General features: G+C 65.9%; 57 protein-coding genes, 1 pseudogene and 1 riboswitch (2 of these 59 running past the window's edge). Of the genes and pseudogenes, 25 read left to right on the forward strand and 33 right to left on the reverse strand.

The genetic code is table 11. The features are described from left to right. The 6 genes from ABZS43_RS11930 to ABZS43_RS11955 all read left to right on the forward strand — a co-directional run. A protein-coding gene (locus ABZS43_RS11930; protein WP_355035977.1) for a glutamate--cysteine ligase crosses the window boundary here: on the forward strand, window positions 1-107 show its end. It extends 1,045 nt beyond the left edge of the window; only the last 107 of its 1,152 coding nucleotides appear in the window; the start codon falls outside the window, past its left edge; it ends in the stop codon at window positions 105-107. A gap of 74 nt (window positions 108-181) precedes the next feature. Continuing rightward, a complete protein-coding gene (locus ABZS43_RS11935; protein ID WP_355035850.1) occupies window positions 182-418 on the forward strand; it encodes a three-helix bundle dimerization domain-containing protein in 237 nt (78 codons plus the stop codon). Window positions 419-529: 111 nt separating this feature from the next. Beyond that, window positions 530-1,333, forward strand: a complete 804-nt coding sequence (gene ppk2 / locus ABZS43_RS11940; protein WP_355035978.1) for a polyphosphate kinase 2 — start codon at window positions 530-532, stop codon at window positions 1,331-1,333. A 28-nt stretch (window positions 1,334-1,361) separates the two neighbouring features. Continuing rightward, window positions 1,362-4,160, forward strand: coding sequence for a cation-transporting P-type ATPase (locus ABZS43_RS11945; protein ID WP_355035851.1), 2,799 nt, complete (start codon window positions 1,362-1,364; stop codon window positions 4,158-4,160). 257 nt (window positions 4,161-4,417) lie between these two features. Next, window positions 4,418-5,671: a diacylglycerol kinase family protein gene (locus ABZS43_RS11950; RefSeq protein ID WP_355035979.1), complete on the forward strand. Its 1,254-nt coding sequence runs from the start codon at window positions 4,418-4,420 to the stop codon at window positions 5,669-5,671. Window positions 5,672-5,777: 106 nt separating this feature from the next. Further along, the gene (locus ABZS43_RS11955; RefSeq protein ID WP_355035852.1) at window positions 5,778-6,092 is read left to right on the forward strand and encodes an amphi-Trp domain-containing protein; all 315 of its coding nucleotides are present in this window, start codon (window positions 5,778-5,780) and stop codon (window positions 6,090-6,092) included. Window positions 6,093-6,190: 98 nt separating this feature from the next. Here the strand turns inward: ABZS43_RS11955 and ABZS43_RS11960 are convergent, their stop codons facing one another. The 3 genes from ABZS43_RS11960 to ABZS43_RS11970 all read right to left on the reverse strand — a co-directional run bounded on the left by ABZS43_RS11960 (window position 6,191) and on the right by ABZS43_RS11970 (window position 7,935). Then, window positions 6,191-7,012: a class II glutamine amidotransferase gene (locus tag ABZS43_RS11960; protein WP_355035853.1), complete on the reverse strand. Its 822-nt coding sequence runs from the start codon at window positions 7,010-7,012 to the stop codon at window positions 6,191-6,193. A 172-nt stretch (window positions 7,013-7,184) separates the two neighbouring features. Continuing rightward, window positions 7,185-7,469 carry an SHOCT domain-containing protein gene (locus ABZS43_RS11965; protein ID WP_355035854.1) on the reverse strand — a complete coding sequence of 95 codons (285 nt, stop codon included), beginning with the start codon at window positions 7,467-7,469 and terminating at the stop codon, window positions 7,185-7,187. 22 nt (window positions 7,470-7,491) lie between these two features. Next, complete coding sequence (locus tag ABZS43_RS11970) at window positions 7,492-7,935, reverse strand: DUF6325 family protein (protein ID WP_355035855.1); 444 nt, start codon at window positions 7,933-7,935, stop codon at window positions 7,492-7,494. A 420-nt stretch (window positions 7,936-8,355) separates the two neighbouring features. Between ABZS43_RS11970 and ABZS43_RS11975 the strand changes: the two genes are divergently transcribed. Together ABZS43_RS11975 and ABZS43_RS11980 are read left to right on the forward strand one after the other, a co-directional pair. Further along, entirely contained in the window at window positions 8,356-9,570 is a 1,215-nt protein-coding gene (locus ABZS43_RS11975; protein ID WP_355035856.1) for a cation:proton antiporter, read from the forward strand. 61 nt (window positions 9,571-9,631) lie between these two features. Then, window positions 9,632-9,747, forward strand: a riboswitch (TPP riboswitch). Continuing rightward, the gene (locus ABZS43_RS11980; RefSeq protein ID WP_355035857.1) at window positions 9,744-11,114 is read left to right on the forward strand and encodes a cytosine permease; all 1,371 of its coding nucleotides are present in this window, start codon (window positions 9,744-9,746) and stop codon (window positions 11,112-11,114) included. Its footprint overlaps the riboswitch before it by 4 nt. Window positions 11,115-11,118: 4 nt before the next feature. On the opposite strand, the gene ABZS43_RS11985 is transcribed toward ABZS43_RS11980, so the two are convergent. Genes ABZS43_RS11985 through ABZS43_RS11995 form a run of 3 tightly spaced genes read right to left on the reverse strand, consistent with a single transcriptional unit; the run spans window position 11,119 to window position 13,287 of the window. Then, a complete protein-coding gene (locus tag ABZS43_RS11985) occupies window positions 11,119-11,706 on the reverse strand; it encodes a TetR/AcrR family transcriptional regulator (RefSeq protein ID WP_355035858.1) in 588 nt (195 codons plus the stop codon). Beyond that, entirely contained in the window at window positions 11,707-12,393 is a 687-nt protein-coding gene (locus ABZS43_RS11990) for a crotonase/enoyl-CoA hydratase family protein (RefSeq protein WP_355035859.1), read from the reverse strand. A 54-nt stretch (window positions 12,394-12,447) separates the two neighbouring features. After that, the gene (locus ABZS43_RS11995; RefSeq protein WP_355035860.1) at window positions 12,448-13,287 is read right to left on the reverse strand and encodes a class I SAM-dependent methyltransferase; all 840 of its coding nucleotides are present in this window, start codon (window positions 13,285-13,287) and stop codon (window positions 12,448-12,450) included. A 157-nt stretch (window positions 13,288-13,444) separates the two neighbouring features. Here ABZS43_RS11995 and ABZS43_RS12000 point away from each other — a divergent pair, with 157 nt between their 5' ends. After that, window positions 13,445-14,497 (forward strand): LLM class flavin-dependent oxidoreductase, encoded by a 1,053-nt coding sequence (locus ABZS43_RS12000; protein WP_355035861.1) that lies wholly within the window; start codon window positions 13,445-13,447, stop codon window positions 14,495-14,497. Window positions 14,498-14,514: 17 nt separating this feature from the next. Beyond that, window positions 14,515-15,891: an NtaA/DmoA family FMN-dependent monooxygenase gene (locus ABZS43_RS12005; protein WP_355035862.1), complete on the forward strand. Its 1,377-nt coding sequence runs from the start codon at window positions 14,515-14,517 to the stop codon at window positions 15,889-15,891. A 4-nt stretch (window positions 15,892-15,895) separates the two neighbouring features. On the opposite strand, the gene ABZS43_RS12010 is transcribed toward ABZS43_RS12005, so the two are convergent. From ABZS43_RS12010 to ABZS43_RS12020, 3 genes are all read right to left on the reverse strand, one after another. Next, window positions 15,896-17,077, reverse strand: coding sequence for an AI-2E family transporter (locus ABZS43_RS12010; protein WP_355035863.1), 1,182 nt, complete (start codon window positions 17,075-17,077; stop codon window positions 15,896-15,898). 140 nt (window positions 17,078-17,217) lie between these two features. Then, window positions 17,218-18,591, reverse strand: coding sequence for an FAD-dependent oxidoreductase (locus ABZS43_RS12015; protein WP_355035864.1), 1,374 nt, complete (start codon window positions 18,589-18,591; stop codon window positions 17,218-17,220). A 205-nt stretch (window positions 18,592-18,796) separates the two neighbouring features. Then, entirely contained in the window at window positions 18,797-19,945 is a 1,149-nt protein-coding gene (locus tag ABZS43_RS12020; RefSeq protein WP_355035865.1) for a transposase, read from the reverse strand. 99 nt (window positions 19,946-20,044) lie between these two features. Here ABZS43_RS12020 and ABZS43_RS12025 point away from each other — a divergent pair, with 99 nt between their 5' ends. After that, window positions 20,045-21,592 (forward strand): amino acid permease, encoded by a 1,548-nt coding sequence (locus tag ABZS43_RS12025; RefSeq protein ID WP_355035866.1) that lies wholly within the window; start codon window positions 20,045-20,047, stop codon window positions 21,590-21,592. A 117-nt stretch (window positions 21,593-21,709) separates the two neighbouring features. Here the strand turns inward: ABZS43_RS12025 and ABZS43_RS12030 are convergent, their stop codons facing one another. The 4 genes from ABZS43_RS12030 to ABZS43_RS12045 form a co-directional block, all read right to left on the reverse strand. Next, a complete protein-coding gene (locus tag ABZS43_RS12030; RefSeq protein WP_355035867.1) occupies window positions 21,710-22,852 on the reverse strand; it encodes a thiolase family protein in 1,143 nt (380 codons plus the stop codon). Window positions 22,853-22,885: 33 nt separating this feature from the next. After that, the gene (locus ABZS43_RS12035; protein ID WP_355035868.1) at window positions 22,886-23,302 is read right to left on the reverse strand and encodes an OB-fold domain-containing protein; all 417 of its coding nucleotides are present in this window, start codon (window positions 23,300-23,302) and stop codon (window positions 22,886-22,888) included. 532 nt (window positions 23,303-23,834) lie between these two features. Further along, entirely contained in the window at window positions 23,835-24,995 is a 1,161-nt protein-coding gene (locus tag ABZS43_RS12040; RefSeq protein WP_355035869.1) for a hypothetical protein, read from the reverse strand. Continuing rightward, window positions 24,995-25,933 (reverse strand): metal-dependent hydrolase, encoded by a 939-nt coding sequence (locus tag ABZS43_RS12045; RefSeq protein WP_355035870.1) that lies wholly within the window; start codon window positions 25,931-25,933, stop codon window positions 24,995-24,997. Before ABZS43_RS12045 ends, ABZS43_RS12040 begins: the two co-directional genes overlap by 1 nt. Before the next feature lie 256 nt (window positions 25,934-26,189). Between ABZS43_RS12045 and ABZS43_RS12050 the strand changes: the two genes are divergently transcribed. Continuing rightward, window positions 26,190-26,804 (forward strand): TetR/AcrR family transcriptional regulator, encoded by a 615-nt coding sequence (locus ABZS43_RS12050; RefSeq protein WP_355035871.1) that lies wholly within the window; start codon window positions 26,190-26,192, stop codon window positions 26,802-26,804. 265 nt (window positions 26,805-27,069) lie between these two features. Then, window positions 27,070-28,281: a phosphatase PAP2 family protein gene (locus ABZS43_RS12055; RefSeq protein WP_355035980.1), complete on the forward strand. Its 1,212-nt coding sequence runs from the start codon at window positions 27,070-27,072 to the stop codon at window positions 28,279-28,281. A gap of 13 nt (window positions 28,282-28,294) precedes the next feature. On the opposite strand, the gene ABZS43_RS12060 is transcribed toward ABZS43_RS12055, so the two are convergent. Further along, on the reverse strand, window positions 28,295-28,831 hold the full coding sequence (locus tag ABZS43_RS12060) for a DoxX family protein (protein WP_355035872.1): 537 nt from the start codon (window positions 28,829-28,831) through the stop codon (window positions 28,295-28,297). Window positions 28,832-28,861: 30 nt separating this feature from the next. Further along, window positions 28,862-29,644 carry a class III extradiol ring-cleavage dioxygenase gene (locus ABZS43_RS12065; RefSeq protein ID WP_355035873.1) on the reverse strand — a complete coding sequence of 261 codons (783 nt, stop codon included), beginning with the start codon at window positions 29,642-29,644 and terminating at the stop codon, window positions 28,862-28,864. Between the two features lie 97 nt (window positions 29,645-29,741). On the opposite strand from ABZS43_RS12065, the gene ABZS43_RS12070 reads away from it, so the two are divergent. The 6 genes from ABZS43_RS12070 (at window position 29,742) to ABZS43_RS12095 (ending at window position 35,137) form a co-directional block, all read left to right on the forward strand. After that, entirely contained in the window at window positions 29,742-30,200 is a 459-nt protein-coding gene (locus ABZS43_RS12070; protein ID WP_355035874.1) for a MarR family transcriptional regulator, read from the forward strand. Window positions 30,201-30,258: 58 nt separating this feature from the next. Beyond that, entirely contained in the window at window positions 30,259-31,020 is a 762-nt protein-coding gene (locus tag ABZS43_RS12075) for an enoyl-CoA hydratase (RefSeq protein ID WP_355035875.1), read from the forward strand. Window positions 31,021-31,349: 329 nt separating this feature from the next. Beyond that, window positions 31,350-32,057: a hypothetical protein gene (locus ABZS43_RS12080; protein WP_355035876.1), complete on the forward strand. Its 708-nt coding sequence runs from the start codon at window positions 31,350-31,352 to the stop codon at window positions 32,055-32,057. An 877-nt stretch (window positions 32,058-32,934) separates the two neighbouring features. Beyond that, window positions 32,935-33,849 carry a cutinase family protein gene (locus ABZS43_RS12085; RefSeq protein WP_355035877.1) on the forward strand — a complete coding sequence of 305 codons (915 nt, stop codon included), beginning with the start codon at window positions 32,935-32,937 and terminating at the stop codon, window positions 33,847-33,849. 77 nt (window positions 33,850-33,926) lie between these two features. Further along, on the forward strand, window positions 33,927-34,214 hold the full coding sequence (locus tag ABZS43_RS12090) for a DUF1330 domain-containing protein (protein ID WP_355035878.1): 288 nt from the start codon (window positions 33,927-33,929) through the stop codon (window positions 34,212-34,214). A 146-nt stretch (window positions 34,215-34,360) separates the two neighbouring features. Continuing rightward, complete coding sequence (locus ABZS43_RS12095; protein WP_355035879.1) at window positions 34,361-35,137, forward strand: SDR family oxidoreductase; 777 nt, start codon at window positions 34,361-34,363, stop codon at window positions 35,135-35,137. A 74-nt stretch (window positions 35,138-35,211) separates the two neighbouring features. On the opposite strand, the gene ABZS43_RS12100 is transcribed toward ABZS43_RS12095, so the two are convergent. From ABZS43_RS12100 to ABZS43_RS12145, 10 genes and pseudogenes are all read right to left on the reverse strand, one after another. Next, window positions 35,212-36,210, reverse strand: a complete 999-nt coding sequence (locus ABZS43_RS12100) for a HAMP domain-containing sensor histidine kinase (RefSeq protein WP_355035981.1) — start codon at window positions 36,208-36,210, stop codon at window positions 35,212-35,214. Between the two features lie 83 nt (window positions 36,211-36,293). Continuing rightward, window positions 36,294-36,980 (reverse strand): response regulator transcription factor, encoded by a 687-nt coding sequence (locus ABZS43_RS12105; RefSeq protein ID WP_355035880.1) that lies wholly within the window; start codon window positions 36,978-36,980, stop codon window positions 36,294-36,296. 346 nt (window positions 36,981-37,326) lie between these two features. Next, window positions 37,327-37,626 (reverse strand): hypothetical protein, encoded by a 300-nt coding sequence (locus ABZS43_RS12110; protein ID WP_355035881.1) that lies wholly within the window; start codon window positions 37,624-37,626, stop codon window positions 37,327-37,329. A 235-nt stretch (window positions 37,627-37,861) separates the two neighbouring features. Then, a complete protein-coding gene (locus ABZS43_RS12115) occupies window positions 37,862-38,716 on the reverse strand; it encodes a haloalkane dehalogenase (RefSeq protein ID WP_355035882.1) in 855 nt (284 codons plus the stop codon). An 11-nt stretch (window positions 38,717-38,727) separates the two neighbouring features. Further along, the gene (locus ABZS43_RS12120) at window positions 38,728-39,102 is read right to left on the reverse strand and encodes a TIGR03618 family F420-dependent PPOX class oxidoreductase (protein WP_355035883.1); all 375 of its coding nucleotides are present in this window, start codon (window positions 39,100-39,102) and stop codon (window positions 38,728-38,730) included. Further along, on the reverse strand, window positions 39,099-39,242 hold the full coding sequence (locus ABZS43_RS12125; RefSeq protein WP_355035884.1) for a hypothetical protein: 144 nt from the start codon (window positions 39,240-39,242) through the stop codon (window positions 39,099-39,101). Before ABZS43_RS12125 ends, ABZS43_RS12120 begins: the two co-directional genes overlap by 4 nt. Window positions 39,243-39,721: 479 nt before the next feature. Then, a pseudogene (locus tag ABZS43_RS12130) lies at window positions 39,722-39,838 on the reverse strand (integrase); the annotation flags it as partial. Window positions 39,839-40,049: 211 nt separating this feature from the next. Further along, window positions 40,050-40,391 (reverse strand): DUF5713 family protein, encoded by a 342-nt coding sequence (locus ABZS43_RS12135; protein ID WP_355035885.1) that lies wholly within the window; start codon window positions 40,389-40,391, stop codon window positions 40,050-40,052. Window positions 40,392-40,489: 98 nt separating this feature from the next. After that, the gene (locus tag ABZS43_RS12140) at window positions 40,490-41,491 is read right to left on the reverse strand and encodes an alpha/beta hydrolase (protein ID WP_355035886.1); all 1,002 of its coding nucleotides are present in this window, start codon (window positions 41,489-41,491) and stop codon (window positions 40,490-40,492) included. Between the two features lie 41 nt (window positions 41,492-41,532). Continuing rightward, the gene (locus ABZS43_RS12145) at window positions 41,533-41,838 is read right to left on the reverse strand and encodes an antibiotic biosynthesis monooxygenase (protein WP_355035887.1); all 306 of its coding nucleotides are present in this window, start codon (window positions 41,836-41,838) and stop codon (window positions 41,533-41,535) included. A 155-nt stretch (window positions 41,839-41,993) separates the two neighbouring features. Here ABZS43_RS12145 and ABZS43_RS12150 point away from each other — a divergent pair, with 155 nt between their 5' ends. Next, complete coding sequence (locus tag ABZS43_RS12150) at window positions 41,994-42,887, forward strand: AraC family transcriptional regulator (RefSeq protein ID WP_355035888.1); 894 nt, start codon at window positions 41,994-41,996, stop codon at window positions 42,885-42,887. Window positions 42,888-43,074: 187 nt separating this feature from the next. Continuing rightward, on the forward strand, window positions 43,075-43,857 hold the full coding sequence (locus ABZS43_RS12155) for an FCD domain-containing protein (RefSeq protein ID WP_355035889.1): 783 nt from the start codon (window positions 43,075-43,077) through the stop codon (window positions 43,855-43,857). A gap of 42 nt (window positions 43,858-43,899) precedes the next feature. On the opposite strand, the gene ABZS43_RS12160 is transcribed toward ABZS43_RS12155, so the two are convergent. Beyond that, window positions 43,900-44,133 carry a hypothetical protein gene (locus tag ABZS43_RS12160; RefSeq protein ID WP_355035890.1) on the reverse strand — a complete coding sequence of 78 codons (234 nt, stop codon included), beginning with the start codon at window positions 44,131-44,133 and terminating at the stop codon, window positions 43,900-43,902. A gap of 12 nt (window positions 44,134-44,145) precedes the next feature. Then, a complete protein-coding gene (locus tag ABZS43_RS12165; RefSeq protein ID WP_355035891.1) occupies window positions 44,146-45,270 on the reverse strand; it encodes an amidohydrolase family protein in 1,125 nt (374 codons plus the stop codon). 227 nt (window positions 45,271-45,497) lie between these two features. On the opposite strand from ABZS43_RS12165, the gene ABZS43_RS12170 reads away from it, so the two are divergent. After that, window positions 45,498-46,169, forward strand: coding sequence for a TetR family transcriptional regulator (locus ABZS43_RS12170; protein ID WP_355035892.1), 672 nt, complete (start codon window positions 45,498-45,500; stop codon window positions 46,167-46,169). A 76-nt stretch (window positions 46,170-46,245) separates the two neighbouring features. On the opposite strand, the gene ABZS43_RS12175 is transcribed toward ABZS43_RS12170, so the two are convergent. Together ABZS43_RS12175 and ABZS43_RS12180 are read right to left on the reverse strand one after the other, a co-directional pair. Continuing rightward, window positions 46,246-47,463 carry a cytochrome P450 gene (locus ABZS43_RS12175; protein WP_355035893.1) on the reverse strand — a complete coding sequence of 406 codons (1,218 nt, stop codon included), beginning with the start codon at window positions 47,461-47,463 and terminating at the stop codon, window positions 46,246-46,248. 39 nt (window positions 47,464-47,502) lie between these two features. Next, entirely contained in the window at window positions 47,503-47,694 is a 192-nt protein-coding gene (locus ABZS43_RS12180) for a ferredoxin (RefSeq protein WP_355035894.1), read from the reverse strand. Window positions 47,695-47,825: 131 nt separating this feature from the next. Between ABZS43_RS12180 and ABZS43_RS12185 the strand changes: the two genes are divergently transcribed. Then, the gene (locus ABZS43_RS12185; protein WP_355035895.1) at window positions 47,826-48,476 is read left to right on the forward strand and encodes a TetR/AcrR family transcriptional regulator; all 651 of its coding nucleotides are present in this window, start codon (window positions 47,826-47,828) and stop codon (window positions 48,474-48,476) included. Between the two features lie 34 nt (window positions 48,477-48,510). Here ABZS43_RS12185 and ABZS43_RS12190 read toward each other — a convergent pair whose 3' ends face one another. The 4 genes from ABZS43_RS12190 to ABZS43_RS12205 form a co-directional block, all read right to left on the reverse strand. Then, window positions 48,511-50,019 carry an acyl-CoA synthetase gene (locus ABZS43_RS12190; RefSeq protein WP_355035896.1) on the reverse strand — a complete coding sequence of 503 codons (1,509 nt, stop codon included), beginning with the start codon at window positions 50,017-50,019 and terminating at the stop codon, window positions 48,511-48,513. A 62-nt stretch (window positions 50,020-50,081) separates the two neighbouring features. Next, the gene (locus ABZS43_RS12195) at window positions 50,082-51,014 is read right to left on the reverse strand and encodes a nitronate monooxygenase (protein WP_355035897.1); all 933 of its coding nucleotides are present in this window, start codon (window positions 51,012-51,014) and stop codon (window positions 50,082-50,084) included. Between the two features lie 134 nt (window positions 51,015-51,148). Continuing rightward, window positions 51,149-53,446 (reverse strand): acyl-CoA dehydrogenase family protein, encoded by a 2,298-nt coding sequence (locus ABZS43_RS12200; protein WP_355035898.1) that lies wholly within the window; start codon window positions 53,444-53,446, stop codon window positions 51,149-51,151. 161 nt (window positions 53,447-53,607) lie between these two features. After that, entirely contained in the window at window positions 53,608-54,387 is a 780-nt protein-coding gene (locus tag ABZS43_RS12205) for an enoyl-CoA hydratase-related protein (RefSeq protein WP_355035899.1), read from the reverse strand. A 454-nt stretch (window positions 54,388-54,841) separates the two neighbouring features. Here ABZS43_RS12205 and ABZS43_RS12210 point away from each other — a divergent pair, with 454 nt between their 5' ends. Both ABZS43_RS12210 and ABZS43_RS12215 read left to right on the forward strand, forming a co-directional pair. Further along, window positions 54,842-56,086: an ABC transporter substrate-binding protein gene (locus tag ABZS43_RS12210; RefSeq protein ID WP_355035900.1), complete on the forward strand. Its 1,245-nt coding sequence runs from the start codon at window positions 54,842-54,844 to the stop codon at window positions 56,084-56,086. A 43-nt stretch (window positions 56,087-56,129) separates the two neighbouring features. Next, window positions 56,130-56,606: the start of a branched-chain amino acid ABC transporter permease/ATP-binding protein gene (locus ABZS43_RS12215; RefSeq protein WP_355035901.1), read on the forward strand. It continues 2,292 nt past the right edge of the window; only the first 477 of its 2,769 coding nucleotides appear in the window; the start codon lies at window positions 56,130-56,132; the stop codon falls past the right edge of the window.

Consider the following 56,606-nt stretch of genomic DNA (forward strand, 5'->3'; position numbering starts at 1 on the left):
GACAACGCGAGGCATTGCGTATCGGCGGCCCCATCCGGGTACTCGAGGTGATATCACGACTGACCACCGAAGGGTGCGGCACCACGGAAGACCGCCAAATGATATGACGGCAGCGCACGGCACAATTTCTCGTTCGATTTGTGTCTTGACGAATAATCCCCACCGGGCACACGATGGTTCGATGACCGGCGATGACGAATTGCTTCAGGTCGAACAAGTGATTGAACGCCTGATCAAGCGATACCCGTCTGTCCTGCCCACCGACATCGAGTTCATCGTGCGCGATATCCACAAGCGCTTCGCCGGCGTCCGAATACATGATTTCGTACCACTCCTCATCGAAAAGGCAGCTCGGCAAGCCATCAGCGACCGTACAGCCGACCTACCGGTGATCCACGCAGCGGCACCGATGCCCTGATAGCGACCCGAGAGGACAGACGTGGGAAAGAAATCCGATCACCGCGAACGTCAGGCGCGAAGATCCGGTGGCACGACCGGCACGCACTACCGGCTGTCCGATACCGGAGAGCTGTCCGGCGCGGGCCCTGACCGGTCCGCCGCGCCGATGAAGAATAAGGACTACCGCCGTCTACTGCGGCCGCTGCACGCCGAACTGGTCGCGTTGCAGGAGTGGGTGAAAGCCTCCGGCGCAAGGATTTGCGTGGTTTTCGAGGGGCGAGACACCGCCGGTAAGGGCGGTGTCATCAAAGCGATCACCGCACGGGTCAGCCCACGTGTCTTCCGTGTGGTCGCGCTGCCCGCCCCCACTGATCGCGAGAAGTCCCAGATGTACGTGCAGCGCTACCTGCCCTACCTCCCGGCAGCCGGTGAGATCGTCATCTTCGACCGCAGCTGGTACAACCGGGCTGGTGTCGAACGGGTGATGGGATTCTGCACCGACGAGCAGGCGCGGCGGTTCCTGCAGCTGATCCCGGCGGTCGAACGCGCGATCGTCGACTCGGGCGTCATCATGGTCAAATACTGGCTCGAGGTCAGCGAGGAGCAACAGACCCGGCGCCTGCAGAGCCGTATCGATGACCCCCGCAAGATCTGGAAGCTGTCGGATCTGGACCTGAAGTCCTACAGCCGCTGGTACGACTACTCCCGGGCACGAGACGAGATGTTCCATCTCACCGACACCGGCTGGGCGCCCTGGTATGTCGCGGTCACCGACGACAAGAAGCGCGGACGACTCAACATCATCAGCCATCTGCTGACCCGAATCCCCTACGAACCGCTCGATCGCGCCGATGTCGTCCTGCCGGACCGGCAGCGCGCCAACGGTTACGAGGCGCCCCTGCAGCCACTGCACTGGATCCCGACGCCGTACTGAGGTTCCGAGTCAGGAAAGGACGAGCGTCATGGCCGCCACGCATGCCGTACACGGAGATTCGGCGCAGGGTGGCACCGCCACCCGGGAGCCGACGAATTGGCACGCGCGCGATGCCGAATCCGTCGTTTCCGCGCTGTCGTCGGACTCGCGGGTGGGACTCACCACCGGCGCGGCCGATGAACGCCGTCTGCGGTACGGAGCGAACAAGATCGCCGCCGAGCCCACACCGTCGCTCTGGGCGATCGCGCTGCGGCAGGTGAGAGATCTGATGAATGTGATGCTGATCGCCGTGGCGGTGGTCAGCATCGTCATCGGCGAGATCCCGACGGCGATCGTGGTCGCTGCCCTCGTCGTGCTGAACGTCGTGCTCGGCACTCGGCAGGAGATGAAGGCACGAGCGAGCGTGGACGCACTCGCCAGGATGCAGTCACCGCAGGCTCGGGTGATCCGCGACGGAATCCTGACCCAGCTCGACGCTGTCGAACTCGTACCGGGCGACATCGTGCAGCTCGAGGCGGGCGATATCGTTCCCGCAGATGGCAGGCTCGCTGCCTCCGCCACACTGGAAACCCAGGAAGCGGCGCTGACCGGCGAGAGCGCCCCGGTCGCCAAGGATCCCGGCACCCTCGATCTCGCGGACACTGCCCTCGGTGACCGAGCCGACATGGTCTACCAGAACACCTCGGTCACCCGGGGAACCGCCACGATGGTGGTCACCGAAACGGGCATGAACACCGAGATGGGCCGGATCGCGTCGATGCTCTCGGCGGTCGCGCCGTCGAAGTCACCATTGCAGCGGGAATTGGATTCCCTGACCAAAGTCCTCGGCGCCATCGCGTGGACGGCGGTGGCGATCATCGTGGTGATCGGAGCGCTACGCGGGCAGGACATGACGACCCTACTGCTACTTGGCATCTCGATGGGTGTCTCGGCGATTCCGACCGGACTGCCGACATTCGTCCAAGCGATGCTCGCCTACGGCGCCCGCCAACTCGCCGACGCCAAGGCCGTGGTGAAGAACCTCACCGATGTCGAGACTCTCGGCGCGACCAGCGCGATCAACTCGGACAAGACCGGCACCCTGACCATGAACCAGATGACAGTGCGCTCCCTGTTCTTCCACTGCCGGTGGTACACCGTCGACGGTGAGGGCTACAGCAAGTCCGGGAAGGTCACTCAGGTCGCGGGTGCGGACACCCCGGATTTCACCCTGCTCGCGTACGGGTTGTGCCTCGACAGCGACGCCACGGTTTCCGATACCGGTGAGATCGTCGGTGATCCGACAGAGGCCGCGCTGGTGGTGCTGGCGGCGAAGATCGGTGTCGACGCCCCGCTGACCCGTCAGACCTATCCCCGGGTCGCCGCTGTCCCCTTCGACTCCGCCTACAAATTCATGGCGACCTTCCACCATCTGCGCGTCGACGGCGAAACGCGATTCGTCGAACTGGTCAAAGGCGCCCCCGACATGGTCCTCGCCCGATGCTCGACCGCCTTCCTGCCCGGTCGACGGGCGGTGCCGATCGACCAGGTGCGCGAAGAGCTGGACGCGGCGATGCGAACCATGTCGGAGAAGGGACTTCGCGTGCTCGCCTTCGCCGCCCGACACCTGGACGGACAGGAAGAGGCGGCGACATCCGACCCCATGTCCCTGGTCGAGGACCTCACCTTCGTCGGCATGGCAGGCATCATCGACCCCCTACGTCCAGAAGCCGTCGAATCGGTGCGCACCGCCCACGAGGCGGGTATCGATGTCCGCATGATCACCGGTGACCACGCGATCACCGCATCGGCCATCGGGGCCGAACTCGGGCTCGGGCCGGGCGCGATCGGCGGCGCCGAACTCCAGGCGATGACCGATCAGGAATTGGCGGCGACCCTACCGAATCTGCATGTGTTCGGCCGTGTCACACCGCAGGACAAACTGCGCCTGGCCGGTGTCATGCAGCAAAGCGGCGCGGTCGTCGCGATGACCGGCGACGCTGTCAACGACGCCGCCGCGCTGAAGAAGGCCGATATCGGCGTCGCGATGGGCTCTGGCAGCGAAGTCACCAAACAGGCGGGCAAGATGGTGCTCACCGACGACAACTTCGGCACGCTGATCACCGCGATCCGCCTGGGCCGCAACATATACGACAAGATCGTGTCCTACATCCGATATCAGATGTCGAAACTGTTCTCCCTGGTCCTGCTGTTCCTGGTCGCGAGCATCTTCGATATCAACGACGGCGTCGCGCTCACCCCGCTGATGGTGCTGTTCCAGCACTTCTTCATCACGCTGTTCCCGGTGGCCGTCATCATGATGGACCCGCCGCCACCGAACCTCATGAACAAGCCGCCCCGCGACCCGGCCATGCCGATCGCCAATCGGCGCGCGTTCACACAGTGGCTGGCCTACGGCGTCCTGCAGTTCGCCGTCACCCTCGCCGCGATGCTGCTCGCTCCCGGCGATATGAGTACCACCGAGGCCTCCGTACCCATGACGACGGCGTTCGTCGTGCTGTCGCTCGGTTCGATCCTCAGCGGCCTGGCGATGCGTCGTGATCCCGAATCCGGTTTCGCCGCACCGATTCTCGGCGCGCTGAAAATCCTGTCGATACCGGTGATCGTCACCGTGTTCGCCGTGGAACTCGGATTCCTCCAAGACCTGCTCATGACGACATCGCTGACCGGCGGACAATGGCTCGCCTGCCTCGGCTGGTCACTACTCATCCCGATCGCGGTCGAATTCGAGAAAGCCCTGCGGCGCACGAGCGCCCGGCACGCCGAGCCACCCACCTCGCTCCCCGCCGCGGTCGCGCTCACTCCGCAGCGCGCACGCGTGCACTGAAGCACGACCATGCCGTGGCACGACAGCGTGGGCAGACCGCAACGCGAGCAAGTGACCCGCCCACCCGAAACGAGGCACACCATGGATCACGACCATTCCCTCTGTCACCCACCAATTCGGGTCACCGACCTCGTCACGCATGATCGGCGGGCCGAGCGGTGAACGAGGACTCCGGTGCCCGCGCTCGGTGCTGGTCGGCCCGGGCGGCCTTCTTCTTCGCCGTGGTCGCGGCGGCGGTTCCGGTGTTGTCCGCCGGCATGCTGGGCACCCTCGGGCTGCTCATGACCGGCATCGGAGGTGTCGTGGTCACGGTGGCCGCGCTGTACTGGTTCCTGACCCGGCGTGGAGTCCTGCGGTGGGTATCGCTGGGTATCGCGGTGCTCGCGCCGATCGTCGTCTTCATCCTGTTCGTCCGCGCGCAACTGCTGTGGGTGGTTCTGCTGACGTGCGTGACCGCCCTGCTGGCCGTCGTGTGTGCCCGCGCCGCGCTCCGCACCGAAACCTCGCGGACCCCCGCACCCGAATATGCCGCCCCGCCACCACGACACCCGTTCCTGATCATGAATCCGCGTTCCGGTGGCGGAAAGGTCGTGAAATTCGACCTGCGCCACAAAGCCGAGGAACTCGGCGCCGAAGTCGTGATGCTCGAAGGTCCGGACACCATCGATGTCGCCGCCGTCGCACGAGAGGCCGTCGCACGGGGCGCGGATCTGCTCGGCGTGGCGGGCGGTGACGGAACACAAGCCCTCGTCGCGGGTATCGCGGCCGAACACCACCTGCCGTTCCTGGTCATCAGCGCGGGCACACGCAACCACTTCGCGATGGACCTCGGCCTCGATCGCGCGAATCCCGCGGCGGGCCTGGACGCGCTGCGCGACGGCGTGGAGATGCGCGTCGATCTCGGCAGGATCAACGGTCAGCCCTTCGTCAACAACGCTTCCTTCGGCGTCTACGCCGAAATAGTGCGCAGCCCCGCTTATCGCGACGACAAGACAGCGACCGTATTGCGGCTGCTGCCCGACCTGCTCGCCGGGCATACCGGCACCCGGCTCGTCGCCCGCGTCGGTGACGCGAAGATCGAGGGACCGCAGGCGATCCTGGTGAGCAACAATCCCTACGGCAACAGCGACCTCGCCGGTCTCAGCCGCCGAGACCGCCTCGATCGCGGCGTTCTCGGCGCTGTCACAGTCTCGGTCTCCAACACGCGCGACGCTGTCGGTCTGATTCGCCGCACCCGCGGTCACGGACTGATGCAACGACCCGCTGTCGAGGTCGTCATCGAGGCCGACACCCCGCAGATCCCCGCCGGTGTCGATGGCGAATCATTGCTGCTGGACACCCCCGTGCGATGTGTCATCGAACCCGCCGCCCTGCGAGTGAGAGTCCCGCGAACCCGCCCAGGAAGCCGCACCGCCGCACCGGTACTGGACTGGACGAAGCTTCTCGACATCGCGCGTCACCCGCATATCGAATCCGTCGCGGGAAGCACACGACGACCCGATCGAGCGTGAGCCGCGGATTCGATATCGTCGCCTTCATACGGTTCGACGGGCATTCCACACCCCACCAGTTACTGTGTAGTTACCGATCTGCATTGCGCCGAGGTCAGGAGTCGTCGTGCCGAAGTTGGAGATCAAACGGAAGTCCGAACTCTCCCGCAAAGAGGTGTCCGAGCGACTCATCGCGATCGGACATGCCCTTGCCGGCGGCTCCGAGGTGGAACTGGGATCCGGTGGCGACTCGATCGAAATCGTCGTCGCCGACCAACTCAGCTGGGAACTCGAGATCGAGGTCGACGGTGACGAGACCGAGATCGAAATCGAGATCAGCTGGCGCGATGACCCGTCCGACGAATCGGCGACCGACACGCCATCGGCGCCCGCGGTTCCGGCCAAGGCCGCACATCGTGGGCGTAGGCGGCCCGCGAAGTGATCCACCTACAACGCCGCTGAACTGTCGCGGAGCCCACAGCTGGAGCGGCGGTGACGTTATCGGACGATCTCGATATCGGCGTTGTGCTGAACCCGAACTCAAACCGATGAGATCGGCGCGAAGGGCCGGATCGCGGCGGTGCCGGGCCCCACCACCGCCGCCGACGATTCCGGCACCTCGTTCCACGCGCCCTCGAGGTCGCGCAGGGGCTCGGACACCACGAAGCGGGTTTCGCCGCCCAGTTCGCGCAGTACCTCGATTTCGGGGTGCAGTGCGCGCAACTGGGAGAGCTCGGTGGAGAAGAACAGTGACCGTGATCGCCGCTCGCTGGAATATCGAAACACCCAGAGGAATTCGCCGTTGGTCGTCGCGACGGTCATCTGAACCGGATGCTCGACCCCGTTCGCGTGCCCGACGTCTTCGACGAAGCCGACCGCGCGGGCGACGCCGTCGAAGGGGTCATCGACGAGACCGAACGTCAGGGCGAGGTAGAACAAGACTTCCGTGTCCGTGGAACCCTCGATCTCGGAGAAGAGCGCGGGGTCGACGGCCAGCAGCAGGTCGCGCCTGATCTCATGGAACCCGCGCAGGACGCCGTTGTGCACCCACAACCATTTCCCGTGCCGGAACGGATGACAATTGCTGCGTTGCACCGCGGTCCCGGTCGAGGATCGCACGTGCGAGAGCAACATCGATGTTCGCACCTGACCGGCGATCTCCCGCAGATTGCTGTCGTTCCAGGCCGGTTCGATGCCTTTGTACACCGCCGGTTCGGTGCCCTCGCCGTACCAGCCGACACCGAAGCCGTCACCATTGGTAGTGGTCTCTCCCAAACGCGAGTGCAGACTCTGATCGATCAGGGAATGTTCAGGGCGGAACAACAGATCCTCGGCAAGGATCGGCTCACCCGAATACGCCATCCACCGGCACATACAACAATTCAAACAGAATCGATACCATCTGCGATAGCCCGTGCCCTCCGGAAAACCGTGCCGGCCCCGGTCAGGAATATAAAAATTGTCGGAATCAATTCTTCTTAGTGAAGTTCCCTGTCCCGTTCGAACCCCGCTGCCGCCCTGGAATTCTGGGCGGCTAGGAGGCCAGGATTCTGGCTTTTTCGGCGTTGAATTCTGCCTCGGTGAGAACGCCCTGGGTCTTGAGCTCGCCGAGTTGACGTAAGGCCTCGATGCGGTCGACCGGCGGTGCGGCGGGGGCCGGTGGCGGTGCGTATTGGGGTAGGGGCTGCGCGGGTTCGGGTTGTCGTTCTTGTTGGGCGGCCCAACGGTTGCCCTGTCGCCGCGATACCCGGTTGGAGACGGCGGTGGCGGTTCCGGCGACGGCAGCGGTGCGGGCGATCCCGCGGAGTAGTCCAGGCATGGGTATGTCTCTCCGTTTCGGCTCAGCTGGCGAGTGTGTCGAGTGAGGCCAGAAGGGCCTGGGTGGGAATCCGGCCGGTGGCGACCAGCTCTGCGCCGTTGTGTCGCAGAGCGCGAGCGAACGGCGCCGCCCACCGGTTTTCGTAGACCAGCACCGCGCCCGAGCATCCTGGCCCCAGGATCGAGGCCGCGGTGTCCAGATCGGTGCTGTCGATCAGTCCCGAGGCAGCCTCGGCGAACAAGGTGATGTCGAAGTCGCCGGTCAGACCGAAGTCCTCGATCGCGACGCCGACGACAGATCCATCGAGTTCCTTGCGCACGAAGGTCAGATCCAGGACCCGGATGACGTCGCGTTCGATGAGGTCGAGTAGCAGTGGCAGGGCCGAGCCGTCGGGTGTGCGGTCGGCCGGGAACTCGACCACCAGATAGTCGACGGGTCCGAGTTCATCGAAATCGAGTTCATTCATGGCAGATTCTCCGTTCGAGGTGCGAATCAGTCGGCTCGCCATGCCGCGACGGCCCAGAGGACGACGACGTCGACAGCAACGACCAGTACCGACCCTCTCTGTGTCGAGTCTCGGTCGGGCTCACACCAGAAATCGTCACCTTTTCCGGATGAGATGTGGCAGGGCCGCTTCGGTGGCACACCACGCACACTGCCTCCTCGGACGCGAGTGGCGTGGTCGATCGCGCTGTGTCTCGCTCCAGGCTTCACCTGTTGCGGGTGATGCGCGCGCACCCGCCGCCGGAGTTGTCTGACCTCGGTACCGGCGGATCGCCAAGACCCACGGCGCTTCCTGAAACCGGAAGAGATTCCGCGATGGCGACAATCCAGAGCCCTCTGGACATCCGGCGAGATTCACCGAACAGGGTGAGGCGGTGACACGGTGATGTGGGCACTACCCGCGATCGCCGCGATCCTGCTCACCTTCGCGGCGATCTCCGGACGTATCACGGGCACACCGGTCACCGCACCGATCATCTTCACCGCCGGTGGTCTCGTACTCGGAAACACAGCGGTGGGGCTGATAGAGGTGGAAACAACCGCCGAGACCGTCAAACTCCTTGCCGAGGTCACACTCGCGTTGGTGTTGTTCTCCGACGCCTCGCAGGTGGACCTGACCGCCCTACGGGCCGCGATCTCCCTGCCCGCCCGGCTGCTCGGCATCGGTCTGCCATTGACGATCGCGGCCGGGTTCGGCACGGCGCTCATCGTGCTGGGCGAGCTCACCTGGGCCGAAGCGCTCCTACTCGCGGTAGTCCTCGCCCCCACCGACGCTGCCCTCGGGCAGGCCGTGGTCACGCTGCCGGTCCTACCCTCGCGAGTGCGGCAAGGATTGAACGTCGAAAGCGGCCTCAACGACGGAATCTGCGTGCCCTTGTTCTTGATCGTGCTGGCACTCGCCCAAACCGAAGCCGGCGCCATCGGCCATGGCGCCGCCGCCCGGTTGGTCGGCGAACAAGTCGGGTACGGCATCGCGGCCGGTGTCGGTGCCGGGACAATCGCCGCCGCGATCCTGGTCACCGCCGAGCGATACCACACGATCGACCGCGCGTGGACGCAGATCGTTCCCCTCGCCGCCGCCGCGCTCGCCTACACCGTCGCCGTACCGGTCGGCGGGTCGGGTTTCATCGCGGCCTTCGTCGGTGGCCTGGCCTTCGGGAGGATCCTCCGTCGCGACGTAGACGGCAATGCACCGGCCGACCTACTCGACGGCGCCGGTGACTTGTTCAACGCCGTGACCTTCATCGTATTCGGTGCCGTGCTGCTCGGTCCTGCCCTCGGCCACCTGTCCTGGAGCGTGGTCGGGTATGCCGTATTGAGCCTGACCGCGGTCCGGATACTGCCCGTCGGATTGTCGATGCTCGGCACACACGCCCGTGTCCCCACCGTCGCGTTCGTCGGCTGGTTCGGCCCCCGCGGGCTGGCCACCATCGTCTTCGTAGTCCTGATCCTGGAAGAACACCAAGAACTACCCCACCAAGATCTGCTCCTCGCCTGCGCCGTCGTCACGATCGGACTCTCGGTCTTGACCCACGGACTCAGCGCCGCACCACTGGCCAAGCGTTACGCCACCTGGTCGCACCGCAACCCCTCATGACCACGAAGAGCTCCCTGATCCAGGTCGAGCAGACTCAGAGCGCGTGTACTATTCGCCCGGATACACCCACTGCGGGAGCTCGGAGACGGCCGGGCTGAGAGGGCGGACCCCGAAGCGCCGCCGACCGCATGAACCTGTCCGGGTAATGCCGGCGTAGGGAAGCGAGTTGCCCCATGGCCGCATCGACCGTTGACTCGACAGGCCACGAGGCGCCACTCACCCTGGACGAACCCGCGCCGAGAGTTCTCTCGTTCTGGGATCAGAGCGCGTTCTGGGCGAATCTGGGCGTGAGCCTGTTCGCCTTCACCGGGGCGTACACCGTCCTGGCGCCGAATGCCGAGGGCGCGGCTCAGATCTCGATCGCCGCGGGCATTGTCGCGATGATCATCGGCACGGTGGTCGGCGGACTGATGCTCGGACTGGCCGCGGTGCCGGGCGCGAAAACCGGCAAACCCGCGATGATGCTGCTGCGGGGGTTGTTCGGCGCGAAATTGAGTTATGTGCCGACGGTGCTGAATATCGCTCAGCTGATCGGATGGGGCACCTTCGAGTTGATCGTCATCGGCAATGCCGCCGATGAGATGTTCGGCGGCGGCCCGCGCTGGCTCTACGTCGTGATCGCGGGCGTGCTCACCACGGCGCTCACGATCTGGCCGCTCGGCTCGGTGCGCCTGCTGCGCCGATTCGTGACGGTGGGCGTTGTCGTCGCCCTGCTCTGGTTCTATCTCCAGTTCTTCCGTACGGGGCTGCCCGACCTGACGACCGATCCCGGCCCCGGGGGCAACGGTCCGTTCGGCGCGGATTGGTCGCTGTTCTGGATCGCCGCCGACGCGGCGCTGGCCGTCTCGATCTCCTGGGTGCCGGTCGCGGCCGACTACACCCGGCATTCGCGCAGCACGAGAGCGGCCTTCGGGGCGGCGAGCGGCGCGTACGGACTCACCCAGATCTTCGCCTACATCCTCGGCCTGTTCGCCCTCGCGCTCGCCACCGGCGACGGCGCGTACGGACCGTTCCTCAGCGTCACCCTGGGCGCGGTGTTCTTCTTCATCCTGGTGTTGCGCGAGGCCGATCAGTCCTTCGCCAACGTGTACTCCACCGCGGTCTCGATCCAGAACCTCGCGCCGCGCGTCGACCGCCGCGTCCTCTCGATCGGACTGGGCGCGCTGATCACCGTGCTGGCGTTGTGGCTGGACATGGACGACTACTTCGGGTTCCTCGGCCTGATCGGCTCGGTCTTCGTGCCGCTGCTCGGCGTACTCGTCGCCGATTTCTTCCTGCGCGCCGGCGGCGAGTGGAATACCGCAGCCGACGCGCCGTCGCGGTGGGGCATGATCGTCGCCTGGCTGGTGGGACTGTCGGTGTACCAGTTGATCAACCCGGGTGATGCCGGGGTATGGACCGATGCCTGGGTGCGCGTGGGGCAGTGGCTGCATTTCACGAAACAGCCGTGGATGAGCGCCTCGCTGCTGTCGTTCCTCGCGGCGGTGGCGGTGGCCTGGCTCGTCGGCAGGTTCGTCGACCGTCGCGCGTCGGCCTCGGCCTAGGGCCTCAACGCGCGTCCAGGGTCGCCAGGGCGGCCAGGGCGGCCCGCTGAAAGGTTCGCGAGTGCGCCCGCGGCGGTAGGGCGACACTGCCGCGGACCCACTGTCGGCAGTACTCCTGCGCCGGGCCGACGCAGAGCGCGTGGGCCAGTGGGAAATCGGAGTCGCCTTCGGACACGACGCCGCCGGGCAAGGTCTCGTAGCATCGGCGCAGCGCGTCGAAGAATGTCCGATTGTGCGACGCCAGTTCGGGTTTCGCCACGACGCCGACCTCGTCCGGCAAGGTCGCGAAAAGGAACCGCGCGAGATCCCTGTGGTCTTCGACCCATCCCAGGTGCGCGTCGATGAGCGCGAGGACATCGCGCTCGGCCTCCCCCGAACCGAGACGATCGAGTATCGCGCGCTGGTAGTCGAGCATCCCTTCCACGTAGACCGCCGCCGCGAGCCGGGCCTTGGATCCGAACGCGTGGAACATACTTCCGCTGGACAATCCGAGCCGATCGCGCACCCCCGCGACGGTGAACGCCGGATACCCTTTCGCGAGCAGCTGCGTCCTCGCCTCGGCCAGGATGCGGTCCCGCGTCCCGTGCGCCACCTAACCCCCGAATTCGGCGTCGACACCGGATCGGACGGCGGCAAGCACCGCGGCGCGCACCCGCAGTTTCGTCCCGAGATGCGCGGCCATATCGAGTCCGGCGAGCCGCTCGGCTTCGGCGTACGCGCGGTTGCGCGACTCGTCTTCGTCGGCGACGACGATATCGAGGAAACCCAGTTCACGCGCCTCGCTAGGCGTGAACAAGGCACCCGTGACCGTCGACCGATCGAATCCTGGCGCGGTGAGCCGATGACGGGCCGTCTCCACGCCGTAGTGCGGAATCGTGAGCCCGATCGCGACTTCGTTCAGTCCGATCTTGAAATCACCGGCGACGCCGAATCGCACATCCGCCGCAAGCAGCACGAAAGCTCCCTGGGCGATCGCGTGACCGGGACAGAGCGCGAGCACCGGGTACGGAAAACTCAGCAACCGGTGGACCAGCTCGCCCCCGGCCCGCAAGGTCCGGGCGATCTCCTGCGGGTCGCGAGCGAACATCGCGAGGTCGTATCCCGCCGAGAACATCCGGGGACGCCCGGTCAGCACGACGACGGCACGATCCGCCTCCGCCTGCGCCATCGCCGCGGTCAACTCTCGAATCATGTTCTCCGACATCACATTCGCTTTGCCGTCATCCATCGTGACGGTAGCGACGGCACCTTCGAGGGCGTAGCCGACGAGATCGGACATGATCACTCCTTCTCTAGAGTCGTGCTCTAGAGTAGCAGACTAGAACGATCGCGCTCAGCCGCGCGTGCGCCAGTACTGGGCGACGTCCGCGAGATTCCACCAGGCGACGAAATCGGGATCCTGGTCCGCGAGAACCCATTCGACCTCCAGAGTGGCGAAGAACGTGTCGTTCGCGGTTCTGCCGCCGCGCGGTTCGCCGATATAGATGAGCCGGTCGCCCCCGGCCTCCCGGTAGGCGTTCAACGCCTCCGACGACATCGGGTCGCTCCATCCCGGCGGCCAGCACAGCAGCAGAACGGCATCGGTGATGTCGGCACGGGAGAAATCGGCGAGATCGCCGACCGGATGCCAGCTGAGCGGAACACCGGAGGTCCGCGGGAACGACAGATTCGATCGGATGCCGGGCGGCGCGGCGTCGAAGGCGAGGACGTCCACGCCGCGGCGGGCCAGCTGAGCGGCCCAGTAGCCGCGTCCCGCGCCGAGTTCGACGACGCGACGGCCGTTGCAGCACGCGGTGATCCAGTCCAGGGTCTCCGGCGCGGGGATGGCGTAGGAGTACGCCGACTGGAGCACGGTCTGAGCGAACCCGAGCCGGGCGCTGCCGCGGTGATTACCGCCGTTCGCTTCACGCCTGTGTCCGCGAATCGCGGGCCCGGAGGCGACGGCGGGCCCGACGATCTCCCAGTACGGATTATCGGCCGCACCGCCGGTCAGGTAATGCAGCAGCCTGAGATCGAAAGCGCTGTCGGCGGCATCGTCGCCGGTACCTGCCAATCGGGGCGCGGAATCGAGGTAGTCGGCGATCGCCGGATAGGCGTCGCGCAGCCGGTGCTCGTCGCCGAGGAGTGCGGCCAGTTCATCACGTCGCTCGGGCGACAGGCGGAATGTGGTCACCGAGAACAGTGTGGTCGCTGCCCCCTGGGCGCGCGGCGGAATCACCTGCCGAATATTCCCGATCGATACGTTCCGATCAGGGCGAGGCAAACCGTCGCGGTCGCGGCGAGCAGGTCGAATCCTAGAGATTCGGGCAGTGGATGGAAGCAGGTGACGTATGGGCGTATTCGGGGTCGGCATCGAGCTCGACGGTGACGGGTACCATCCGGCGGCGTGGCGGCGGTCGGGACGGTCACCGGATCGGCTGCTGTCGGGCGACACGGTCAGGGACCGGGTGGCCGCCGCGGAGAACGCCGGATTCACCCTGGCGACCTTCGCGGATTCGATCCTGCCCGGCGACGCGATACCCGGCCGGATCGACGCCGTGACGCGGGCGTCGTTCGTCGCGGCGACGACGAGCACTATCGGACTCGTGCCGACCGTGGCCACCACCTATGCCGAACCGTTCCACACCGCCTCGCAGATCGCCACGCTGGATTACGCGTCGAAGGGCCGCGCGGGCTGGATAGCGCAGCGCATCGATGACGAGCGCGCCGCCGCTGCCTGGGGACGTCCCGTGGTATCGGCCGAAGCCGATCTCGCGGGGGAGCAACGCGATTCGATCGAGGTGGCGCGGCGACTGTGGGATTCGTGGGAGGACGACGCGGTCATCCGCGACTACGCGAGCGGACGTTTCCTCGACCGTGACCGCCTGCACTACATCGACTTCGAGAGCGAGAGGTTCTCGGTGAAGGGTCCGGCGATCGTGCCGCGCCCACCGCAGGGACAGCCGGTGATCTTCGGTGCCGAGGGCGATGTCGATGTCCGGCTCGTCACCGGGTCGACCGTCGACGAACTCCTCGCGGCGGCGGACGGATCCGACTCGCCACGCACCTTCGGTGAGATCTCCGTCGCACTCGATACCCCGACCGCGACCGCCGCGGACCGGCTCACCGAACTCGACAGGCACGTCCCCGCGTTCACCACCGGACGACTGTCGTTCGCCGGTTCGGCCGCCGAATTGGTCGACCTGCTCACACGACTCGCCGCGCACCTCGACGGCGTGCGCCTGCGTCCGGCGGTCATCGATGAAGACCTTCCGGTGCTGTCCCGCCTGGTCCTGCCCGCCCTGCTCCGCACCGGCCTCGCGCACCGTCCCGTCCCCGGATCGACCCTGCGGGCCGAACTCGGGCTGCCTCGCCCGGCGAACCGCTACGCGGCCACGCACTGATCGAAGGAGACGACCGAATGACCGCCCAACCCGCCGCCGTTCCGCGCCCCGACGCGCACGTCCATTTCGGGATCTTCTTCCAGGGTGTCAACCACACGACGATCTGGTCGGATCCGGCGAGCGGGTCGCAGATCGATTTCGAAACCTTCCGCCGGGTCGCCACGACCGCCGAACGCGGCCTCTTCGACGCCTTCTTCCTCGGCGAGGGTCTGCGCCTGCGCGAACAGGACGGCCGAATCCTCGAACTCGATATCGCCGGCCGCCCCGACGCCATCGCGCAGTTGGCCGCGCTGGCGGGTATCACCGAGCGCATCGGCCTGGTCGCGACGCAGAACACCACCTACAACGAACCGGCCGATCTGGCCAGGCGACTGAGCGGACTCGACGTGATCTCCGGCGGCCGGGCCGGATGGAACGCCGTCACCACCGATAACGCGTGGACCGGCGCGAACTTCCGCCGCGGCGGCTACCTCGACCACGCGCACCGCTACGACCGGGCCGCCGAATTCGTCAGCACGGTCCGCGAGATCTGGGATTCCTGGCGCGATCACGCGATCGCGACCTCCCAGCACAGCGCGAACTGGGCCGAGCCCGGCGCGATCGGTCCGGTCGAACGCGCGGGCGAGCACATCCGGGCCGACATCCGCCCGACCCTGCCGCGCAGCGCGCAGGGGCATCCGGTGATCTTTCAGGCCGGGGACTCCCCCGCGGGCCGCGATTTCGCCGCCGCCCACGCCGATGTCATCTTCTCCCGGCACGGAACCCATTTCGACGACGCGCTCGCCTTCGCGCGGGACATCAGGACCAGGCTGCGCGCGGCGGGCAGGCCCGAGGACGACATCAAGATCTTGCCGGGAACCCAGATCGTGCTGGCGCAGAAGGAATCCGAAGTCGAGGAGAAGGTGCGCTGGGTGCGCGAAGGCCAGTACACCGGACAGACGGCGCTGTCACTGGCGGGTCAGGTCTGGGGCAAGGATCTGTCCGATCGAGATCCCGACGGCCCGCTTCCCGAGGAGGACCCGCAGCCGCGACCCATATCCGAAACCCGAGGCGCACCGCGTGGCGGGGAGGATCCGCTCGCGATCGCCCGTGAATGGCGGGCACGGGCGGAGGCCGAGAACCTGTCGTTGCGACAGGTCGTCATCGCGACAACCGCCCGTTCCGGTTTCGCGGGGACCCCCGCCGCAGTGGCCGACGAGCTGGCCCGCTGGGTGCGGCACGGGGCCACCGACGGATTCAATATCTCGCCCTACCTGGTGCCGACGGGTCTGGACGAGATCGTCGACTGGCTGGTTCCCGAACTCCAGGAACGCGGCGTCTACCGGACCGAATACACCGGCACCACCTTGCGTGAGCATCTCGGTCTGCGCGCCCCGCTCACGCGCCGCGCCTGAGCGGCTACTCGGCGGCGGGCGCGGTATCGGAATCGGGTTCGGGCGAGGGCGCCACGTCGCCGCCCGAATCCGGTGCCGGGTCGGTGACCGCGTCGATCTGCTCGCCGATATACCGGATCACCACCGCGATGATCGCGACCACCGGCACCGCGAGGAACGCGCCGACGATGCCGTAGAGGGAGCCGCCGGCGGTGACGGCGAGCAACACGATGACGGCATGCAACTTCATACTGCGGCTCTGCAGAACCGGTTGCAGCACATTGCCTTCCAACTGCTGCACCGCGATGATGATGCCGAGCACGATCAACGCCGTGGTCAGCCCGTTGCCGACCAGCGCGACGAGCACGGCGAGCGCGCCCGCGACGAAAGCGCCGACCATCGGGATGAATCCGCCGATGAAGGTGATCACCGCCAGCACCAGTGCCAGTGGCACGCCGAGGATGACAAGACCCGCGCCGATGAACACCGCGTCGATCAGGCTGACGAGAGCCTGGGTCCGAATGAATCCGCCGAGCATCGCCCAGACCCGCTCGAGTACCGCCTCGACGTGGCGACCGCTGCGGCTGCCGAACACCTGGTGCGTCCACGGCAGGAAGCGCGGCCCGTCCTTGACGAAGAAGAACGCCAGCACCAGAACGAGGAACAGCGTGATCAATGCGGAGGTCGCGGTACTGACTCCGCTGAAGACGCCGGTCGCGATCTGTTCGGCGCTCGACTGTAGTCGCGACACGATCGCGTCGACGGCGGAATCCAACTGCTCGTCGCGCACCCGCAACGGCGGTCCCTGTAACCAGTCCCGCACCTGGTTGACGCCCGCGGTCGCCTTATCGGCGAGTTCGGGCGCTTGATCCACCACCGACGGGACGATCAGGGCGATCACCCCGGAGAGCAGTGCGAGAAATCCGAGCACCGTGACCGACGCCGCCGCACCCGGACGCCACCCGTGGTTGGTCAGCCAGCGCGTCGGCGGCCACAGCACGGTGGCCACCACGATCGCCAACGCGACCGGCAATATCACCACCCACAGTCGGGCCGTGAGGAATCCGAGTACCCACGCCCCCGCCGCGATCGCCACAATGCACAACGACCATTTGGCCAGCCACAGAATCCCGCCCCCGATCACATCTCCGCGATCGGGGGTCTGCTTCGCCGCTGCCCCGCTGGTTTCCTCTTTCGGCCCGCTCACGCCGCCAGTCTTGCACGCACGACGCGCCTGGGCAGATGCCGACGCGGGAATTTCCCCGGAACCACGCGGGTCCGCAGGGACGATACCGACCGCGTGCTCCCTGCCTTCGCCGTCTACCGTCGCGGGCCCGACCTCGACCGCTACCCGCGGGCCTGCACCGCGCTCGTCGCCTTGCGGGCCGCCACCAGCACGGGATCCCAGACCGGCGAGAAGGGCGGTGCGTAACCGAGGTCGAGGGCGGTCATCTGTTCCACGGTCATCCCGGCCGTGATGGCGACCGCGGCGATATCGACCCGTTTGGCCGCGCCGTCGCGCCCGACGATCTGCACGCCGAGCAGACGCCCGGTCCGCCGTTCAGCGATCATCTTCACCGTCATCGGGGCCGTCCCTGGGTAATACCCCGACCTGCTCGTCGATTCGATGGTGACCACGACGAATTGCAGCCCGGCCGCGGCGGCCTCCTTCTCGCCCAACCCGGTTCGCGCGACTTCGAGATCGCAGACCTTGCTCACTGCCGTGCCGACGACGCCGGGGAAGGTCGCGTATCCGCCGCCGATGCCGGTACCGATGATCTGCCCGTGCTTGTTCGCGTGGGTGCCCAGGGCGATATGGCGTTCGCGTCCGGAGACGAGATCGAGGACCTCGACGCAGTCGCCACCGGCCCAGATGTCGGCGTATCCGCGCACCCGCATGGCGAGATCGGTGAGCAAGCCGCCGTGCTCGCCCAGCGGCAGCCCCGCGGCGCGCGCGAGCGTCGTCTCCGGCTTCACCCCGATGCCGAGCACCACCACGTCGGCCGGATATTCCGCCGAGGTGGTGACCACCGCGCGCACCCGCCCGGAATCGTCGGCGCGGATTTCGACGACCTCCGCCTCGCAGACGATCTCGATCCCCATCCCGCGCATGGCGACGGCCACGAGCGCGCCCATATCCGGATCGAGGGTCGACATGGGCTGGGCGCCGCGATGCACCATGGTCACCTCGTAGCCTCGATTGATCAGCGCCTCGGCCATCTCGACGCCGATATATCCCGCGCCGACCACCACCGCCCGTTTACCCTCGGTCCGGTCGAGGGTGTCGAGCAGCGCCTGTCCGTCGTCGAGGGTCTGTACCCCGTGCACACCATCGGCGTCGATTCCGGGCAATTCGGGGCGGATCGGGCGCGCGCCGGTGGCGAGCACGAGTTTGTCGTAGGAAAGCCAGGTTTCGACGCCCGACTCCAGTTCTTTCGCCCTGACCCGGCGGGCGTCGATATCGAGCTCGATTACCTCGGTGCGCATGCGCAGGTCGATTGCGCGGGCCCGGTGCTCCTCGGGGTTCCTGGCGATGAGCGCATCGCGCTCGAGCACATCCCCGCCGACCCAGTACGGGATACCGCACGCCGAATACGAGGTGAACCGGCTCCTTTCGAACGCGACGATCTCCATTTCATCCGCGCTACGCAGCCTGCGAGCCTGCGATGCCGCCGCCATGCCCGCCGCGTCCCCGCCGACGATCACCAGTCGCTCACTCATGCCGATCACGCTACGTCGCCGGGCGCGCACCCGCTCGCACCCGGTCGCCGACCGATATGCGGTGCGCGCCGAGTTTGTGGGATGCGCTGCGCCGCACCCGGGACTACCTCACACTGATCTTCTGGCAAACGCCGTGCGACGGCGGCGTTTTCACGCGGGAGCACGCTTAACGGTTCTCCCGTCTGAACGCGGGGAGATTTCCAGCTCAGACAGCAACCGAACCCACCCCCGAAGGAGGTGAATCCGCTTGTCTCACGTCATCGACACTGGTGTGGCCCCGTTCTGCCACAGCCAGAATCACTCTGGCGGCGTTGCGGTCCCTCGAATCGGTGAAACCACAGAAAGAACACACGAAACCACGTTCGTGCAGTTCGAGTCGCTTGGCTCTCACGAAACACGAACTACACGTCATCGTCGTATAAGCGGGCCGAACCAACACCACCCTTCGCCCGGCCCGCCCAGCACGCTCGATCAACTCACGCTTCGCCACACCGATAGCGGCGTCAGCAGCCTTACGGGCCATCGTGGACTTCGCCAGGAACATGGGCTTGAAATCCTCGACAGCGATCAGATCATGGCGCTCGACAACCCTCTTCGCCCACACACGGGAGTCATGGATGTTCTGGCGGGCGGCTTTCTTCGCCAGCTTGGCAGCCTGACGCTTCGCCTCGGCGTAACCCCTGCTACTGGGCCGACCCTTCCGATAACGTCGAGCCATCTTCCGCTGCGCCTTCCCCAACTCGGCAGCGCACCGTTTCCGATGCCCGAGGTAAGGCAGGTCGAACGCCGGATCGGTCGTCGTGGCCGTGGTCGATACACCCCAGTCGACGCCGACACCGCCCTCACCATGCGGGTACGCCGAGATCTCGCGACGCACCACGAACGAGGCATACCAATGCCCGAGCGAATCCTGGAACACCCGAACCGACGTCGGCGCCGACGGCAACTCCCGCGACCACACGACCGGGATGGTGATGCCTTTCGGCAGGGTCAGTCGCCCGTCGCTGATACCGAACCCACGCGTGGTGTACTCCAGCGAAGGCAAGGCCTTCTTCCGCGCCTCGACGACCGGACGGCCGCGACCTTTCACCGTGAACGAGTGGTCGAGCGCGACGGAGTAAGCCCGCAACATCTGCTGCTGGGCAACTTGGGACCCTTCACGCAGCCACGGCATCCGCGACCGAGCCTCGGTCAACAGCTTCCCCAGCTTCGCCAACGTCGGTTTCCGGCCGGACCTCTGCTGGTGGACGGCTTCGTTCCACAGCCATCGACACCGGCCCCACTCGGCCAGCAAAGCAGCTTCAGCGATGCGTCCAGGCCGCAGCCTGTAGGTGTAGCGCACCACTTCACCCATGTGTTCGACTCTATCGAAAGATACTGCGATGCAACACAAGCGACACGCCCCCCTTTTCCTCCCCGCCGTGAACGACGGGGTATCCAAGGCGGTTACACGATGACCGAAATTCAGTCCCGATCCGATGACGAACGCAGGCTCGCCGAACTCGGCTACAAACAGGAATTGGCGCGATCCTGGTCCGGATTCTCCAATTTCGCGATCAGCTTCACCATCGTCTCGATCCTCACCGGCGGACTCGCCAGTTATGGCATCGGACTCGCCAACGGCGGACCCATCACGATGGCGTGGGGTTGGCCGCTGGTCTCGATCATGGTCCTGTTCGTCGGCTTGGCGATGGCCGAATTGGCCTCGGCCTATCCCACCTCGGGCGGCCTCTACTGGTGGGCTTCCGAACTCGGCGGGCCGGTCTGGGGCTGGTTCACCGGGTGGTTCAACCTGATCGGCCAGATCGCGGTGACCGCCGCCATCGATTACGGCGCGGCCATCTTCACCACGGTGGTGCTCAATGTCATCGGCATCGAGATCGGCACCGACCGCACCGCGATATTCCTTGTCTTCGCGGCCATTCTGGTGCTACACGCGGTACTCAACGCGATCGGGCCGCACCTGTCGGCGGTGATCAACAACATCTCCGCCTGGTGGCATGTGGGCGGTGTCGCGATCTTCGTGCTTGTGCTCGGTATCGGCGCACGACACCATCAGAGCGTCGATTTCGTCTTCACCGAGACGGTCGACAACAGCGCGATCGGTTTCGGCGGCGTCGCCTTCAGCTTTCTGCTCGGCCTGTTGCACGCGCAGTACACCTTCACCGGGTACGACGCCTCGGCGCATATGTCGGAGGAAACCCACAACGCGGCCCGCATGGCGGCCAAGGGCATCATCAACACCATCATCGTCTCGGCGATCGCCGGATATCTACTCATCATGGCCGTCACCTTCGCCATCCCGAATCTCGACGACGCGCTCGACCCCGAGAAGAACAGCGGCTACCCGGTGATCTACATCCTGGAGAATTCGCTCAACGGCTTCTGGTCGGGGCTGCTGCTGATCATCGCCGCGATCGCCCAATTGTTCTGCGGCTACGCCTCGGTCACCTCTGCCTCGCGCATGCTGTTCGCCTTCGCGCGCGACGGCGCGGTACCGGGTTCGGCACTGTGGTCGAAACTCTCCGCGCGCAAGGTTCCGGTGAACGCGGTTCTCTTCATTTCCGTATTCGCCTTCATCCTGCTGATTCCGTCGATGCTCGTGCCCGCGGCCAACGCCCCGACCGCCTATGCCGCGGCCACCTCCGTCGCCACCATCGGCCTCTATATCGCCTACGGCATCCCGGTCCTGTTGCGCCAGGTGCACGGCTCCCGATTCCAGACCGGCCCGTGGCGACTCGGCCGCTGGTATCGGCCGATCGGTGTGGTGGCACTGCTGTGGATCGTCGCGATCAGCCTGCTGTTCATCCTGCCCACCGACGACCGCGGCTACCCATGGAACGACGAATTCACCTGGACCACCGTCAATTACGCGCCGATCACGCTGGTCGGCGTGGTCGGCGCCATCGCCGTCTGGTGGTTCGCCTCGGCTCGCCGCTGGTTCACCGGCCCCAAACGCACCGTCACCGAGGCAGCGGTGCCCGGCCCCGCCGACGCCTGAGAGGGAGGTCGTCGCCGGCGCCCGAGACGCCGGCGATCCCCTGTACCCGGATAGGGCCCGGCGAGACAGTGATCGGCCCGTCGCCGTTCCTGCCGGGTGACCACGCGTTTCCGGTTGTCAGGTGGTCAGGATGGACGCCGCAGCGGTTCCGGGCGCACCGTAGACCTGGGCATAGCCGACCTTCGGGTTACCGGGCACCTGCCGATCACCCGCCGTTCCACGCAACTGCTGGACGATTTCGTACACCTGCCGGATACCGGAGGCGCCGATCGGCTCGCCGTTCGCGATGAGGCCGCCATCGGTATTGACGGGAAGCCTGCCGCCGATCTCGGTCGCGCCTTCCGCGATGAGCTTCTCCTGCTCACCGTCCTCGCAGAAACCGTTCTCGGCCATATGAATGACCTCCGAGCCCGCGTCGGTGTCCTGGAGCTGGATCACATCGACGTCCGAGGGCTCGATTCCGGCCGTCTCGAAGGCGGCGCGGGAGGCGTAGACCGTGGGCGATACATCCTCGTTCACCGCGGCCCAGGTGCTGTGGACCTCGTAGGCGCCGTAGCGGCGCGTCCGGATCGCACTCGACCGCAGATAGATCGGCTTCGAGGTGTAACGGGCCGCGAGATCGCCCCGGCACATGATCACGGCCGCGGCGCCTTCGTCCGGCGAGCAGAACATGTACTGCGTCAGCGGATAGTTCAACATCGCCGACTCGAGAATCTCGTCTTCCGAAATCGGCTTGCGCCGGAAGGCATTCGGATTGAGCGCGCCGTTGCGGAAGTTCTTGTTCGCGACTTTGGCGAGCGTCCGCTGGGAGATGCCGTGCTGTTCGATGTAGCGGTTGGTCTTGATCCCGAAGAATTTCGTGGTCACGAACTGCCCGTTCTCCGCGTACCACGCGGGCAGGCCCAGCTTGGACGGGTCGTCGGTGAACGCCCCACGGGGGTGTTTGTCCATGCCGACAGCGATACCCATGTCGTATCGGCCCGACCGAATCGCCTCCGCGGTCTGCTCGATCGAGCTGGCCGCGGTCGCGCAGGCGTTGAACACGTTGGTGAACGGAATACCGGTGAGTCCGACCAGGCGGGTCACCGCGTCGGGGTTGCTGACCTCGTAGCTGCCGCCGAACCCGAACTGGATGTCTTTCCACTCGACTCCGGCGTCGGACAGTGCGAGCTGGATCGCCTCGGCGCCCATCTCGATCGCCGTTTTGGCGAAGCGGCCGAATGGGTGCAGACCAACGCCGATAATGGCAACGTCATTCATGTGAAGCTCCTTAGTTGTTCCGTGACGTCGGCGTCACACCGGCTTGAAAGCGCATGTCATGACCTCGTCCCCCGCGTCATCGACGTAGAGAGGGATGAAAGTCAGCTCGACATCCATGCCGGTACGCAGAACAGCCGGATCGGATTCGGTCAAACGGGTCTCGACGCGGACCTCATCGCCCAACTGGACGAGACCGATGCCGAACGGCTCGAAGTTCTCGGCGGTTTCCTTGCCCGCGTACGGCAGCTTGGGCACGAATCCCTGTGTCGTCCAGGCCACCAGCGTTCCGGTGCGCGGCAGCAGCAAATCGGACATGTCGGCGCCACTGCACTGCGGGCACCGCGGCTGGCGGGGCCACGTCGTGGCTCCACATCCGTTGCATCGGCTGCCGATCAGCTGCGGATTCTCTTCGGGCCACGTCGAGACTTCCGGCGCGAGTGCTTTCGCCATCTATCGTCCTCCTCTGTTGATTTCTCTTGCGAGCTCGGTGTTGTCATGTGGCGGCCCGGCCTCGGCGAATTCGCACACGACTGCGACATACGGCGGTTGCGGTGCGTCGGCGCGAGAGCTCACCCGCCCTCGCTCGAAACGTGATGACATCGGCATTCGACGCTCGGATCACGAGCTCCGCGCCGAGCGGGCCGCCGCCGGGCGCGTACCCGCCGGACGACTTCGTCGTCGCGCACCACGGGTTCGTCCGCCCGCTCGGCAACCGCCGACCACGAGATGCACACCGACTATCCTCCATGGAGAATTTGATTCTCAATTCCCGAAGACAGATTTCCATGCGCGAACGGCGGAGTCAACCTCCAGGCCGGGTCCCGCGGCACACCCGGCAACGAAGAGTGGCAAGAAGAATTTTCGAATACAGGACAGAGGCGGCCCTCAGCGGCTCACGGCCGATCGGTGTCCGCATACGCGAATCCGGTCCGGCCTCGCGGCGGGCGCCACGAGACCGGACCGGATTACTCGAACAGAGTGACTACGCGGTGTGACTCACCTCGGCGTCGCGTGGAGCAGGAGTTGCACCGCCGTCGGATTCGCCGCGCGGCACCGTGAATGTGGCGACCACGCAGAGTGTCGCGATGGCGAAGCAGGCCAGCGTGTACCAGAGATTCCCGACCGGGTCGCCGTTGCTCGTCGAACCATTCACGGCGTCGAAGTAGTCGGGCAGCGCGGTCGCCCAGAGCAACGCCATCACGCACAGATACACCACGCTGTATATCTGGACGAATCGGTTCGAATAGCGCGCGGCGTCCGACTCGTCGCGTCGTAGCCGGAGCCACTGGCGGGTGAGCGCCACGACGGCGACAACGGAGACGACGACCAGTTCCGCCACGTAGAGGAAGCCACGCACGGTGTCGCTGCCCGCACCGAATACCGTCGCGGGGATGGGCAATATCCCCGTGCCGAGGGATCCCAGAACGCCGATGGCGACGGTGCGCCAGAGAAGTTGCCCGCCCGAGAATTTCCGTCCGTCATCGACGTGGCGACCGACGAGCAATTGCACGAAGAACGCCAGCGACATCGGCCACAGCGCGGCGAAGACGACCACGCTCGGAATGGGGACCGAATCGAACATCGGCTGGTTGATCGGGTTGTCGACCGACCACTCCCACCACCGCAACTGCGGGCCGATATGGTCGAAGACCTCATAGAAGGCGTGATGGACGAAGCCGACGCAGACCGCGCCGATGAGAACACCGTACCGGCGGAACACTCCGAGCGTCCGGACGGTTTCGAAGGCCAGCGTTGCCATCAGCGGGTAGATCGCGACGATATACAGCGGAAGTCGGCCCCAGAGGAATTCCACGGTGAAGACGTTGTGCGCGAACATCGTGTCGACATGTTCATCGATACCGAAGGCCGCGGGAAAATACAGCGGCGGTTCGATGATGAACAGGTAGGCGGTCGCACCGAACCAGACCACCAGATTGGTGGGATCGCCGTGGCGGCGCAGGCGCAGAATCGCGTAGATCAGCGCGAGGACGGCGCCGAGCACGATGGTGAATTCGAGGACGGGCAGCGTCCAGTTCTCCAGCGCGAAAGGATTTCGCAACTCGACGAGTCCGCCCGCCTCCGCACAGGAGAAGCCGAGTTCCCCGGCGAGCCGTTCGAAGGTGGGTGCGCAATGATCGGCCATCAGTCCACCCGCGGCGATGTGACCGAGTCGGCGGTGTACCAGTGCGAGACGTCGTAGCCCGCGTCGTAGCGCTCGAACCACACACCGGCGAGTGCGGGCAACTTCTCGTGATCTGGATTGTGCTTGGGCAATTGGCTGCGGACGACTCCCATCAGCGCGACGAGTTGCGGACCGATGGACAGGTCATCGAAAGCCCGCAGCATCGGGCCGTTGTCCCGCGCGCGCAGAGCGGGCAGCCACTTGCGCAGCCGCTGTTTGTACCGGTACGACGCGAACATCGCCATGGCGTCGACCTTGCGCTCCTCCAGCGGCACATGCTTGTTGAAACCTTCACACGCCACTCGGATCACCTTCATCACGTGCCGGAAGATCGACGGCGCCATGCGCATCCGGTACACGTCGCTGCCCACGACGGAATCGAAGATGATGAGTGCGGAACTGCGATGTTCTACTTCTTCGACGAAATGCCAGAGGAACAGTGACGCGACGCGGTCGTCTCCCGGACGGAAGAGGGAGGAATCATTGTCGAGCATCAGTTTGAAGACCGGAGTGAACGTCGCCTCCAGGTCCGCGGTGTAGGCGAGCCGGTATTCGAGGGATGTCTCCACGGTGAGGCGATCGAATGCCGCGATCACTTCGTTGAGAGTCTCCTGCAACCCCGGATACCGCCGGATCAGGCCATTGGCATGTTGGCGATGGGCGGTCGAGTGCTGGCCTTCCTGGCGCACGAACGCGTCGGCTTCCTGCGCGACCGCGGGATCGGTGATCCGTGGCATGGCCTCGCGAATCATATTGACGATCATCTTCTCGAAGCCGATCGCCAGCAGCGATACCGCATTGGCCATCGATGAGAAGGCCGGATTCTCCTCGTTCCACAGGAAGGGCACGTCGTAGTCCGCGAATGCGAAACGCATCTTCCGGACCTGTAGGTCGGTCACTTGGCTATACCTCGTCTTCCGGGAACGGTCCGGGCTGATGGGACCGTTCGGGTGTGCCGAAGCCATGGCATTTGCGATCATACACAGACTCATTCATTTGTATGATCTAAATCGGCAGCATCGCCCCGAACTGGCACAACAGCCGAGTAACAGCCCTGTGGTAGCGTCGAGCGCTCGAGCGAGACGGCCGGTGAAGATCCTCCGCGGACCGATTCGCACGCAACGACGGACACGGTTCGAGCCGAGGAAGCGGGCAGTGGCAGGCAGGCGCGGGTGGGGCGGAAGTCCGCCGAACGACGACGAAGAAGCGTCTCGTCGAATTGTCGCCGCCGCGGTCGATCTGATCGGACGAACGGGCGCGGAGATCAGCATCGCCGACGTCGCGGAATCACTCGGCGTCATCCGCCAGACGGTGTACCGATACTTCCCCAGCTCCGATGCGCTGATGCGCGCCGCGGCGTTCGCGTCGGTCGACAATTTTCTCGATCGGCTTACCCAGCATGTCAGCGGCATGAAAGATCCCGCCGAAGCGATGACCGAGGCCGTGGTTTTCACGCTGACCGAAGTGCGCCGGATACCGCACCTGGGCATTCTGCTCTCGAGCACGTATTCGAACGTCCACACCGAAAGCCTCACCTCCGAGGAGGCGCAGACCTTCGGCATGACGATGATCCGACGTTTCGATGTCGACTGGCACAGCTGCGGTTACGACGACGAATCCCTGCACGAACTCGTCGAATACGTCCTGCGGACCATGCAGTCGTTCTTCCTCTCCCCCGGCAATCCCCCACGGAGCCAAGAGGATCTGCGCCGATATCTGCGGCGTTGGATGGGGACGGCGATCATCGCCCAGGTCGACCAACCGAGGTAACCCGACACCGCCGCCGACCGGCCCCGCTGACCGAAGGCGGCAACGTCGCAGGAAGCGTCCCGCGTCGCCCCACGTTCAGTGCTCCGACTCACCATGTTCATATCGTGTTTACGATGGCCGAATGCTTATTCACGACGCGCACGGCAGTCCGACCTCACCACCCGATCCACTGGGTGCGGAAGGACTCCGGGCGCGTCGCTTTCAGCCCTCGATCGTCTGGGTATGGATCGCCGCCGCGGTGCTCGTGCTCGTCGCAGGCCAGTTCATGGCCGTTCACATCCACGCGCTCGGCCCGCTGACCAGTCTCTTTCGTGACTATGCCGGGGTTCCGAAATCCGCGACGACTCCGTGGGCGGGTTTCCTGCTCGCGCTGGTCGGCGTCACCGCCCGGGCGCGGGTGAACGCCCTTGCCGCCGCGGTCGTCATCGATCTGATCTTCGTCGTGATCCGGACCGTCGACGGCAGGCCGTTCACCGTCGGCAACGGTCCGACCATCGTGTTGACCGCGCTGGCGCTCATCGCCGCGCTGCGCTGGTCCGGTGTGCGCCGCAGCACCGCACTGCGCACGATCGCCCTGGGGGCACTGCTCATCCTGGCGACGAAGGTCGGCGAGATCTGGTTGGACATCACCGCGTGGGCCTGCCCACAGGTTCTCGATCCCTATGTGGAGTTGGCCGATCGGGCGCTCGGCAGTCCGGCCTGGGTCGTCGGACACGCGCTTGATGTGGCGGGACCGGTGCCACTCGGCGTGGTGCGCTGGGTGTATTTCGAACTTCCCGTCGCCGCCATCGTCGTCGCGGCCTGGCAGTTGCGCCATGTGACCTCGGGTCCATGGCCCCGTCATCACCTGGTGCGGACCTTTCTCGTCCTCGGCCTCATCGGCCCGATCGGGTACGTGCTCTTTCCCGTGGTCGGACCGGTACTCGCCTTCGGGTCGTGGGGACACGGAATGGAACTGGCCGATGTATGGCCGAATCTTGTTCCGCCGCTGCCCACGTCGGTGGAATCTATGCCCTTCGACGCCATCACTCCCCGCAATTGCATGCCGTCGCTGCATACCGCGTGGGCGCTGGCACTGTTCATCCACTCCCGGCGTGGGCCGTTGTGGATACGCTGGGGCGGCGCGTTCTGGCTCGTGTGCACCCTCACCGCGACGCTCGGACTCGGGGCGCATTACGGCGTCGATCTGGTGGCGGGCGCGGCACTGTGCCTGACCGTGGAATCGGCGCTGCGCGACCCGGACCGCGGGTGGGATCGCCCCCGCGCGACGGTGGTCGCGCTCGGCGTCGCCACCTTCGTCGGCGTTCTGCTGTGCACGCGTTTCCTCGCGCTGCCCATGGCGACCTACCCCGCTCCCTTCGGCATCGCGATCCTCGGCACGCTCACCGCACTCTCGATCGTGTTCTACCGGACCTGGTTCGCCGCGCGACCCGACCCGGAACCGGTCGCGCGCGCGGTCGAACTCCAGCGTGGATGAGGGAAACGGTGACTCAGCCCCGGATGACGAGCACCACCGCCGCGGTCACGACAGCGAGGACGATGGCGGCGATGCCGTAGCCGAGACGCTGGTAGCGCAGGCCGGGTAGGTAGTGGTCGAGCGCGACGCGTCCCGGCCCGGTCAATGCGAGCCCCGCGGCGGTGCAGGCCAGGACCAGGTCGTATTCGATACCCTTCTGGCCGAAGAATTCACCGGTGCCCTTCACGGCGATGGCGTTGATCATGACGCCGAGAATGGCGGCGGCGGCCAGCGGAGTCACCAGGCCGACGACCAGCCCGATACCGCCGAGGAACTCGCTCAGACCGGCGATCACCGCCATCGTCTCACCCTGCGGGTAACCGCTGGATTCGAAGAATCGGCCGGTCCCGGAGATGCCGTTGCCGTCGAACCAACCGAACAACTTCTGAGTGCCGTGCCCGGCCATGGTCACACCGACGACCGCACGGATGATGAGTAACCCGAGGTCGAGCGCGGATTGGCTCGCCGCCGGGGCGGTGAGCACCGGCCGATTCGATACCGTGGTCCCCATAGCGAATCTCCTATCAGGTGGTTGATCAGGTCAGCCGAACTGGATGGAGCGTTTGGATAAACCGTGCCAGAAGTCATCGATGACGCTGCGTTGGGTAGCCATATCGGCCTCACCCGCCCCCAACGCGACGAACAACGGCGCGAAGTGCTCAGTGCGCGGATGCGCGAGATGCGATGCGGGAGCCTTGTTCTCGAAATCCAGCAGCGCGTCGATATCGCCGGAGGCCAGTGCGCGGCGGCCCCAGTCGTCGAATTCGGTCATCACCGGATGGACCGAGCCGTCGTCGGTGAGCGCACGGAGATTGTGGGTGAAGAAACCGCTGCCGACGATCAAGACCCCGGCGTCGCGCAACGGCGCCAAAGCGCGCCCGATATCGAACAGTCCGGCCGGATCGAGCGTCGGCAGCGACATCTGCAGAACCGGCACGTCGGCGTCCGGATACATTTCGGCCAGCGGCACATACGCGCCGTGGTCGAGGCCGCGCTCGGGGGCGTCCTGGACGGCCAGACCGGGCGCGTGGAGGAGTTTGCGCACGTCATCGGCGAGTTCGGGAGCGCCGGGGGCGGGATAGCGAACCTCGTAGTAGTGCTGCGGGAAACCCCAGAAGTCGTAGATCAACGGCACCGTTTCGGTGGCGCCCAGCGCTATCGGGGCATCCTCCCAGTGCGCCGAGACCATCAGTACGGCTGTCGGCTTCGGTAGCCGCGCCGACCATGACGCCAACTGCCCCGGCCAGACCGGATCGTCGGCCAGCGGCGGCGCGCCGTGCGACAAATACAGAACGGGCATCCGCGTGGATTGCGCTGCGGTCATGGCGCCTCTCTCGTATCAATGTTGTTCAAATTTGAACAACCCTACTTGCAGCATACCCAGTTGTTCGAATTCGAACAACATCGGTACGCTGCCGAAGATGGGCGAAACCAACTGGCTCGACGACGAGGAGATGCGCGCCTGGCAGGCGTTGCTGTCCGGATGGGCGCTGCTCAACCGGGAAATCGAACAGCAACTCAAGCGCGACGCCGGACTCTCCCATACCCAGTACGAGGTACTGGTCCGGCTCGCCGCAGCCCCCGAAGGCCGGCTCCGGATGACCGAACTGGCCGAATCCCTCGTCAACTCCAAAAGCGGCCTGACCTATCAGGTGGGCCAACTCGAGAAAGCCGGGCTGGTACGCCGCGAAGCCTGCCCGACCGACGTGCGCGGCGTCACCGCGGTACTCACCGGCGACGGCCGCGACACCCTCGACCGAGCCGCGCCGAAACACGTCGCCCAGGTCCGCGAACTACTCGTCGACGTCCTCACCCCGGCGCAACTCACCGCGCTGGCCGACGGCCTCGGGGAAGTCGCCCGCCGGATCCAATCCCGGTAGGGGCGGTTCCACCCCACCACCCAGCCACCCGGCCGACGCCGTTGCCTACGATCCGGCCATGGCCGAGATCAGAAGTGAACGGCGGGGCAAAGTCGCGGTGATCACCGTGCACGACCCCGACCGGCGCAACGCGTTGACACTGGACCTGTCCGAGCAGTTGGCGGCGGCGGTGGACGGGGCCGAGCGCGATGACGACGTACACGCGGTGATCGTCACGGGAACCCCGCCCGCGTTCTGCGCGGGCGCCGACCTGACGGCGCTCGGCGAGGCACGCGAGCAGGGGCTGCGCGCGATCTACGACGGATTCCTCGCCGTGGCGCGATGTTCCCTGCCGACCATCGCGGCCGTGGGCGGCGCGGCGGTGGGCGCTGGACTCAATCTGGCCCTGGCGGCGGATGTACGGATCGCGGGTCCGCGTGCCCGCTTCGACGCGCGGTTCCTCCGGCTCGGAATTCATCCCGGCGGCGGCATGACCTGGATGCTGCAACGCGCGGTGGGTCCACAGCGGGCGCTCGCGATGACCCTGTTCGGGGAGATCCTCGACGCCGAGGCGGCGCACACGGCCGGATTGGCGCATCGAGTGGTGGACGGAGACCACGACGCGCTCCTCGCCGCTGCCGTCGATTTCGCCAGCGGGGCGGCCGAAGCGCCGCGTGAGTTGCTGAGGACCACCAAGCGGACCATGCGACATACCGCGACGCTGGACACGCACGCCGACGCCGTCGACGCCGAGATCGTGCCACAGGTGGCCTCGATCGAATCACCGGAGTTCGCGGCGAGGCTGGCCTCGATGAAGGCCAGAATAAGCGGGACGAGCTGAAAGTGCGGGTGCCGCAGCAGCATTGACTGCGGCACCAGCACGTCGATCACAGAAGTATCACATTCAACTATTTGCCCCAATCCAGACATACACGCTGAATACCTCATTCGCGATACGCGAGCGGAGTGTGATACTGCTCTCTCACAGGAATCGAATCCTCCACAGAAGTGCCCTGTGAACTGCGGGTTTCACGGCAATCACATACCTCACGACACCGCGGAGAACAGAGTTTCAAACGATGGACACAGTGAGTTAACCATCTGTTCGCTGGGATCGATTGTTATCTAATCGTCCCCTTCCGAACCGAATCCACTGAGGTACCTGAGAAAATGCTGATGAGGAAATTTGCCGCCACGTCGGCACTTCTGATCGCCGCACTCGGCGTCACCGCGGGCGCCGTCAACGCCGCCCCCGCCCCCGCCGACGCCCCGGTCAACTTCACCGCCGACACCGTCGGATCGTCCACCGTCATCGGGACCGATGCCGGATCCCTCGTCGCCGAAGACGGCGTCTTCAAGATCAAGGCCGCTGACGGAACGGTGCTCGCGGGCACGCCGCTCTCGTTCCGCGTCGATGACTTCGAATTCCCGATCGCCGCCGACATCGCCGGTCACACCGCCACACTCACCCCGCAACTCGATATGGCACACGCGACGTACAAGCCGGTGGCCCTGCCCTACGAGGAGAAGGCGCCGTGGAAGAGTGAATACGACCGCGAGCAGTCCGCCTTCAACCGCATGAAGGACACCATCGCGATGGGCGCCACCGCCGGCACCCTGGTCGGCGGACTGGGCGGCGCGGCCCTCGGCTGCGTCCTCGGCGGCATCGCGGGCGCGACCGTCGCCTCGGCCACCATCGTCGGACTGTTCGGCCCGTTCGTGCCCGCGGCGATCATCGGCTGCATCGGCGGCATCGCCGCCGTCGGCGCGCTCGGCACCGTCGCCGGACAGCTGTTCGTGACCGCACCGGTCGCGATCGGCGCGGCGATCCAGTACTTCGCCACGATCAACCAGCCGTTCGTCGCGCCCGCCAAATAGGGCAGCGAACCTAGATGCCCGTCCGGCCCCGTGCCGGACGGGCATCGCTCGTAACGGGACCGATGCCAGCGGCAGCGCCAACACAGAAGTTATCGACTGTTCATTTGAACGATGCCAACGGCACGGCGCGGTAGCGATGGATCACACCGCATTCGCCGCCACCGGCAAGCGTTCGGCATCTCCGGTTGAGCACCTCGGCCAGGACGCGTCGGTCGACCCAGCGCATTCACGGCTCGCGCATCGAAAGCCGATCATGATCTGCACATCTCATTCGAACCGAACAGCCAGGACGATCGGCGTCCCCGAGCGGTCGCTCGCGCTCGGCAATCGGTGAGAAGTTCGCGTCCCCGCTGTCCCGAAAACATCCACGGGTCGACATAACATCCTGTATGTTAATGAGTATTCCGTTACGTCGAAGTGCGGAGCGCGGCTCACGCCCCGCGTCGCCCTTCGTCGGTGACACGGCCGGATGGCAACCACCGAGTATCGGCATCGATTCGTCGGGTTGAACTCCGTGAGCGGACTGGACAGGTGTGAACATATGCGCGCAACAAACCGAGTGAGCTGCCGAGACGGGCCGCTGCCGTCTCCCGGTTTCGGAAACTGGGACGAATCCGACCGCTGCATATAGTTCGACTTGTCGTCGAGCCGCCGTGCCGAAAATCGGTACGGCAGAGCAGCACCCGCCGTGCACATTCGTGGATTACAATTCCCGGGCGGTCCCCGTACTCCATCAATACCGTGTCACGGCACTCTCGCCAGACCTTGTGCCGACAGGGGATCCGCCTTGTATTGCGCAACCGACCCGGGCACTACATCGACCGAGTGACTTTCGGCAGTGAATACACCCTTTCGGCAGGAATACACGGAGTACACAATGCTGACACGATGGAAGACCAATGCCGCCGTCTGCGTCGCGACGATGGCGGTCGCCGCCCTCCAGTTCGGCGGCGCGTCCGTTGCGGGAGGCGCACCGTCCCAATGCCCCGATCTGTATGTCGTAGCGATTCCCGGCACCTGGGAAACGTCCAATTCCGATCCGGGTAGAGGCATACTCGCGCTGAGCGCGGATAATTTGCCCGGGGATACCCAGGTCGACTACGTCAATTACGCGGCGACCGCGTTCCCCTGGGAAGGCGAGGTGTACGGCCGCTCCAAGCAGGAGGCGATCGACAAGGCGCGCGGATTGATCGCCGCCGTGGCGCGGACGTGCGACGAGACTCGCGTCGCCTTGCTCGGCTACAGCCAGGGCGCGGACGCGGCGGGCGATCTCGCGGCCGAGATCGGTACCGGACTCGGCGTCGTCCCGGCGCATCGCGTGGCGCTGGTCGGGCTGATTTCCGATCCCCGTCGCTCGCCCGCCGACACACTGATCGGTCCCCCGGTCCGCGGTGCGGGAGCCGGTGGGCCGCGGTTGGGCGGTTTCGGTTGGCTCTCCCCGCAGACCTATACCTTCTGCGCCGACGGCGATCTGTACTGCGCCATGCCCGACGGGGACTTCGCCGGGCGGATCGCCGGTTTCGTTGTCCAACTGTCGAATCCGGATCCCACGAAGATCGACAGCTATCAGGGGCAGGCCAACGAACTCATCGGTGACGCGCTGGCGGCGGGCGGCCTCGGGCTGCTGTCCGACCAACTCAACGGCTCCGCCTACGAACAACGCAAACAGCAAGTCGACAATTTCCTGAAGTCCGGCGCCCACCAGAGCTACCCCTCGTACAACGTCGGCCCCGACGGCGTCACCCCGATGACCTGGCTGCGTCAACGTCTGATCGAGGCGGCCCGTCCCTGAGCATGTCCCCTCACGGTTCCCTTTTGGTACCTTCTGCTGAAGAGTCGACGTCGACTCCTGCGTGAAGGGTGATCCGAGTGTCCAAAGGCTATGTGATCGTGACCGAGGCGATCAAAGATCCGAGCAAAATGGCCGAATACGGCAAGGCCGCCGCGAAGGCGATGGCCAAGGGAGTTACCGTCCTGGCCGTCGATACCAAATCCCAAGTACTCGAGGGCGAATGGCATGGAAACCAGACCGTAGTGCTGGAATTCGAATCGCCGGAGGCAGCGCGGGCCTGGTACGAGTCCGAGGAATACCAGGCGGCGATCCCCCTGCGCCAGGCAGCGGCGGACGCCAACGTTGTGATCGTCAACGGACTGTAGGACTTCGCGGCGAACCCGTGGTCCCGATCCGCACCCGCCCACCGCGGCGGGGTGCGGACGCCTTCGACACGATCGGCGGTCGGAGGCCACGGGTTCGCCGATTCCGCTCTCGCCATCTCTCAGGCACGGCCCGCACAGGAGTGACAATGTCCTACGACCTATTCGCGTTGGACGGCAGAGTAGCGGTCGTCACCGGCGGTGGGCGCGGCATCGGCAAGATGATCGCGCGAGGTCTGCTCCACGCAGGCGCCACCGTGTACGTGAGCAGCCGCAAAGCCGCCGAACTCGCCGCCACCGTCGAGGAATTGACGCCGCTCGGTCGCATCGAGGCCATCCCCGCCGACCTGAGTACCGGAGCGGGCATCGATGATCTCGTCAACGCACTGGGTGAGCGCGTCGACACCGTGCACGCCCTGTTCAACAATGCGGGCGCGACCTGGGGAGCGCCGCTCGAGGAGTTTCCCGACTCCGCCTGGGACAAGACATTCGACCTCAATGTCAAAAGCGTCTTCACCCTGACCCGCGCGTTGCTGCCGATGTTGCGGAACGCGGCCACACCCGATAATCCGGCGCGGGTGATCAATACGGGCAGTATCGACGGACTCAGAGTCCCGATCGCGGGCTTCGACAACTTCTCCTACAGCGCGAGCAAGGCCGCGGTGCATATGCTCACCCGTCACCTCGCCGCCGAATTGGCTCCCGAGATACTGGTCAACGCGATCGCGCCCGGACTTTTCGAATCGAAGATGTCGGCCGCGGTACTGCGAACCGGCGGCGACGCCATCGCCGAACAATTCCCGCTCAAACGCATCGGGCGCCCGGACGATATCGCCGGCATCGCGGTGTTCCTCGCCAGCCGTGCCAGCTCCTACATCACCGGCGCCATCATTCCCGTCGACGGTGGGGTGAGCACGACCCGCTGAGCGCGGCGTGCGGTTCTTCGCCGCCGACTCGGACGTGGACGACGGCCTTGGCCGACCGCACGGCGAAGACGAGGTCAGCGGTCGGGGAGGATCACGCGGATACGAGAGCCGGGATCGGCGACGGCGATGGTGCCGCCGTGGAGTTCCACGATCCACCGGGAGATCGCGAGGCCGAGGCCCGTCCCGCCGCCGTCGGTGCGACCTCCCCGGGTGAAACGGTCGAAAACCCTTGCTCGTTCGGCTTCCGGGATTCCGGGACCGTCGTCCTCGACATCGATGACCACTCGCCCGTGCGCGGCGCCCGCCGCGATGCGCACTTCACCACCGGCGGGGCCGTGACGGGCGGCATTGTCGAGCAGGTTGAGCAGCACCTGATGCAACCGAGCACGGTCCGCGTGGACGCACACGCCGCCGGATCGCACCTCGGTACGGAAACGCACCCCCCGGCCGAAGGCAGCCGCCGTCACCTCGGCCTCGGCGATCACCTGCGCCAATAACGGCGCGACGGCGACATCCTCGCGATCGAGGGGAAACGCCCCCGCTTCGATACTCGACAGATCGAGAAGTTCGGAGACGAGCAGGCCCAGGCGCTCGGTTTGGGCGAGAGCGGTGCGCAAGGCGCCGGGATCGGGCTCGGACACTCCGTCGACCAGATTCTCCAGCACCGCGTTGAGTGCCGTGATCGGAGTGCGGAGTTCGTGCGACACATTGGCGATGAGGTCACGGCGCTGCTGATCGGCGGCGGCCAAGTCGGCGGCCATCTGATTGAACGCCTCGGCCAGTTGACCCACTTCATCGCGTGAACTGGCCCGCACCCGTCGCGTGTAATCGCCCTGCGCCATCCGTTTCGCCGCCGCCGTCATCTCCCGCAGCGGCCGGGTAATACCGTGCGCGAGAAATTGCGAAGTGACCAGCGCGATCACGAGGGCGGCCAGAGTGGTCTTCGGCGGCAACCAGCCGATCCGGAATCGAAAGAACCCGAACGCGACACCACCGGACACCACCATCAGAATCGCCAGTTTCAACTTGATCGAGCGCACCGGATCGAGCGGACGCGGCAGCATCCCCGCCATTCGATCGGCCAACGCCCGCACCCGCTTCCGCACTCCGTCCGCACGTGCCGGGCGAGCGGAGTCGGGATCGGCGGACGGCATGATCACGGCGCCTCCAGCGCGTAGCCGACGCCGTGCACGGTCCGGATCAGGTCGGCCCCGAGTTTGCGGCGCAGCGCCTTGACGTGACTGTCCACGGTCCTGGTGCCCGCGGCGTCGGCCCAGTCCCACACCTCTTCGAGGAGTCGTTCGCGGGCCAGCACGACGCGGGGACGACGGGCCAACCGGGCGAGCAACTCGAATTCCAGTGGGGTGAGCTGGGCTTCGTTCTCGGCCCGCCACACCCGACGTTGGTCGACATCGATGCGCAGTTCACCGACGACAATCGTCGCGCCGTCGCGGTCGGCCGCCCGATCGACGCGACGCAGCAACGCGTGCACGCGAGCGACGAGCACCCGCATCGAGAACGGTTTGGTGAGATAGTCGTCGGCGCCGACGCCGAGTCCTATGAGCTGGTCGGTTTCGTCGGCGCGCGCGGTGAGCATGAGCACCGGGATCGCCCGTCCCGCCTGAATGCGACGACACACTTCCAGTCCATCGAAACCCGGCAACATCACGTCGAGGACCACCAGGGCGGGTTCGTTCGACCGCACAGCGGCGACCGCCGCGGGCCCGTCGTGGGCCAGCTCGACGGTGAACCCCTCCGCCCGCAGACGGGCCGCGACCGATTCCGCGATGGTCACTTCGTCGTCGACCACGAGGATCCGCCGCGCCCGCCCGTTCTGTTCCATGATCGGAACCCTAACCAGTCCGTGTGGAGAGCATCCATGGCGAATGTGGAGATTCGGTGCGTTTTACGTGCCGAATCACCTCTTTGGCACCCTTCCACGGTCGATCCGGCCCTCGTTCGCTTCGACCACGAGGGCAGGGGCACAACATCTACCCCGGGCTGATTGTCAGACCGACACCCACCCTGCCTGCCAGGTTCACATCGTCGTGACGTAGTTACCCCTCGACCCGGTCGCCGCTGGCCATGCTCACGCGGTTGCGCAAGTGCGGGCTTCGATACGACCAGATGCCGTTCGGGACTACCCCTCCCCACACGCGAATTCCATTACCAGCAGGATCTTTTCGCTGCTAGAGACTTTTCGTCACGCTGGGTTTCCGACAGACAAGCCAGTAGGCACCGGCCGGACCAAGGGGGCTGCCCTTTTCCCGGAACGCCGCGCCAGGGGAGACTTTGCGGTCCTGTGGACGGTCGACCACGGGACCGATGAAGATTTTCGAAACGACCAGGCGGTCGAGATTTTCCTTGCTGGTGGAGACAGTTTCGAATCCGGTCACCTCGGTCGATGCGGCATGCCGCATCGCCGGGGGCGGGTCCAACTCCTGACGGATCGAGCCCCAAATGAACAGGCCGATGAGGACTACCGGCACGATTATGCCGACGGCGAGGAGGCCGAATCCAGTGAACCGTCCAAATCTACGCATCCGTTGGGCTATCGAGCGGCGGATGTGGAGTCGTCGCATTCGGCCGTTGCTGCCCCGACGGGGATCGCGATGATGGCGGTGCGGAAAAGCTAGGTCATCCCTTGTCGGCCTTGGCCTTCCTCGGATCGCGGCGGTAGTTCGCAAGAGCTGCTGGCGGCGTTCACCCTGGCCGCGTGACGGGTCAACGGAGGCTGTTGCGGTCCAGCCAGTCGGAGATGGCGGCGGCGAGCAGGTCCGGCTGGTCCTCGGGCGTGTGGTGGCCAGCGACCTCGTCGTACCGCTGGATGTCGAGGGCGGAGATCGTGTTTGCGCACCAGTCGATGACGGCGGGTTCGGTCATCGTGCCGTACGACGGTGTGAAGGTCACCATGAGCTTCGGTACATCGTGGCTGGACGCCAGCCACTCGACGTACGCTTCGGCGCGCGCGACGACGTCGCCCGGTGTCCCATCCAGCGGCATCGAGCGTGCCCAGCGCAGCAGCGGAAGCCGACTCGCCCGCGTCGGGTACGGCCGCCGGTAGACCTCCAGGTCGGCGGGGCCGAGTCGGTCCGAGATCGCACGCAGGCCGTCCCGGACGAATGAGTCGTCCAGGAATATGGACTCGCCGACGCCGTCGGTCCGGAGGGCTCGCCACAGGTCCCGACCGGCCTCGGGGAACTCGTCCCAGCTCATCGGCTTGGCGATGGTCTCGGTGAACGCGACCGCGCGAACCCGGCCGGGATGGCGGGTCGCCCAGTCGAACGCCAGCGCGCCGCCCCAGTCGTGTCCGACGAGCACGACCTCGACGAGCCCGAGCGCGTCGAACCAGGCATCCAGGTACCGCGCGTGGTCGGCGAACGTGTAGTCGATCGGCGGCTTGCCCGAATCCCCCATGCCGATCAGGTCCGGGGCGAGCAACCGGCCGGGGCCGACGACGGGCAGGACGTTGCGCCACAGGTACGACGAGGTCGGGTTGCCGTGCAGGAACACGATCGGCGCGCCGGTGCCGGTCTCGCGGTGGTGCATGGTCGAGTCGAGTACACGAGTGTCGGGCATGGGATGTCCCTTCAGAGGTTGAGGGTGAGGATGCAGTCGACCGCGATCTCGATGACGACGCGGCCGGAGGGGGCGGGTGGGGCGCAGCGGTAGCGTCGGTGGTACCAGCGGGCGGCGGTGGCCACCCGGTCCGGGTCGGCGGACAGGGTGGCGGCGCCTTCGAGCGTCACCCAGCGGAAGCCATCCGGCTGGCAGAGGGCGACGCGCCCGCCGGTCGCCACATTCCGTGCCTTGCGGGACGTGGCGACCGTCAGGACGCGGGCCGTCCTCGCCATGTCGTCCCAGGTGAACCGGACGGGTGCGACGTGCGGCGTGCCGTCCGGGCGGAGCGTGGTGAGGGTCGCGATCCGCGGCTCGGTGAGGAACGCCTGGACCGTGGGTTTCACCGGAAGGCGGCGGCCCGGGTGGCCCAGTCGGCGAAGGTGTGCGAGGCGCGATCGAGGACATGTGCCACGTCGGGGCTGATGCGCTGTTCGGCGGGCAGCGGGTCGCCGACGTTTCCGGTCGCGCCCGTTACCACGATCATTACGTTACCCCCAGACTAAGTTAGTTGCCTGACTTAATTGACGGTAGCCGAGTCGCGCCTGCATGTCTAGCCCTTAGTCAGGTGACTCACTCGGCTGTGCGGCGGCCGGGCAAGCGGGAACGGCTCACCGCCGCCACGTCCACCGCACAGGCAGGGGGTCGAGAAGACGACGCTCTCAGATCGGTTGCTGGAGCCCGGCGAGCAAGTGCGCACAGAGCGTCGCCGTGTACGCCGTCGACCAGCTGACGAGTTCGCCGGGTCGCGACAATTGAGGATGTTGGCGGGACGGAAACCGGATTGCCAGTTTCGAAGCCCTGTCGGCACTTTTGATCGCCGCACCGAAGAAGGGTTGTCCCGCGAGGAGATCCGCCTGATTCGCCCGCGCGGCCCCGCCGCCGCGTAGTCGACCGCGCTGACCCGCGGCACCCCCGCCGACTTCGCCGATCACCAATCCACGCCCAGGAGTGCGGGATTCAGCGAATCGCCGGCGCTGGATACTCGGCCACGGTCTTGCGGTCGATCCCCAGACTCTCCGCGAGCTGGCGCTGGGAGCGACCGGCATGCCAGCGCGTGAACAACTCGATCAGATCGAACACGTCGACACTCCTCCTCGCCATCAACGCCCTTCCTCACCCTTCGGTGAGAACGAGCGAACCTATACCGACTGTGGGTCGTCGGCCCCGATTTACCGGAGGCCGGAATGCCTCGGAGACGAAGGCGGTCGCGAATGCGTCGACCGCTGGATTTCGTCGAGGATCGGGACGAGCTTGTCGGCCATGCCCTCGAGCGGCGTCGGCTGAGCCGCGTTCACCATTCCCGGGTAGCGATCAGTTCCTCCGTATCCGCGTCCTGGAAACCATAGGCACGGGCCACGAACCAGAAGTCCTCGCCGATCGCCTCACGAGCCACAGTCTCGATTTCGCTGCCCGCCGAGTCGAATTCGGCCTCCAGCGCATTGAACTCCTCGGTGGCGGCTTGGGTGAGGACGTACAGCGCGGCCAGGTCGGCGGGCCGCGCGGCCTCGATGCGCTCACACAGCCTCAGCAGGATTGCCCTACCCCGGTCCACGACATGGTCGGGATAGAAGTCGTCCTCGTAGAGGAGGCGGAGAAAGTGGTGTGTGGTCACCTGCTGATTGCTGATCGGCATGACGTCCTGCCCTCGTCTTCGATGTGGCGGCCTGATCTTGACACAAGTGTGCGTCGAGGCCTGCCAGCGGAGTTCTCACACGACCCGGCCTTCGGTGATCATGGCGAGATAGCAGGAACAGCTACCCGCGCCGCGGAATCCGCGGCAAGGGTTCGTGCCAGCCAGTCGATACGGGCCCGTCGCGCGGCGATCGACAGGTCGATCTGCGGGAACAGGGCGTCGAAGCCGTGGCATCCGCCGGCCCAGACGTGCAGTTCGGCCTGGCCGCCCGACGCCCAGATCCGGCTGGCGTAATCGACGTCCTCGTCGCGGAAGACCTCGGCGGTGCCTGCGTCGATATAGGTGGTAGGCAGTCCGGACAGGTCGGCGGCCAGCGCCGGAGACAGGTACGCGGAAACCTCTCCGGTGGGTTCACCCAGCACCGATTGCCAAGCGAACTGGTTCGTTTCGCGCGTCCAGATGCCGGGGTCACCGGAGTACTGGCGGCTCGAGGTGGTGATGTCGCGGTGGTCGAGCATGGGGCAGATCAGCACCTGCGCGACGATCGCGGGTTTGCCGCGGTCACGGGCCATCAGCGTGACACCGGCGGCCAGACCGCCACCGGCGCTGGTTCCGGCCACCACGATCCGGCTCGGATCGATACCGAGCTCGGTGGCGTGGTCGGCGATCCAGACCAGCCCCAGGTAGGCGTCCTCGACGAGGGTGCCGCCGGTCGATTCCGGCGCCAGCCGGTAGTCGATGGACACCACGACGACGCCGAACGCGTCGAGCCATTCCAGCGGAATCTCGATCTGCGAGAACCGATTCCCCATGATCATGCCGCCGCCGTGCAACCAGTACACGCACGGCCTTGCCCCGGCATCCCCGGCATCCCCGGCCTGGGTGGGGGTGAAGATCGACAACGGCAGTCGCGCGCCGTCGGCGGCCGTGACGGTGGTCTCCCGATGGTCGGCCGCGCGGTCGGCGAGCAATTCCCGCACGGTCGGTGTGGGATAGCGGCGCAGCTCGGGCAGCATCTCGGAAGTGAGCCGAGCGTTCAACGGCATCCCGGACAGTAGCGTCCTCAGTTGCGGATCGAGGTCGGGGCGGGCAGTGTTCATGGTGGGGTCCTATCGCGGCTGGTCGGTGCTGGGAGTCGTTGTCAGAATGCGGGTTTGCCGCCGACGGGCACGGAGTCGGTGTATTCGGGTTCTCCGGCGAGTAGCGACCTCAGATCGGCGACCAGTCGCTGCGCGGCGTCGGTCGCGAAGAAACTCCCGTGCGCCTCGCGGCTGACCCAGCCTTCGGTGACGGAGACGATGTCGGGGTCGGTGGCCGACCGGCTCACCAGGAACACGACGCAGTCCGGATCGGTCAGCGACGGCGCGTCGAGCAGGAACTCCACCAGCTTGTCGCCCTGGCCGGGCTGCGCGGTCATGGTGGCGTGGAAGCCGTGATTCACGTTCATGGAAGACCCTTCGAAAGGGGGCGAAAATTCTCGCCCGCCGAACTATTACCTATTCATAGAAGCAGCTCTACCAGGCGAAATGACAGGACAATCCTCTTTCCTTCTTGCCTGATACTCTCATTGTGAAGGTGATCGGGTGATGCTTGAATGGTGCTGTGCCATTGGATGAACTCTGCGCCCTGATAGCGCGGCATGCCCGGCCGGACACGACCACCGCGATCGAGGACGTCCACATCGCCGCCATCGACCACGCCGGACCCGCGGCCCCGGAGATGTCGGGCACGGCGCTGGCGTTGATAACCCAGGGAGCCAAGCGGATCGCCGCCGGTGACCGGGTTTACGAGTACCGCGCCGGGCAATATCTGATCGCCTCGATCGACATGCCGATCACCGGCCGGTTCACCCTCGCCAGTCCGCGAACGCCCGCTTTGGGCCTGGCCATGACGCTACGTCCGGCGGCGGTCGCGGAACTTCTCCTGCAGGCCGCCCCCGGCGATATACCACCGCTCGGCGGCCCGGCGCCTTCGGGTCTCGCGGTGGGCACCGCCGGACCCGAACTGCTCGACGCGGCGCTGCGGCTCGTGCGTCTGCTCGATCACCCGCGCGATATCGCGGTGCTCGCCCCGGGGATCAGACGAGAAGTCCTGTGGCGGTTGATTACTGGCGAACAAGGGGCCGCTGTCCGCCAGCTCGGCCTTGCCGACAGCAGCCTCACCCATATCGCCCGATCCGTGCGGTGGATACGCGACAACTACTCGGAATCGTTCCGCGTCGAGGATCTCGCCCGCCAGTCCGGAATGAGCGTCTCGGCGTTCTACCGAAACTTCAACGCTGTTACGGCGTTGAGCCCCATCCAATTCCAGAAACAGATCCGCCTCCAACACGCCCACTTACTGCTCGCCGCGGGGCCGGGCGACATCGCCGGAATCGCACGCCGGGTCGGCTACGACAGCCCCTCTCAGTTCAGCCGCGAATACCGCCGCCATTTCGGTACCACGCCGAGACAACAGTTTCAGACCACGACGCCCGACCGGCAGGTTCATCGCTGACTGCCGAGCCGGGGCCCCGGCCACGATCGCCTGGGATGTTCTCCTGTCGGTGGACGACACACCCCTGACCGGTCCGTGTGGAGAGCACCCAGAAGCCGATCCAGCTGCTCGGTCGAAGCTAGATGAGCTATATTCGCATCCTGGGCCCGATCGGCATCACAACACCCGAGACGCTATGGAGGCGCGTGTGATATCGGCGGACAAGATCGCCGCACTCTCGGAGCGTGACCGCGTACGGCCCAAGAAAGTTCCCGATATGGTCGCCAACCGGATTCGTGAAATGATCGCGCGCGGCGAGATCGCCGACGGCGAGTGGTTACCCACCGAGGCGCAGCTCATGCAGACTTTCGGCGTCTCCAGGCCGACATTGCGCGAAGCGTTCCGGCTCCTGGAGGCCGATTCCCTGGTGTCCATCCGACGCGGCCCGCCCGGTGGCGCGCGCGTGACCATCCCCGGACCCGAAGCCGCGGCATCGCAGTTCGGGTTGCTGCTGACGTTGCAGCACACCAGTATTCGGGACATCTACGATGCCCGCATGGTGATCGAACCCGCATCCGCACGCACTCTCGCCGAGCGCGGAAGTGCCGCGGCCCGCAAAGCGCTGGCGGCCGAGCTGGACGAGGTCAAGAAGCTGGTCGACTCGCCCGCGGAGTTCGGCGCGGCATCGGTTCGATTCCATCGGCGCCTGGTCGAATTGGCCGGCAACACCACCCTGGCGACCGTCGTGAGCATGCTCACCGAGATCTTGACGCGGCATTTGGCCAAAGTCATCCACGAGAATCCCAGACAACTCGCGGAGCTCACCGCGCAGGACGAGCGCGCGGTGCGGGCATACGAGAAACTGGTCGTCCTCGTGCAGGCCAGGGACGGCGACGGCGCCGAGAAGTTCTGGGCCAAGCATATGAAGGCGGCGCGGGACTACGTGCTCAACGTGGACGATGCCACACAGGTTGTCGACCTGCTGTATTGAGTCCGCGTGACGACGCGTGATCCGGCTGGGCGGCGTAATCCATTACGCGGGAATGCTTCCGGTATGAATGCGCGCTCGGCGCAGCCCTTCCTCTTGCGTGGGCGCTCGAGTTTCCCACTCGCCGCACGTGCAGTAGGCACGGTAGTGGTCGCCCTCGGGCAGAACTGCCTGACCGTCGTGCCAGCCACCGGTATTCGCGATCGCCATGAAGAATTCCAGCGGCTTCTCGTTCAGACCGCTCGCGTCGTCATCCATTGTCGTGTTCTCCTCGCCCATCGGTCGTTCCGATCAGTGCGCGTCGGCGGGGACCTGCGGGACCTGCGGGAACAATTCGTAGAAGGTGCCCTGCGTGATCCGCACCCGAGTCTCGTCGGAGACGCCGTCGAACAGCCCTTCGAGGGTGTCCTGGGTATGCCCGAAGGTGCCTTCCATATGCGGGTAGTCACTGCCGAACATCACGTTCTTGTAGCCCATGTGCTCGTAGGCGACCACTGCGGTTTCGTCGTGCTGGAACGAGGCGTAGATCTGGGAGAACAGGATTTCCTTCGGATCCCGCTTCAGCTTCGGCCGCACTGCCATGTGATGCTGACGGTATCCCTCGATCATGCGATCACCGAGGAATGGCACCCAGGTCGCACCACCCTCGGAAATGAGCACCCGCAGATCCGGGTGGCGGTCCAGAGCACCGGAGGCGACCATCTTCATTGCCGCGCGCTGACCGGAGAAGGTGGTCTCGGTGTAGTTCATGACCGCACCACCGGGACCGCGGTACACCTGACCGGCGCCGCCCGAGGTCATGTCGACCGGGTCGGTGCCGATGTGGAACGCCAAGACAATGCCTGCTTCCTCGGCGATCGCCCACAGCGGCTCCCAGCTGTCGCGGTGCCAGTCATCAGCACTCGGGTGCGGGGTGGTCGGCAAGAACACCGCCTTGAAACCGTGCTCAGCCGCCCATTTCAGTTCCTCCACAGCATCATCGACATCCAGCGTCGAGATCTGCGCGGTAACGACGTAGCGGTCCGACACCGCGGCGATCTCCTCCAGCGCCCACTCGTTGCTGGCACGCATACAGGCCTTCAGCAGTTCCGGGGTGCGGAAGGTCGAGGCCCACATACCCAGCGACGGGAAGATGACCTCACCCCACACGCCTTCCTTGTCGAGGTCGCCGAGCCGGGCGCGCGCGTCACGAACACCCTTCGGCTTGTGACTCTCCTCCATGAAATGCGTCGCCGCCGAGGAGGGCAGCCTGCGCCGGAACGACTGACTGTCCACATGTACGATTTCCCACTCGCCGTCGGGCTCCTTCTCCGCGCGCGGAGTGAGGTCCGCCAAGCGCTTCGGCAGCCGGCTCTGCCAGAGGTCGTCCGGCTCGAGGAAGTGCGAATCACCGGAGTTCGTCCAGATCTTGGTCACATGAATCTCCCAACGGGTTCGAGGACGCGGTCACGATGCGGGTGAAAGCTCCAGCCGGCCACTGCAACCCAGCATCGCATTTCCACGCGGCCCTGTCCATACATTTCTAATCATTCATCATTATCTTTTAATCAAGAGCCTGCGGTCAGCGCCCGCTTTCACTCTCGAGCATCCGTGGTATGTAATATTTCTATATTAGATTTCCTCAACACGGGAACAGGTGTTCGATGAAAGACGCGCCACGGACCGTCGAACGCGCCAACACGCGCAAACACTCGGCCGGCGAAACGACCCGTATCGCGCTACTGGAGGCAGCCGAGCAGCTGTTCGCCACCCGCGGATTGGACGCCGTCACGTCGCGCGAAATCCAGGTGGCCGCACGGCAATCCAACTCCTCGGTGATCGGCTACCACTTCGGATCACGCGAGGGCCTGATCCGCGCACTGGTCGAATACCGGCTCGCGAACCTCGACGCCGACCGGGAGGCCCTACTCCACCAGATGCGGATCGATGGCACCGAGGCCGATCCCCGCGCGGTCGTGTGGCTCCTGGTCCGGCCACTCGCCAACAGCATCCGCGCGGGGCACATGTTCGTCCCGTTCCTCGCCAGGCTCAGCGAGAACCCCGAAGCTCGCAGCATGTATTGGCCACCGCACCTCGATGACCCATGGAGCTCGGACCGCATGGAGGAACCGATCGAGGCCGCTTTGCAGGATCTACCCGAGCGCGTGCGCCGGGGCCGAATCTTCCAGCTGTACAACAGCGTGCTGAATCTACTCGGCACCAGCGCGCGGACTCACGGTGTCAGCGAGGCACAGTTGCACAACTACGTCGACGGATGGGTCGGGATGCTCACCGCCCCGATCTCCTATGAAACCCGTGGGCTACTGACAGACTGAATCGGCACGCGAGTAGGCGGACTCGGCATTACTCCCCGCCGAGCCGACATCCCTTGTGCCGCTTCATGTCCCGCCCTCACAGGCGGAGAGTGGAGCCGGCGGCAGAGCCGGGCGTGAAGGTGACCGGCAGGCTGATGAAGCCGTTGACCACGCCGATCGAGGGATAGGGTTGTGCGGCGCCGACGACATAGTCCGGCATCCGTCGCAGGACCTCTTCGATCACGATGTGGGCTTCCGACCGCGCGAAGTGGGATCCGAGGCACCGATGGATTCCGAGGCCGAAGGCCTGATGCTTATTGGGGAAACGGTCGAGGATCACCTCGTCGGGATCGTCGAACACCTCGGAATCGAAGTTCGCCGACGACCAGGATACGAACACCCGCTCGCCCGCGGCGATCTTCTGATCTCCGACGGCACACGATCGCGTCGCCGTGCGCGCCAGACCGGCGACCGGCGAGAAGTACCGCAGGAACTCCTCGATCGCTTTCGGGAGCAGGTCGGGATCCGCACGGAGCAGATCACGCTTGGCCGGATTCCGGTACAGCCATTCCAGTGCGTTACCGATCAGACTTCCTGTGGTGTCGACACCGCCGAAGATCACCAACGTGATGATCTCCATCAGCCGGTCGTCCGGCAGTGGCCGGCCGTCGATCTGCGCCTGCACCAGATGAGAGATCAGATCATCGGTGGGTTCCACGCGGCGGCGGGCGATGACGTCGTTGACCTGGCCGAGGATCGTCATGAGATCGACCATGGCGGAGTTGTACTCGGGCGTTTCGGGCGTCGAATGGATGATCGAGTGTGTCACGTCGGAGAAGGCATGCCAGCCATCGAGTGGCAGACCCAGCAGCGCCATGGTGAATATGGCGGGCACCGGCGAGGCGATGTCGAGAATCAGGTCGCCCTGACCGGACTCGATAATCGAGTCGATGCAGTATGCCGTGGCCTCCCGGACCAACGGCTCCCACTTCTTCGCCTCCGCAGGTGAGAAGCGACTGGTGAGGAGTTTGCGGTAGTCGAAGAACTCCGGCGGGTCCATTTCGATCGGGACCTGCCGCATCGGACTTACCGGGATGGTGGTCCCATTGTGGGAGCCATCGGGTAGCTCGTAATAGGACGAGAAGGTCTCGTCGTCGCGCACCACCTCCGCAACGTCGGCGTATCGGCTGACGACCCAGTACCCGCCGTGCGCATCGGTGTGTGCAACCGGGCATCGGTCGCGCAGATCGGCGTTGATCTGCCGCCAATTCCTTGCGTATTCGGGCGAATGTTGATCGAAGGACACAGTAGTCACGGAACCTCCACGGCTGCGATAAGACGATGCCGGAGCACGTCAACGGATGATTTCGATGGCTTGCTCCGGGCAGGTCATGGCCGCCGTCTCCGCCGCGGCCACGCGCTCGTCCGGCACGATCACGTCCGCGACACTCGCGTATCCGTGTTCATCCAGATCGAACAGATCGGGCTCCGCGGCGGCACACAACGCATGGCCCTGACAGCGCTGGGGATCGACGTTGACTCTCACACTTCCTCCTTCGAGAACGGCGTACGCCATCGCGTGTAGTGTGATCACCGTAATACCGACGATTGCCGTCCGCAATAGATTATCTGAAGAAACTAGATAAACCATCGGATCATGTGAAAGGAGTTGCGCTGGTGACGAAGACGTCGCGGCCGGGACCTGGTCGGCCGAGAGATCCCGATATGGAGGAACGAGTGGCTGCCGCCGCATTGCAGGAATACGGCAGGACCGGATGGAGCGGTTTCACCATGGACGCGGTGGCGCGCCGGGCCGGTATCGGCAAGTCGACGCTGTATCTTCGCTGGCCGTCGAAAGAAGCCCTGATCCGCTACGCGGTCGAAAAACACTCCACGCCACTCACTTTCACCGATGGCAACTCGTTGCGCGAAGACGTCACGGCGCTGGTTACCAGCCTGATGCGATACTTCCTGGATCCCGCCGGGTGGTCGTCGGTACGCGTAGCGATGGACGCGACGTCGGAACACACCGATCTCGACGGTGCGCACGCGCATATCGTGACAATGCACCGCGAGGCCGCATCTGCCCTTTTCCAGCGCGCGATCGAGCGCGGCGAACTCACCCCTGACGCACCGATCCGAACTATCACCGAGGCGCTCTACGGCACGGTGCTGCTGCACATCCTCGCACTCACCGCGCCGGAGCGCGCCGCAGCCTCCGAGCACATCGATGAAGACGTGGCACCGATCGCCGAGCTCATTCTCGCAGCTGTCGCCTCCGCCGCGCACGCCACCACCGGTGCGCCAGTGTCGAAGACCTCGAGGTAGACGAGGCTCTTCGGGCGGCACTCGGCCGAGAACGCTAATCGACCATCAGATTGCGCCGCAGGATCTTTCCGCTCGGCAACCGCGGTACCTCACCGAAACCCACCGATCGGGGCACTTTGTAGTGCGCTAGCCTTTCACGGCAGTAGTCGATCAGATCTCGCTCGAGATCCGGGCCCGGCGTCACACCGGGAGTCGGCTGGACCACGGCGCGCACCCGCTGGCCCATCTCGTCGTCCGGCAACCCGATCACCGCCACGTCGAGTACCGCGGGGTGCAGGGTGAGGACATCCTCGATTTCCTGCGGATAGATATTCACTCCGCCGGACAGGATCAAGTCGGTCCGACGAGCGGACAGGTAGAGGTAGCCGTCCTCGTCCACGTGGCCGAGATCCCCGAGGGTGTTCCAGCCCTTGTCGTTGAAGGCCTCGGCGGTTCTCGCGGCATCGCCGAGGTACTCGAATCGTTCGACATCACTGAACCAGACAGTGCCCACCTCACCCGGCGCGAGCTCGATGCCGTTGTCGTCGCAGATGTGCACGACGCCATGAACCGCTCTGCCGACCGATCCTCGATGGCTGAGCCAGTCCGGTGTGTCGATCATGAAGAAGCCTGTTCCCTCGCTACCGGAGTAGAACTCGGTCAGCGTGGGTCCGAACCACTCGATCATTCGCTCCTTGACCTCCACCGGACACGGGGCCGCGGCGTGCACGACCAGCCGCAGGCTGGACACGTCGTAGCGCTCCCGGATGTCGCGAGGCAGCTTCAGCATCCGCACGAACATCGTGGGTACGAACTGTGCGTGAGTCACCTCGAACTCGTCGACGAGTTGGAGAGTGCGCTCGGCGTCGAACTTCTCCATCACGATCGCGGTGCCACCGTTGCGCACAGTGCCGATGGTCCACCCCAGCGGCGCCGCGTGATAGAGCGGCCCGGGGCTGAGGTAGACGGTGTCCGGTCCGAAACCGAATGCGGTGCCCATCAGGTGGTCGATGCCCAATCCGGTACCGAAGGGCCGCCCGGTCAGGTTCGGGAGTATTCCCTTGGGGCGCCCCGTGGTTCCGGACGAGTACAGCATGTAGTAGCCCTCGGACTCATCCTCGATCGGCGTGCTCGGCATGTCCGCGATCGCGGCTTCGAGGCGCTCGGCGTGGTCGGCGCTGCCGCCGACCACCAGTCGCGATCGCAGTTCGGGTGCAGCGGCTTCGGCGGCCACGGCGAGATCCGCCAGTGCTGCCGAGTGGATCAGCATCTTCGCGCCGCAGTTCGCGACGATGTACGACGCTTCGTCGGCACTCAGGTGCCGGTTCACCGGCGTGTAGAGCAGACCGGATCGCTGCGCGGCCCAGGCGACCGGGAAGACCTCGAGTTGATTGCGCATCAGGATCGCGATGTGGTCGCCGGGGCCGAGTCCGCGCGACCGGAAGAGGTGCGCGATCTGGTTCGAGCGTTCCTCGAGCTCGCGGTAGGTCAGCGTGACGCCGCTCGCAGCCATCACGATCGCGGGCTTGTCTGCGTACTCGGCGGCCAGTTCCGTGAGATTCATGCCGCACCCCATTCCTTCTCGTCGAGCATGGACCTTCCTCTCGAACATGGCCTCGAGCTGATTCAGCCGTTCTCCGACAGCGCCTTGCGCCAATCCCCGGGCACGCGCGCGGTATCGAACTCGTCGGCGAGCCGTGCCACGACCGTCCGCACGCTCGGTACGTCGTCGATCAGCCCGGTCGAATGGCCGGCGCTCCACACCGACTTCCACGGTTTGACGCCGTCGGGCAGGTTCGGCCGGTGCTTGCCGGTGGGCCGGGGCAGATTGTCGGGGTCGAGGCCTGCCTGGATCATCGAGGGCGCGAGGAAGTTGGCGGACAGACCGGCGATCGCGTCGGTGAAGCGTACGTCCTCACTCTTGGAGGTGACCAGCATTTCCTTGTGGCCGTCGACGGCGCCGGACTCGGCGGTCGCGATGAACCGGGTGCCCATGACGACGATGTCGGCACCGAGCGCGAGGGCGGCCGCGATCCCGTTACCGTCGGCGATGCCGCCTGCCAGCATGATTCGGCCGTCGAAGAAGCTGCGCACCTTCGGTAGGAACGAGAACGGCGACAGCGTGCCCGCGTGCCCGCCCGCGCCAGCGCAGACCAGCATCAGTCCGTCGACGCCTGCCTCGATCGCCTTCTCGGCGTGCCGGATGGTCGTCACATCGTGAAAGACCTTGCCGCCCCACTCGTGTGCGGTGTCGACGACGTCCCGCGGGTCGCCCATATTGGTCAGGATCAGCGGCGCCCGATGCTTGCCCACGGTGGCCAGCGCCTGGTCGCGCGACTTCTTGTCCAAGGCCGCGGAGGCAGGCATGTTCACGCAGAACGGCGCGAAATCGCCACCGGCATCCACCGTCTCCCGCTCGGCCTCCCGGATCGCATGCAGCCACATCTCCAGGGTTTCCGGGCGGCGCGGGTTGGCGGACGGGAAAGCACCGATGACGCCGGCCCGACAGGAGGCGATGATCAGGTCGAGGTTGGAGACGATGAACATCGGTGCCACCATCACCGGGATCCTGAGCGAGTTCCAGTTGATCATTGGTTATCCACCTCGATGAAGTATTCCTTCCGCAAGTCGGCCTTGCGGATCTTGCCCACCGCGGTACGCGGCAGGTCACGAGATCTCCTTGCTCGGTCGCGTCAGGACAGGCGGGCCAGTACCGCACCGGCGGCACGGTCGCGCAGATTCTCCGGTCGACCGAGCGCTACCTGGTTGGCGGTGGCCCGGCGCAGCAGCAGGTGCGCGGGATGCTCCCAGGTGAATCCGATGCCACCGTGGATCTGGATGCAGTCCTCGGCCGCCGATACCGCGGCGTCGAGTGCGGCCGCCGCGGCGACATCCGAGGAAAGCTGCGCCTCCGCGTGGTTCGCGTCGAGTTCCGCTGCGGACAACACCTGTGCGCGCGCGCCTTCGGCTGCGACGAGCATGTCGGCGCAGCGATGCGAGATGGCCTGGTAGGAGCCGATCAGGTGGCCGAACTGCTCGCGCTGCCCGGCCCAGTCGACGGCGAGCGCCAGTGCCCTGTTCGCGACGCCGACCGAGTCCGCCGCGAGCAGCACCTGAGCCGCCCGCCGCGCGGCGTCGAGGATTCGGGTCACCTCGGCTCCGCGGGCGATGACCTGCGGCTCGACCCCGTCCAGCACTACGACACCGATGGTGCCGGTGACGTCCACCGATTCCTGCGGGTCGACCTCGACGTGAGTCGTTTGCACGATGCCGAGGACGAGCTCGCCCGTGGCGGCGTCGCGGGCGAGTATCACCAGCCGGTCGGCGACCGGGGCCCCCGGCACTCGCTCGACCGAACCCGACAGCCGGGTCCCGTCCAGCGTCGGCAACGGACCATCGACGATCCAGCCGTTGTCGTCGACGGGGACGATGAACGCGGCTGTGGCACCGTCGCATACCGCGCGCACGGCCGCTGTGGCACCGGCCTGCCGCAGCACCTCGAGTGCGATAAGTGTGGGTACCAGGGGCACCGGCGCGACCGCGTAGCCCGCCTCTTCGACCGCGACCGCGAGTAACCGCATGTCGGCGCCGCCACCGCCGAGTTCCTCGGGAACCGAGAGACCGGGCAGACCGAACCTGACCAACTCGTCCCAGAGCCCGATGTCGTAGTCGGCGGTTTTGGGCGCCCAGGACAGCAACTGCTCGGTACTGGTGTGCGATGCCAGGGCCTTGCCGAGCGCCTCGCGCAACGCCACCTCGTCCTCCTCGGGCTGGGTCAGCGGCCGACCCGGCGCGACCGCTGCGGAACGGGTGCCCTCGCCGCGGTGCGACGGCAACCCGAGGACCTGCTCGGCGATGGCGTTGCGCTGGATCTCCGCCGTTCCGGCGCCGATGGTCGAGGCCCGGGTCATGAAGTAGCCGTAGGTCCATCGGCCTCCGTCGACGGCGCCGTCGGACCGGTTGCTCAGCGCGGCACCCGGCCCGGTGAGCCGCTGCGCGAGCCGGTGCAGCCGCTGTTCGAACTCCGACTTGACCAGCCGGTTCACCGAGGCGACTCCACCCGGATCCGCTTCGCGCAGAACCGCGTCGAGCGCACGCGCGCTGTTCGCGGCGATGGCTCGAACGCCGGTCTCGACGACGGCGAGTTCCTGACGCACCAGGGCGTTGTCGGCGTAGCCCCGGTCGATCGCGAGGGAGAACACCTTGTCGACCAAGCCACGATAGCGAAACTCGTCGGCGAGAAATGCGGTCGCGCGCTCGTGGCCGAGGGAGGTGCGCATCACCGACCAGCCTTCGCCCTCTTCGCCGACCAGGTTGTGCGCGGGCACCACGACGTCGTCGAAGAAGACCTCGGCGAAGTGATGCCCACCGGAGGCGTCCCCGAGCGGGCGGACGTCGATGCCGGGTGAGTTCATCGGGATCAGCAGATAGCTGATGCCCGCGGTACCGCGCCCGGGCGGGCCGGTGCGCACCAATGCGAACATCCAGTCCGCCTTATCTGCCTGGGTAGTCCAGATCTTCTGGCCGGTGACGCGGTAGTTGTCGCCGTCGCGCACCGCCCTGGTGGACAGCGCGGCGAGATCGCTGCCCGCTCCGGGCTCTGAGAAGCCCTGGCACCAGATCTCATCTGCCCGCAGCAGCGGCTCGAGGAAACGCTTCTTCTGCACGTCGGTGCCATAGACGATCAGCGTGGGCGCGACGATGAAGGCGATCGGGTTCGGGTGCTTCGGCACACCGGCGGCGCTGGTCATCCGGTAGTAGTCGAGCTGGTCCTCCAGCCCGAGATCGAGACCGCCGACAGCTGTGGGCCAGCCCGGTGCGGCGACGCCGGCGTCGACCAACTCCGACTGCCAGGCGCGCGCGGACTCGGCGCGCTCCTTCGAGGTCATCGGCCGCGACCGCTTCGCATAGGCGTCGAGCAATGCGGTCAGGCGGTCACGCCAGTCACCCGTTGCCGTCGGTCCCTCCAGCGGACCTGTCGTCGATCCCACCACGCCTCCTCAACGGTACATTCAATAATTACCAGGTTAACTTAGTTAAAGACTGGAGCGGAGGGTGCTCGCGGCGGAAGTCCCTCGACACAACCGATCCAGCCCCAGTGCGTCGGTGAGCGGGACCGTCCGCAACTCGTCCGCGCACGGACGCCGCTTCCTCAGGCGTCCGAGTTCGGCTTCGCCGAACGCTTGTCGAAGCGGTCACCGATATCCTTGCCGTCCGGCCGCCAGGACGCCGCGGCCTCCGCCTCGAGGCCGAGCGCGTGTGCCACCGAGGCGCCTGCGCCCTCTTTGAGCAGGCGCAGCATTCGCCGCACCGCTGCCGGGTGACCGGCCCCGATCGACGTGGCGATCGCGAGGGTCCGCTCCATCAATTGCTCGTGCGGCACAACCTCGTTCGCCAGACCGATGCGCAGCGCGGTCGCGGAGTCGATCGGATCGCCACTGAGGATGATCTGAATCGCGGCGGGCAATCCGACGATCCGGGGCAGCATCGCGCTGCCGCCCCACCCGTTCAGCAGTCCGATCGAGGCGTGCGTGTCGGCGAATACCGCCCTCGCGGAGGCGATGATGAACGAGCAGTTCACCGCGAACTCGAAAGCTCCCGTGTAGCAGGGCCCGTTGACCGCCGCGATCACCGGCTTGCCGATCGCGCGCAGAACCTGGGTCGGCGTGGCCCCCTCGGTGCGCGGCGGCGGCCCGGTCAGCGCCTCGGGCAGGTCGACGCCGGAGGAGAACGCTGTTCCGGCACCCGTGATCACCACCACCCGGACATCTTCGTCCGCGTCGGCCTTCCACAGTTCCCGCTTGACCGCTTTCCGCATCGCCCGATTGATCGCGTTGCGCTGCTCCGGCCGATTCAGCGTCAGGATCGCGACGTGGCCGTCGCGACGCACCAGGACCGGATCGGCCTCGATCCCACTGTTCTTCTCACCCACCGGGACTCTCTTCCATTCTCATACGAATTCGACTGCTACCTCGGTGAACGCGTCGTTGTCGTCGCCCGCCGCGGCATTGCGGCTGCCGGCTGCCACCGAAGTCGAGCGGCAGCGAGACGGGAGCCTCCAACCTAGATAACATAGTGCACTATGTGAACGCTCCGCAAGATGGGCTGGATGCGGTTGTATTCACAGGGAAATCATTAGCTACCCTCAGCACTTTTCCGCGATCAGCCCATGTTTTGCAGCGTCACGGGGAGCTCCAATCGGCCATCGGACTCCACGGCGGCAGCCGCCAACTACTCAACACTGAACGAGCACCTGGTGAACTTAGATTGCTTATTGACATATCTTGATCGCCCACCTACGTTTACCTGACCTCTTGCTTGTGATCCACATCACCCGGCGAGGCGTGCGGCTCAGCCGCTACCAGCCACCCTGAAAAAGGAATCCCATGTCCGATATGCGTGACAATTCGCCATCCATCAAGGGCAGGGTCGGCCGGCTCGGCCTGATGGCACTGGTTCCCGCGATCGCTCTCGCCACCGCGTGCAGCAGCGGAAGCGACTCGATGAGCACGTCGGCCGAGGCCCCGAGCAGCGCCTTCCCCGATCAACCGGCAACAGGCAGCCCGGTCAAGATCGGGTTGATCAATCCCGAAGGCGGGCCGGCGGTTTCGATGCCGTCGAATCGCGAGGCCGCCGAGGCGGTCATCAAGTACGCGAACGCGAACCTCGGCGGAATCGCCGGGCATCGCATCGAACTCGTCACCTGTGCGAGCAAGGAGGATCCGGCGTCGAACCGTGACTGCGCCAACAAGATGGTCGAGGCCAAGGTCTCGGCCGTCGTCGTCACCACGACCGCCTACGGCGACACGATGGTCCCGGTCATCGCCGAAGCAGGCATCCCCTACCTCACTCCGGTCGGCGCGAGCGGCGCGGAAATGACCGCCGCCAACGCCTTCAGCCTCACCGGCGGGTTCCCCGGCACCCTGAAGTCGATGGCGACGTATGCCAGCGGCAAGGGGTACAAGAAGGTGACCGCGTTCGTGATCGATTCCGGTGCCGCGACCCCCACCGCGAGGGCGGTGGGCGGGCCTGCCTTCAGCGCGGCAGGTATCGACCTGCAGGTCGTACCCATTCCCCCCGGCACGCCGGACGCGACGCCCCAAGTCAGCTCCGGGATCTCCGGCGATGTCGGAGCCGTAGCCGTGGTCGGCGACGCGACGATGTGCACCTCGGTGCTGAAGTCGCTCGGCACCCTCGGCGCGACCCAGGACAAGATACTGATCCAGCCGTGCCTGGATCCCGCGACCATCGAGGCTGTCGGCGACGCGATGGAAGGCGCCCGCGTCTTCACCTCCGCGGACCTCACCTCCGACGACTCGGAAGCGGTGCTCTACCGAAGCATCATGAAGAAATACGCTCCGAAGACCGAGACCGCGGGCTACACATACGTCGGCTACCAGGGCATGCTCGGTCTGGTGCGCGCGGCACAGGGCGTCACCGGCGATCCGACCGCCGCGGCGGTCTCGACCGCGATCAAAACCGCCCAGAACGTGAGCCTGCCGGCCGGGCACGGCATCACCTTCACCTGCGGCGGCACCGCGATGGCGTTGCTGCCCGCGATCTGCAGCACACAGCTGGTGACGGTCACGATCAGCGACGGCAAGCCCTCCGATCCGCAGGTCATCAAGTAGGTCGGCGTATTCACCGAAATGACCGGTACCCGAGGAGCTTTCCGTGACTGACCATCTGGTCTTCCTGACGCTGGGACTGGGCAACGGAGCCGTGTACGCGGCGCTGGGCTTGGCGCTGGTGATGACGTTCCGAAGTTCGGGCGTCGTGAACTTCAGTACCGGCGCGGTAGCCCTGTACGTGGCATACACGTACGGGTTGCTGCGCAAAGGGGAATTGCTCGATCCGATTCCCGGGATGCCGAAGTCCATCGATCTCGGAGGGCGCCTCGGTCTGGTGCCGGCGATGGGTATCTCGCTTCTCATCGCGGCGCTGCTCGGAACGCTGATCTACGCAATCGTGTTCCGGCCGTTGCGCAATGCGCCACCGGTCGCGAAGGCTGTGGCTTCGATCGGTGTGATGCTCTTCGTGCAGGCCCTGCTGGCGGTGCGGGTCGGCACCACTCCGGTGTCGGTGAAAGCGATTCTGCCGTCCGGGTTCCTGACTGTCGGCGGTATCCGCGTTCCCTCGGATCGTCTGTGG

Source organism: Nocardia sp. NPDC005366 (assembly GCF_040606855.1).
Classification (GTDB): domain Bacteria; phylum Actinomycetota; class Actinomycetes; order Mycobacteriales; family Mycobacteriaceae; genus Nocardia.

What these genes read in the sequence shown, in the direction of transcription:
- ABZS43_RS11945 (WP_355035851.1), top strand. Translation starts at nt 1,362, where the DNA reads ATGGCCGCCACGCATGCCGTACACGGAGATTCGGCGCAGGGTGGCACC.
- ABZS43_RS12080 (WP_355035876.1), top strand. Translation starts at nt 31,350, where the DNA reads ATGCTGATGAGGAAATTTGCCGCCACGTCGGCACTTCTGATCGCCGCA.
- ABZS43_RS12085 (WP_355035877.1), top strand. Translation starts at nt 32,935, where the DNA reads ATGCTGACACGATGGAAGACCAATGCCGCCGTCTGCGTCGCGACGATG.
- ABZS43_RS12000 (WP_355035861.1), top strand. Translation starts at nt 13,445, where the DNA reads ATGGGCGTATTCGGGGTCGGCATCGAGCTCGACGGTGACGGGTACCAT.
- ABZS43_RS11990 (WP_355035859.1), bottom strand. Translation starts at nt 12,393, where the DNA reads ATGTCCGATCTCGTCGGCTACGCCCTCGAAGGTGCCGTCGCTACCGTC.
- ABZS43_RS11935 (WP_355035850.1), top strand. Translation starts at nt 182, where the DNA reads ATGACCGGCGATGACGAATTGCTTCAGGTCGAACAAGTGATTGAACGC.
- ABZS43_RS12020 (WP_355035865.1), bottom strand. Translation starts at nt 19,945, where the DNA reads ATGGGTGAAGTGGTGCGCTACACCTACAGGCTGCGGCCTGGACGCATC.
- ABZS43_RS12005 (WP_355035862.1), top strand. Translation starts at nt 14,515, where the DNA reads ATGACCGCCCAACCCGCCGCCGTTCCGCGCCCCGACGCGCACGTCCAT.
- ABZS43_RS12115 (WP_355035882.1), bottom strand. Translation starts at nt 38,716, where the DNA reads ATGCCCGACACTCGTGTACTCGACTCGACCATGCACCACCGCGAGACC.
- ABZS43_RS12210 (WP_355035900.1), top strand. Translation starts at nt 54,842, where the DNA reads ATGTCCGATATGCGTGACAATTCGCCATCCATCAAGGGCAGGGTCGGC.
- ABZS43_RS12170 (WP_355035892.1), top strand. Translation starts at nt 45,498, where the DNA reads ATGAAAGACGCGCCACGGACCGTCGAACGCGCCAACACGCGCAAACAC.
- ABZS43_RS12145 (WP_355035887.1), bottom strand. Translation starts at nt 41,838, where the DNA reads ATGAACGTGAATCACGGCTTCCACGCCACCATGACCGCGCAGCCCGGC.
- ABZS43_RS12040 (WP_355035869.1), bottom strand. Translation starts at nt 24,995, where the DNA reads ATGGCCGATCATTGCGCACCCACCTTCGAACGGCTCGCCGGGGAACTC.
- ABZS43_RS12100 (WP_355035981.1), bottom strand. Translation starts at nt 36,210, where the DNA reads ATGGCGGGGATGCTGCCGCGTCCGCTCGATCCGGTGCGCTCGATCAAG.
- ABZS43_RS12190 (WP_355035896.1), bottom strand. Translation starts at nt 50,019, where the DNA reads ATGAATCTCACGGAACTGGCCGCCGAGTACGCAGACAAGCCCGCGATC.
- ABZS43_RS12095 (WP_355035879.1), top strand. Translation starts at nt 34,361, where the DNA reads ATGTCCTACGACCTATTCGCGTTGGACGGCAGAGTAGCGGTCGTCACC.
- ABZS43_RS11960 (WP_355035853.1), bottom strand. Translation starts at nt 7,012, where the DNA reads ATGGCGTATTCGGGTGAGCCGATCCTTGCCGAGGATCTGTTGTTCCGC.
- ABZS43_RS12030 (WP_355035867.1), bottom strand. Translation starts at nt 22,852, where the DNA reads ATGAATGACGTTGCCATTATCGGCGTTGGTCTGCACCCATTCGGCCGC.
- ABZS43_RS11980 (WP_355035857.1), top strand. Translation starts at nt 9,744, where the DNA reads ATGGCCGCATCGACCGTTGACTCGACAGGCCACGAGGCGCCACTCACC.
- ABZS43_RS12025 (WP_355035866.1), top strand. Translation starts at nt 20,045, where the DNA reads ATGACCGAAATTCAGTCCCGATCCGATGACGAACGCAGGCTCGCCGAA.
- ABZS43_RS12195 (WP_355035897.1), bottom strand. Translation starts at nt 51,014, where the DNA reads ATGGTGGCACCGATGTTCATCGTCTCCAACCTCGACCTGATCATCGCC.
- ABZS43_RS12070 (WP_355035874.1), top strand. Translation starts at nt 29,742, where the DNA reads ATGGGCGAAACCAACTGGCTCGACGACGAGGAGATGCGCGCCTGGCAG.
- ABZS43_RS12055 (WP_355035980.1), top strand. Translation starts at nt 27,070, where the DNA reads ATGGCCGTTCACATCCACGCGCTCGGCCCGCTGACCAGTCTCTTTCGT.
- ABZS43_RS12035 (WP_355035868.1), bottom strand. Translation starts at nt 23,302, where the DNA reads ATGGCGAAAGCACTCGCGCCGGAAGTCTCGACGTGGCCCGAAGAGAAT.
- ABZS43_RS12140 (WP_355035886.1), bottom strand. Translation starts at nt 41,491, where the DNA reads ATGAACACTGCCCGCCCCGACCTCGATCCGCAACTGAGGACGCTACTG.
- ABZS43_RS12135 (WP_355035885.1), bottom strand. Translation starts at nt 40,391, where the DNA reads ATGCCGATCAGCAATCAGCAGGTGACCACACACCACTTTCTCCGCCTC.
- ABZS43_RS12160 (WP_355035890.1), bottom strand. Translation starts at nt 44,133, where the DNA reads ATGGGCGAGGAGAACACGACAATGGATGACGACGCGAGCGGTCTGAAC.
- ABZS43_RS12075 (WP_355035875.1), top strand. Translation starts at nt 30,259, where the DNA reads ATGGCCGAGATCAGAAGTGAACGGCGGGGCAAAGTCGCGGTGATCACC.
- ABZS43_RS11965 (WP_355035854.1), bottom strand. Translation starts at nt 7,469, where the DNA reads ATGCCTGGACTACTCCGCGGGATCGCCCGCACCGCTGCCGTCGCCGGA.
- ABZS43_RS12125 (WP_355035884.1), bottom strand. Translation starts at nt 39,242, where the DNA reads ATGATCGTGGTAACGGGCGCGACCGGAAACGTCGGCGACCCGCTGCCC.
- ABZS43_RS12015 (WP_355035864.1), bottom strand. Translation starts at nt 18,591, where the DNA reads ATGAGTGAGCGACTGGTGATCGTCGGCGGGGACGCGGCGGGCATGGCG.
- ABZS43_RS11970 (WP_355035855.1), bottom strand. Translation starts at nt 7,935, where the DNA reads ATGAATGAACTCGATTTCGATGAACTCGGACCCGTCGACTATCTGGTG.
- ABZS43_RS11950 (WP_355035979.1), top strand. Translation starts at nt 4,418, where the DNA reads ATGCTGGGCACCCTCGGGCTGCTCATGACCGGCATCGGAGGTGTCGTG.
- ABZS43_RS12105 (WP_355035880.1), bottom strand. Translation starts at nt 36,980, where the DNA reads ATGGAACAGAACGGGCGGGCGCGGCGGATCCTCGTGGTCGACGACGAA.
- ABZS43_RS12065 (WP_355035873.1), bottom strand. Translation starts at nt 29,644, where the DNA reads ATGACCGCAGCGCAATCCACGCGGATGCCCGTTCTGTATTTGTCGCAC.
- ABZS43_RS12060 (WP_355035872.1), bottom strand. Translation starts at nt 28,831, where the DNA reads ATGGGGACCACGGTATCGAATCGGCCGGTGCTCACCGCCCCGGCGGCG.